Source organism: Paenibacillus hodogayensis (assembly GCF_039536325.1).
Lineage (GTDB): Bacteria > Bacillota > Bacilli > Paenibacillales > NBRC-103111 > Paenibacillus_AB > Paenibacillus_AB hodogayensis.
Genome location: NZ_BAAAYO010000006.1, coordinates 460,237 through 517,907, shown reverse-complemented (window position 1 = coordinate 517,907; position 57,671 = coordinate 460,237). Strand labels below are relative to the sequence as shown.

The 57,671-nt window shown below is 57.4% G+C and carries 48 protein-coding genes (2 of these 48 only partly in view); 46 read left to right on the top strand and 2 right to left on the bottom strand.

Features of this window, described 5'->3' with window-relative positions; all coding sequences use genetic code 11:
* Positions 1-905 carry the 5' portion of a helix-turn-helix domain-containing protein gene (locus tag ABD796_RS13395; RefSeq protein WP_344908605.1) on the bottom strand. The gene continues 1 nt to the left of window position 1, outside the view, so only the first 905 of its 906 coding nucleotides appear in the window; the start codon lies at positions 903-905; only part of the stop codon is in view: it crosses the left edge, with 2 bases visible at positions 1-2.
* Positions 906-1,247: 342 nt separating this feature from the next.
* Between ABD796_RS13395 and ABD796_RS13390 the strand changes: the two genes are divergently transcribed.
* The 30 genes from ABD796_RS13390 (at position 1,248) to ABD796_RS13245 (ending at position 42,496) form a co-directional block, all read left to right on the top strand.
* Positions 1,248-2,603, top strand: a complete 1,356-nt coding sequence (locus tag ABD796_RS13390; RefSeq protein ID WP_344908603.1) for an ABC transporter substrate-binding protein — start codon at positions 1,248-1,250, stop codon at positions 2,601-2,603.
* 133 nt (positions 2,604-2,736) lie between these two features.
* Positions 2,737-5,121 carry a family 78 glycoside hydrolase catalytic domain gene (locus tag ABD796_RS13385; protein WP_344908601.1) on the top strand — a complete coding sequence of 795 codons (2,385 nt, stop codon included), beginning with the start codon at positions 2,737-2,739 and terminating at the stop codon, positions 5,119-5,121.
* A gap of 289 nt (positions 5,122-5,410) precedes the next feature.
* Complete coding sequence (locus ABD796_RS13380) at positions 5,411-8,704, top strand: carbohydrate binding domain-containing protein (protein ID WP_344908599.1); 3,294 nt, start codon at positions 5,411-5,413, stop codon at positions 8,702-8,704.
* Between the two features lie 543 nt (positions 8,705-9,247).
* A complete protein-coding gene (locus ABD796_RS13375; protein ID WP_344908597.1) occupies positions 9,248-10,543 on the top strand; it encodes an ABC transporter substrate-binding protein in 1,296 nt (431 codons plus the stop codon).
* A gap of 33 nt (positions 10,544-10,576) precedes the next feature.
* On the top strand, positions 10,577-13,195 hold the full coding sequence (locus tag ABD796_RS13370; protein ID WP_344908595.1) for a beta-N-acetylhexosaminidase family protein: 2,619 nt from the start codon (positions 10,577-10,579) through the stop codon (positions 13,193-13,195).
* A gap of 415 nt (positions 13,196-13,610) precedes the next feature.
* Positions 13,611-15,146: an anthranilate synthase component I gene (trpE, locus tag ABD796_RS13365; RefSeq protein ID WP_344908951.1), complete on the top strand. Its 1,536-nt coding sequence runs from the start codon at positions 13,611-13,613 to the stop codon at positions 15,144-15,146.
* Between the two features lie 31 nt (positions 15,147-15,177).
* A complete protein-coding gene (trpD, locus tag ABD796_RS13360) occupies positions 15,178-16,221 on the top strand; it encodes an anthranilate phosphoribosyltransferase (RefSeq protein ID WP_344908594.1) in 1,044 nt (347 codons plus the stop codon).
* Entirely contained in the window at positions 16,208-17,008 is an 801-nt protein-coding gene (trpC, locus tag ABD796_RS13355; RefSeq protein ID WP_344908592.1) for an indole-3-glycerol phosphate synthase TrpC, read from the top strand. The genes trpD and trpC overlap by 14 nt, the downstream gene beginning before the upstream one ends.
* 1 nt (position 17,009) lies before the next feature.
* Positions 17,010-17,708: a phosphoribosylanthranilate isomerase gene (locus ABD796_RS13350; RefSeq protein WP_344908590.1), complete on the top strand. Its 699-nt coding sequence runs from the start codon at positions 17,010-17,012 to the stop codon at positions 17,706-17,708.
* The gene (gene trpB / locus ABD796_RS13345; RefSeq protein WP_344908589.1) at positions 17,686-18,897 is read left to right on the top strand and encodes a tryptophan synthase subunit beta; all 1,212 of its coding nucleotides are present in this window, start codon (positions 17,686-17,688) and stop codon (positions 18,895-18,897) included. The genes ABD796_RS13350 and trpB overlap by 23 nt, the downstream gene beginning before the upstream one ends.
* The gene (gene trpA, locus ABD796_RS13340; RefSeq protein WP_344908587.1) at positions 18,884-19,690 is read left to right on the top strand and encodes a tryptophan synthase subunit alpha; all 807 of its coding nucleotides are present in this window, start codon (positions 18,884-18,886) and stop codon (positions 19,688-19,690) included. Before trpB ends, trpA begins: the two co-directional genes overlap by 14 nt.
* Before the next feature lie 238 nt (positions 19,691-19,928).
* Entirely contained in the window at positions 19,929-22,259 is a 2,331-nt protein-coding gene (locus ABD796_RS13335) for a hypothetical protein (RefSeq protein ID WP_344908585.1), read from the top strand.
* 27 nt (positions 22,260-22,286) lie between these two features.
* Entirely contained in the window at positions 22,287-24,680 is a 2,394-nt protein-coding gene (locus ABD796_RS13330) for a hypothetical protein (RefSeq protein ID WP_344908583.1), read from the top strand.
* A gap of 12 nt (positions 24,681-24,692) precedes the next feature.
* Positions 24,693-27,062 (top strand): S-layer homology domain-containing protein, encoded by a 2,370-nt coding sequence (locus ABD796_RS13325; RefSeq protein WP_344908581.1) that lies wholly within the window; start codon positions 24,693-24,695, stop codon positions 27,060-27,062.
* Positions 27,063-27,250: 188 nt separating this feature from the next.
* A complete protein-coding gene (locus ABD796_RS13320) occupies positions 27,251-29,497 on the top strand; it encodes a hypothetical protein (protein WP_344908579.1) in 2,247 nt (748 codons plus the stop codon).
* A gap of 125 nt (positions 29,498-29,622) precedes the next feature.
* Positions 29,623-31,002: an extracellular solute-binding protein gene (locus tag ABD796_RS13315; RefSeq protein ID WP_344908578.1), complete on the top strand. Its 1,380-nt coding sequence runs from the start codon at positions 29,623-29,625 to the stop codon at positions 31,000-31,002.
* A gap of 202 nt (positions 31,003-31,204) precedes the next feature.
* Positions 31,205-32,305 carry a histidinol-phosphate transaminase gene (hisC, locus tag ABD796_RS13310; RefSeq protein ID WP_344908576.1) on the top strand — a complete coding sequence of 367 codons (1,101 nt, stop codon included), beginning with the start codon at positions 31,205-31,207 and terminating at the stop codon, positions 32,303-32,305.
* Positions 32,298-33,389, top strand: a complete 1,092-nt coding sequence (locus ABD796_RS13305) for a prephenate dehydrogenase (protein ID WP_344908574.1) — start codon at positions 32,298-32,300, stop codon at positions 33,387-33,389. Before hisC ends, ABD796_RS13305 begins: the two co-directional genes overlap by 8 nt.
* 416 nt (positions 33,390-33,805) lie before the next feature.
* The gene (locus ABD796_RS13300) at positions 33,806-34,387 is read left to right on the top strand and encodes an RNA polymerase sigma factor (protein ID WP_344908573.1); all 582 of its coding nucleotides are present in this window, start codon (positions 33,806-33,808) and stop codon (positions 34,385-34,387) included.
* A gap of 16 nt (positions 34,388-34,403) precedes the next feature.
* A complete protein-coding gene (locus tag ABD796_RS13295; protein WP_344908571.1) occupies positions 34,404-35,006 on the top strand; it encodes an anti-sigma factor family protein in 603 nt (200 codons plus the stop codon).
* A gap of 69 nt (positions 35,007-35,075) precedes the next feature.
* Positions 35,076-35,660, top strand: coding sequence for a histidine phosphatase family protein (locus ABD796_RS13290; protein WP_344908569.1), 585 nt, complete (start codon positions 35,076-35,078; stop codon positions 35,658-35,660).
* Positions 35,661-35,784: 124 nt separating this feature from the next.
* Entirely contained in the window at positions 35,785-36,915 is a 1,131-nt protein-coding gene (locus tag ABD796_RS13285) for a hypothetical protein (protein ID WP_344908568.1), read from the top strand.
* Positions 36,916-36,957: 42 nt separating this feature from the next.
* The gene (locus ABD796_RS13280; protein WP_344908566.1) at positions 36,958-37,467 is read left to right on the top strand and encodes a gamma carbonic anhydrase family protein; all 510 of its coding nucleotides are present in this window, start codon (positions 36,958-36,960) and stop codon (positions 37,465-37,467) included.
* 70 nt (positions 37,468-37,537) lie between these two features.
* Positions 37,538-37,714, top strand: coding sequence for an IDEAL domain-containing protein (locus tag ABD796_RS13275; RefSeq protein ID WP_379120388.1), 177 nt, complete (start codon positions 37,538-37,540; stop codon positions 37,712-37,714).
* Positions 37,715-38,004: 290 nt separating this feature from the next.
* Positions 38,005-38,451, top strand: coding sequence for a DUF2487 family protein (locus ABD796_RS13270; RefSeq protein ID WP_344908562.1), 447 nt, complete (start codon positions 38,005-38,007; stop codon positions 38,449-38,451).
* A 255-nt stretch (positions 38,452-38,706) separates the two neighbouring features.
* Positions 38,707-39,249: a Rieske (2Fe-2S) protein gene (locus ABD796_RS13265; RefSeq protein ID WP_344908561.1), complete on the top strand. Its 543-nt coding sequence runs from the start codon at positions 38,707-38,709 to the stop codon at positions 39,247-39,249.
* A 17-nt stretch (positions 39,250-39,266) separates the two neighbouring features.
* Positions 39,267-39,938 (top strand): menaquinol-cytochrome c reductase cytochrome b subunit, encoded by a 672-nt coding sequence (gene qcrB / locus ABD796_RS13260; RefSeq protein ID WP_344908559.1) that lies wholly within the window; start codon positions 39,267-39,269, stop codon positions 39,936-39,938.
* Between the two features lie 19 nt (positions 39,939-39,957).
* Complete coding sequence (locus tag ABD796_RS13255; RefSeq protein ID WP_344908557.1) at positions 39,958-40,845, top strand: c-type cytochrome; 888 nt, start codon at positions 39,958-39,960, stop codon at positions 40,843-40,845.
* A 94-nt stretch (positions 40,846-40,939) separates the two neighbouring features.
* Positions 40,940-41,611 carry a DUF1405 domain-containing protein gene (locus tag ABD796_RS13250; RefSeq protein ID WP_344908556.1) on the top strand — a complete coding sequence of 224 codons (672 nt, stop codon included), beginning with the start codon at positions 40,940-40,942 and terminating at the stop codon, positions 41,609-41,611.
* A gap of 18 nt (positions 41,612-41,629) precedes the next feature.
* Positions 41,630-42,496 (top strand): sporulation protein YpjB, encoded by an 867-nt coding sequence (locus ABD796_RS13245; protein ID WP_344908554.1) that lies wholly within the window; start codon positions 41,630-41,632, stop codon positions 42,494-42,496.
* A gap of 48 nt (positions 42,497-42,544) precedes the next feature.
* Here ABD796_RS13245 and ABD796_RS13240 read toward each other — a convergent pair whose 3' ends face one another.
* A complete protein-coding gene (locus ABD796_RS13240; RefSeq protein ID WP_344908552.1) occupies positions 42,545-43,411 on the bottom strand; it encodes a YitT family protein in 867 nt (288 codons plus the stop codon).
* 154 nt (positions 43,412-43,565) lie between these two features.
* Between ABD796_RS13240 and ABD796_RS13235 the strand changes: the two genes are divergently transcribed.
* The 16 genes from ABD796_RS13235 to ABD796_RS13160 form a co-directional block, all read left to right on the top strand.
* Positions 43,566-43,904: a nucleotide pyrophosphohydrolase gene (locus ABD796_RS13235; protein ID WP_344908551.1), complete on the top strand. Its 339-nt coding sequence runs from the start codon at positions 43,566-43,568 to the stop codon at positions 43,902-43,904.
* Positions 43,905-44,016: 112 nt separating this feature from the next.
* On the top strand, positions 44,017-44,529 hold the full coding sequence (locus tag ABD796_RS13230) for a tetratricopeptide repeat protein (RefSeq protein WP_344908549.1): 513 nt from the start codon (positions 44,017-44,019) through the stop codon (positions 44,527-44,529).
* Positions 44,530-44,592: 63 nt separating this feature from the next.
* On the top strand, positions 44,593-45,396 hold the full coding sequence (dapB, locus tag ABD796_RS13225) for a 4-hydroxy-tetrahydrodipicolinate reductase (RefSeq protein ID WP_344908547.1): 804 nt from the start codon (positions 44,593-44,595) through the stop codon (positions 45,394-45,396).
* Between the two features lie 41 nt (positions 45,397-45,437).
* Positions 45,438-45,854 (top strand): methylglyoxal synthase, encoded by a 417-nt coding sequence (locus ABD796_RS13220; protein WP_344908545.1) that lies wholly within the window; start codon positions 45,438-45,440, stop codon positions 45,852-45,854.
* 2 nt (positions 45,855-45,856) lie between these two features.
* Positions 45,857-46,555 (top strand): bacillithiol biosynthesis deacetylase BshB1, encoded by a 699-nt coding sequence (gene bshB1, locus ABD796_RS13215; RefSeq protein WP_344908543.1) that lies wholly within the window; start codon positions 45,857-45,859, stop codon positions 46,553-46,555.
* 113 nt (positions 46,556-46,668) lie between these two features.
* Positions 46,669-47,841, top strand: a complete 1,173-nt coding sequence (bshA, locus tag ABD796_RS13210; RefSeq protein WP_344908541.1) for an N-acetyl-alpha-D-glucosaminyl L-malate synthase BshA — start codon at positions 46,669-46,671, stop codon at positions 47,839-47,841.
* Between the two features lie 36 nt (positions 47,842-47,877).
* The gene (locus ABD796_RS13205) at positions 47,878-49,167 is read left to right on the top strand and encodes a CCA tRNA nucleotidyltransferase (protein WP_344908539.1); all 1,290 of its coding nucleotides are present in this window, start codon (positions 47,878-47,880) and stop codon (positions 49,165-49,167) included.
* Positions 49,167-50,126 carry a biotin--[acetyl-CoA-carboxylase] ligase gene (locus ABD796_RS13200; protein WP_344908537.1) on the top strand — a complete coding sequence of 320 codons (960 nt, stop codon included), beginning with the start codon at positions 49,167-49,169 and terminating at the stop codon, positions 50,124-50,126. The genes ABD796_RS13205 and ABD796_RS13200 overlap by 1 nt, the downstream gene beginning before the upstream one ends.
* 313 nt (positions 50,127-50,439) lie before the next feature.
* Positions 50,440-51,300, top strand: a complete 861-nt coding sequence (gene panB, locus ABD796_RS13195; RefSeq protein WP_344908535.1) for a 3-methyl-2-oxobutanoate hydroxymethyltransferase — start codon at positions 50,440-50,442, stop codon at positions 51,298-51,300.
* A gap of 28 nt (positions 51,301-51,328) precedes the next feature.
* Positions 51,329-52,231, top strand: coding sequence for a pantoate--beta-alanine ligase (gene panC / locus ABD796_RS13190; protein ID WP_344908950.1), 903 nt, complete (start codon positions 51,329-51,331; stop codon positions 52,229-52,231).
* On the top strand, positions 52,222-52,605 hold the full coding sequence (panD, locus tag ABD796_RS13185; RefSeq protein ID WP_344908533.1) for an aspartate 1-decarboxylase: 384 nt from the start codon (positions 52,222-52,224) through the stop codon (positions 52,603-52,605). The genes panC and panD overlap by 10 nt, the downstream gene beginning before the upstream one ends.
* Positions 52,606-52,642: 37 nt before the next feature.
* Positions 52,643-53,332, top strand: coding sequence for a tetratricopeptide repeat protein (locus ABD796_RS13180; RefSeq protein WP_344908532.1), 690 nt, complete (start codon positions 52,643-52,645; stop codon positions 53,330-53,332).
* Between the two features lie 118 nt (positions 53,333-53,450).
* Positions 53,451-56,309, top strand: coding sequence for an ATP-dependent DNA helicase DinG (dinG, locus tag ABD796_RS13175; RefSeq protein ID WP_344908531.1), 2,859 nt, complete (start codon positions 53,451-53,453; stop codon positions 56,307-56,309).
* Positions 56,306-56,932: a redox-sensing transcriptional repressor Rex gene (locus tag ABD796_RS13170; RefSeq protein WP_344908530.1), complete on the top strand. Its 627-nt coding sequence runs from the start codon at positions 56,306-56,308 to the stop codon at positions 56,930-56,932. Before dinG ends, ABD796_RS13170 begins: the two co-directional genes overlap by 4 nt.
* Positions 56,933-57,085: 153 nt before the next feature.
* Positions 57,086-57,412, top strand: coding sequence for a PadR family transcriptional regulator (locus ABD796_RS13165; protein ID WP_344908529.1), 327 nt, complete (start codon positions 57,086-57,088; stop codon positions 57,410-57,412).
* Positions 57,409-57,671: the start of an FtsW/RodA/SpoVE family cell cycle protein gene (locus tag ABD796_RS13160; RefSeq protein ID WP_344908527.1), read on the top strand. It continues 1,063 nt past the right edge of the window; the window shows 263 of its 1,326 coding nt (coding positions 1-263); it begins with the start codon at positions 57,409-57,411; its stop codon lies beyond the right edge, outside the window. Before ABD796_RS13165 ends, ABD796_RS13160 begins: the two co-directional genes overlap by 4 nt.

Below are 57,671 nucleotides of genomic sequence, written 5' to 3'. Positions count from 1 at the left end.
TACCCCCCGATCCGTTTCGTCCGAGCGACAATTGAGCGGGAATATTCGGAAGGCGTCATGTTCGAGATGCGCTTGAATTGCTTGGAGAAATGATGGATGCTGCTGTAGCCGAGAATTTCGGCGATGGCCGACAGGTTGCCGTTTTCCTCGCGGATCAGCTGCTTCGCTCTGTCGATCTTCATCCGGCTGAAATATTCCATTGCGCCCGCGCCGGTCCGCGCCTTGAAAATCATTTTCAGACCGGTACGGCTGATGGCAAAACGATCGCACAGCTCATCGAGCGTGAAGCGCTCGTTCAGATGGTTATGCAAAAAGGCGACGATGCGCGCAAACAAATCGTCCCCATGCTGAGCTGCGATCAACGTGTCCTTCTCGCTTTCCTTGCGTTCCTGTCTCCTTCGGCGGATCAGCCGGATTAGCAAAATTTCCAAAAAATTGCGGATCAGCTGCTCGGCCCCGAAGTCGGCTTCGGCGTTTTGCTGAGGGCAGCCGGAGCACAGCGGGGCGTTGATCGGCGGGTCAAAGGCGCGGATGCCCTCCTGCACGATCAGCGCCAGCAGCCGGTACTCGTCCTCCTGCAGCCGGATCAGACATTCCCCGGTCAGCTCCTCCATGCAGGAGGACGCGCATTCGAACGACATAATAATCAGATTGCATGTCGCCTTATTGACCGCGCGCCCTCCGTGAAACAAATTCGGCATCAGGAGCAGCATGTCACCCTGACGAAGCCGGTATACCCCCAGATCGGTGAAAAACTCCACTTCCCCCCGATCCACGTACACAAACTCCCAAAAATCGTGCGTTTCGCCCCGCGTATAAAAATGCTTGGACATTTCGCGGTAATAGAACGTCACCAGCTTGCGAATGGACAAGTCTTCCTTCAACTCGTATCTTGGCCGCAACATGGCGCTCTCTCCGCTCTCTGTGGAATGGGTTTCAGTGTTAGCGTGTTAGCTCTATTATAGGGCAAGTCCATCTTCCGATAAAAGAGGGAAAACGCCGGGCTGCGCCCGCTCGGGGGAATGCATCGGCGGCCATCCCCTGCACCGCAAAGGGCGAGGCGGGAACGGCCGCAGACGGAATGACCGAATGGACAAAACGTTTGACCTTTGCGGCAAAGCATTGACGGCCGGAGAGTTTTATCATAAAGCGTAAGGCGGACCGGAAAGCGAGGGGAAAGAGGCCACGTCCGCAAGCCGCAGAGCGGCCAAACGCGCAAACATGATTAACGAAGGGGACACGAGAACATGGAAAATGCAGGAAGAAAACAAATAAATCCGGACCGCCGCAGACTGCTGCCGAGGTGGATACCGGTTTTGACCGCAGCGGGGCTGGCGGTCGCGCTCGGGGGCTGCTCCTCGAATGGCCAAAGCCAAGCGCCTGCGTCTACGCCCGCCCCGGTCAAAACGGAGCCGGTCGAGCTGGTCATTCATACGAACAACGGAGGTACGCCGGAAAGCTTTGACGCCAACTACGGCAACAGGCTGCGCAAGAAGTTCCCCGACTACAAGATCACTTATATCCAAAGCAAGGCGGGGACGACGCTCCAGGATCTGCTGGCCACCGGACAGCGGGTCGATATTTTGTTCCAGACCGACTCTTATTATTTCGAACTCGCCGAAAGTGCGAATCTCCAGTTCGATATGACGGAGCTGGCCCAGAAGCACGGCGTTAATCTGGCGGCCATCGAGCCTAAGCTGATCGAAAGCTTGAAGGCTTCTGGCGGCGGAAAGTTGTATGCGCTTCCTGTGAGCAACATGATTCAGGTGATGTACTATAACAAAGGGCTATTCGACAAGTTCGGCGTTCCTTATCCGAAGGATGGCATGACCTGGGAAGACACGTTCGAAACGGCCAAAAAGCTCGACCGCGAGGACGGAGGCACGGCGTATATCGGCTTTACCGTTTCCCCGGCGCATATGCTCGGCAACAACCAGCTGTCCATCCCTTACGTGGACGCGAAGACGGAGAAGCCGACTTTCCTGAACGACGGTTGGAAGCGTCTCATCGAAACGTATTTGCTTACGCCGGGCAAGCTGGAGAGCTACCAAAAATTCGTCACCGCCAAAAAGAAGCTCCCTTACCGGCTCGAATTTACCGATACGCCGCAGCTCGGCATGTTCGTGTTCAACTCCAGCTTCCCGTTCTCGATCCCGAACATCAACGACATCAGCTGGGACCTCGTCTCGCTGCCGACGTTCGCGGATAAGCCCAAGGTCGGTTCGCAATCGATGCCTGTCGTATTCGGGATGACCTCGATCGCTAAGGACAAGGATGCGGCCATGAAGGTGATCCAATACCTGGCGTCCGAGGAAGCCCAGCTTGAGGAATCCAAAAAAGGAAACATGCCGATTCTCTCCACCGACAGCGTCAGAAAAGCGTTCGCGCAGGATACCGCGTTCAAGGACAAAAACTGGAAGGCGCTCTACTACAACGAGATCGCGCCCGGCGTGGTCAAAAATCCATACCTGCTGTCCGTGGAAAAAGTATTCACGCCTTACATCCAGCAGCTGATCGAAGGCAAGACCGACATCAACACAGCGCTACGCGACGCGCAAGAGAAAGCGGAGAAAGCAATAGCCGACGCCAAGCAGAAAAAATAACGTCGCGGACGCTCCGGGTTCGACAGCGGAAAGGGAAGCGGGGTCACGGCAAGTCCGCTGATCGATTCGCTTCCGCTTCCGCCAGACGACCCGACGAGCGAGCAGGGAGCGAGCAAAAGGAGTGGAGCATGGGATGGGGGCAAACCCATTAAACGAAGCGGTATGGATCTGGCATCCGGACGGACGGGACGAAGCCAATCAGTATGTGGAATTCCGCCACGCCTTCGAGCTGGAGCGGGCGGATGAAACGGCTCTGCTGTATATATCGGCGGACACCGATTATGCGGTATGGCTCAACGGCGAATTCGTGGACGCCGGGCAATATGACGATTATCCTAGCCGCAAAGCGTATGACTGCATCCCGATCGGCAGCCGGCTGCGACAAGGGGCCAACGTTCTGGCCGTGGTCGTACATTACCAGGGAATCGACAGCTTCCAATATATTGGGGGGCGGGCCGGACTGATCTACGCTTTGCATGGGGCGCAGGGCGTCATCGCAAGCGGGGAAGAGGCGCTGTGCCGCCGATCGCCGACTTACGTTTCCGGGGACATGCCGCTCAGCACGGTGCAATTGGGCTTTACGTTCGAATACGACGCCAGAGGCGCAGACGACTGGAACCGGATCGGTTACGATGTCGCACGGAAGGAATGGCGCCGACCGGTTGCGTCGTTTGCGCCGGGAGAGGACCTTCCGGAGCTATACCTTCGGCCGATCCGCAAGCCAGTCATCGGTGAACGCGCACCGTCAAGGCTGCGTACCCAGGGCACGTTCGCGAGAAGGGCCGAGCCGCCGGGCGCAATTGTAGCGGAGACGATGCAGAACGATTACTTGTCGTTCCGTCCGGCCCGGCAGCTGCTGGCCGAGGGCGCCGGGATGCCGCTGTACGGCGGGAACCGGATCGTGCTGCAGGCAGGGAACATTCCCGAAGACGGGGGCGTGTACCTGGTGCTGGACATGGGGCGTGAGGAGTGCGGCTTTCTCGAACTGGAGCTGGAGGCGGATGCTGGCGTACGGATCGATATTGCATACGGCGAGCATCTGGACGATTTGAGAGTGCGAGCCTCGACGCGCGGCAAGCACTTCGCCACCCGTTACACGTGCGGAGAAGGGGCGCAAACGTTCTTCCATCCTTTGAAAAGGTGGGCGGGGCGATACTTGCAGCTGCAAATCGGAGGCGTCCAAACCGTCTTTACCTTGGCGTATGCCGGTTTGAGGGTCGTCCAATATCCGGTCGAGCGCAAGGGGAGGCTGAATGTGCCTGATCGGCTGCACCGACGCATCGAGGAGGTCGCCGTCCGTACCTTGCATCTGTGCATGTATGAGCATTACGAGGACACGCCGTGGCGGGAACAGGCGCTGTACGCGATGGATGCGAGAAATCAGGCGCTGTGCGGCTATTATTGCTTCGGCGAATACGAATTCCCCGCGGCCGCGGCCCGGCTGTTTGCCGAATCCGTCCGTCCCGACGGGTTTCTGGAGCTGACGGCTCCGTCCCGCAGCGCGTTTACGATTCCTTCCTTCACCTTCCTGTGGCTGCTGCAAGTGGAGGATTACTGGATGCACAGCGGCGATGCGGCGGGAACGGCCGAGCCCCTTTCGGTAGCGTTGCGGATGATGGATGCCCATCTGGACAATTGCCGCGACGGGATGCTGGTTACGCCGACCGGAGATGCCTATTGGAACTTCTACGATTGGCAGCCCGGACTGAACGGCGCCGGGACGAAGGAAGAGAAGGAGCGCGCGCGGAACAGAGCCGACGCACCGCTGAACGGCATGTTTCTTCTGGCGCTGCAGGCCGGAGGACGGCTTGCCAGCGCTTTCGGCGATATGAAGCGGACGAACCGCTTCCGCGAAGCGGAGGAAACGCTCCGTACCTCGATGCATGCATCGTTCTGGGACGAAGAGGCGCAAGCTTACCTTACTTATCGCGGAGTCGGCTCCGACGCTCACTTCGCGGAATTGACCCAATCGCTGGCGCTATGCGCAGGCGTATGCCCGGAACCGCTCGCCCGTTCGCTGCGCCGCCGTCTGGCGGAGGACGACAACGGTTTCGCGCCGGTAACGCTCAGTTACTCGTTGTTCAAGTTTCAAGCCTTGTTGGGAGAGCCGGACCTTTACGGAGCAGCGGTATTCGACACGATTGCCGAACAATGGGGGAACATGCTTTTCAACGGGGCTACCAGCTTCTGGGAAACGCTGGACGGCGCCGACGCCTTCGGGCAAGCGGGAAGTCTATGCCACGGCTGGTCTGCTATTCCGGTGTACTTTTACTATGCCTACGGGCTAGGCGTCCGGCCGACGGAGCCGGGCTTCCGGTCATTCCGCGTCGAGCCGGCGCAGGCAGGATTCGAGCGGATGGAAGGCAAAGTGCCGACGCCGTACGGCGATATTGCCGTGAAATGGGAGACTTGCGGGGAAGGGCGAACCATACAGATCGACTATCCGGCCGGTACGCGTCCGGAGCGGAACGAAGCGATCGTCCGAGCTTGCGAGATCGGTTCCCCGGCAAAGCCATGACCGATTGCCCCCGGCTCCGCTCCGGGGCTTCGGCGCTCCATTTCCTTGTCGGATAAAGCTGCTGCAGCAAGGTGAAGCCGTAGACGTCGGCCACCTGGCGAGCTGCGCACCGGCCTGTCCGCCGTGCGGGCGGCCGATGCGTCAAGCGGCCTGAAGCGTGCCCATTCGAAAGCAATCGATTGCTAGAAAGGAGGGATGCTGCTTCGATACGAAGCCCGCTGAAGCCGGGGAGTAATACGTCGGATGAAAGCCATTGTCAAAACTTCCGTAATCGGAGAGGAGAATCAAAATGAAACGTATGCGTTGGAGTGTAAGGATCGCTCTGCTGTTGGCGCTCCTGCCGCTTGCCGTATTCGGTACGCCTGACAAAGCCGGGGCAGACGGCGACAATCTGGTGCAAAACGGAGGTTTCGAGCTGAAAACCGGCAGCTCGGCGCCTCCGTGGGTCGCCTCCGGCGGCTGGGGCACTTTCGCCGTCCCGAGCGGATCGGCAGCCCGCACGGGTAGCGAAGGGCTTAAGCTGCAAACCGATCAGAGCAGCGCTAATCCGTGGGTCAACCAGGGAATCGGGATCGAGCCGGGTGCGACCTACGAATTGTCCGTCTGGGTCAAATCGGTCGTGCTGCCAAGCTCGGGCGCAGGCTTCAAGCTGGAATTTTACAAGGATACACGGACCACTGCCAATCATCTGGAAGGGGATCTGAACCAAAGGATGCTGCGAACCGAGCTTAACGGAGATTGGCAGCGTCTGGCGATGGAGTTTACCGCCCCGGAGGAAGCGAATATCGTCAGCCTGTACCTGCGGCTCTACGGGACAGGCACCGTTTATTTCGACGACGCTTCACTCGTGCTGAAGCGCCATCGCCCCTTGATCGCGTTGAAGACGGACGCGCTGTTTTATTATGCGGAGCAGACGGAGGGCCGAGTGACGGCCAAGCTTCCTGTTCCGGCCGGCGTGCCGGCCAATTCGACGGTGACGACAACGGTTTATCGGGAAGCGAACGGCGTACCGATCGCGGTCTACGGTCCGACAAGCGCCGCGCAGCCGATTGCCTTTACATTCGACCCGTCGCAGATGATCAAGGAAGAGCCTTATCGCGTCGAGGCGCGTCTGCTCGGTCCGCTCGGAGAAACGCTGGAAACGGTGTACGAGACCATTTACCGCTACGATCGCCCGACGATGATGCGCACGGACGGAACGCTGCTGGTAAACGGTCAGCCGTTCTTCCCGGTAGGCGCCTATCATGTGAACCGGGTGGACTATCCGTTTGCCGCTGCTGCGGGAATCAATACGATACAGGCCGTCCCCGCCAATAAAGTAAGCACGATGCAGGCGACGCTCGATGCGGCCCACGCGAGCGGCCTGAAGGTGATGGTCGGGCTTTACTACAACATGAACGTCGGCGAGAATGCGGCTTTGACCGAAACGATGGTAACGGCATTGAAGGACCACCCGGCCGTGTTAGCCTGGATGGTTATGGACGAGCCGGTTCAGAACAACAAGTCGCAGAAAGAGCTGATGGAGGCTTATCGGCTTGTTCATTCCATCGACAAAGCTCATCCGATTTATATGGTGGAATCGCCTGCGGCCGCCTACGAGCCGGTGGCTAAGGTAGCGGATATTTTATCCGTAGATGTGTATCCGCTTCCATACAGCCCAATTTCGCTTGTCGGCGAGCGCACGGCCTTGGCCCGCCAGGCGACCGGCGGCGTCAAGCCGGTTTGGAACGTTCTTCAGGCGATGTACAATCCGCCGAACTGGCCGCACTTGCCGACGATTGCCGAGGTGCGCAATATGGCCTACCAGTCGCTGCTGAACGGAAGCCAAGGCCTGCTGTATTATTCTCTGAACGAGAACGGCTTTGTGCTTCGCGATTCCGCGCTTTGGCCGGGGCTGGTGGAGTTTCGTCCGGAGCTGGAGCTGCTGGGGCGTCTGGTGACGTCCGGAGAGCGCGCAGGGGCAGACACGGCGACGGACGCCGCGTGGACACTTTGGCGCGACGGCGACGAGCTGTACGCCGCTGTTGTCAATACGGGAGAGACGAGCCGTCAGGTGACGATTCCTTTGGAGGCAACCGGCTTCCGCGCGCAATTGCTGTATGGCGACCTTCGATCGACGCGGGACGAACAGGGCAGCGAACTGACAGTTACTCTGGCGCCGCTGCAATCGCTTCTGTACCGCATCGTTCCGTTCGCGTCCATGGTGGAGCAGGCGGACGACGTTGCCGGGGCGGCAGGTGCGCTATCGGCGGATACCTATTGGACGAATCGGATCAGCCAACTGGAGGCCGTACTGGCCGATATGACCGAGGAGTTAAGCGATCCGACCCCGAATATCGATGAAGCCAGCGGCTTGGCGCTGGACGGGTTAACCGTTCTGGACGATTTGGACAATTGGGCCGGACAGCTCGCCGATACCCCTGCGAGGAAGGCTATGCTCGGGGCGTTGGAGAAGATGCGGGAACGGCTGGGCCCCGTTGCGGCTTCGAGCGTGCAAATCCGGCTCGTGCCGGCCGACAGCCGGATGTTCGGGCAGCAGGAGCCAAACGGGCTAAATATTGACGTACGCCATACCCGACCGGGTGATTTGCGCAATATCACGATGACGTTGATCTTTCCCGAGCCGTTCGAGCTGCAGCCGGTAACGCGCAGCGTATATGGGCTGGGTAGCGGCTTGAGCGTGTCCGAGGCGTTCGATTTCCGAATCGCCGCGCCGGCACAGGCGGGACGTTACGAGCTTCAGGCCCGAATCGGCTTCGAGTACGCCGGGGCGCCGGGCAAACGGGTGACGGTCAACCACTATGTGACTTATCCCTATGTGAATCTGCTTGAGGCCGAGGCGCTGCCTGCCTTGCTGGAGGCGAACGGAGGCGGCGAGCTGCCGTTCTCGATCCGCTTGAAGAGCATAGCTTCGCGAACGCTTCAGGCCACGTTGAACAGCACCACCGCATCGCCCGGCTTGACGGTCCAGCTGCCCGTCTCGCTGTCCGTGCCGGCACAAGGGCAGGTGACGGTTAGCGGCAAGGTTTATTTGCCGGCGACCATTACCGACGGCGTGCACGGGGCGACGATTCAAATTTTGGCGGATGGCAATCCGGTACAATCGTTGCCGCTGTCCGTCGCAGTCAGCCGCAACCTGCTGCGCAATCCGGGCTTTGAACGGCCGAATTCCCCGGGGACCGCTCCCGACGGCTGGACGATGCGCCAGAGCGTGTGGGTGCAGGATGAAATGCACAGCGGAGATTACGCGCTATCTCTGCTGCCGGACCCCAACAATGCATGGAACGTAGCCGTGTCCGGTTTGATGCCGACGCAAGCCGGCAAGACATACACGCTGAGCGGTTGGGTGAAGAACGCTTCCACCGCGGGCAATGTGTCCATCGGGCTGCGTCAAGTCAAGGCTGACGGTGCGGCAACGATCAGCTACGTATGGAAGCCGGCTGCCGCGTCCTCGGATTGGACCTACTACGAATTGAATCTTACACCGGCATCGAACGCGAAATATATACAGGTGTATCTGTTGAGCGACACCGCGACGAACGGTCCGGCCTGGTTCGACGATTTGTATGTAGACGAAAGGTAACGATGACGGCGCGCGGGGGCGGCATACCGGAAATCGGCGTGACGTTCGTCCCCGGTGTACGGAAAGGATTTCGAGCGGCGGCCTTGCCCCGGCGCAGTGGGGTGCTCCTTTTCGCTTCGCATGAAGGTGCGAAGGAAGGGGAGTATCGATCCGTCGGGGAAGGCTACTGTCGCGTTGTCCGGCATAGGACCCGCTTTCTGTTCGCGAACGGGTCGTCCATTTAACCTCTACTTCGGCGGAGGTTTTTTTTGATTTTACCGCCTTTCGGGCATTCCTCTTGACCGATATGACCAAATAATTGACCTTAACCGCAAAGCCCGAGAGGGCATTAATAATATATTATATATAATATATTGTGCATCTATATTGGGAAGAGGTACTGTCCGCGGAACGGCACACTCCCACCTAAGCGTCTACCGCTTGCGCCAAGGAGGTCGGTAAGAAGAGCAGCTCATAGTAAACGATTAAAGAAATCGTTTACTATTTTATGAAGTGCATGAACATCACCCGGTCGAGTCCAAAAAACAAAAGAGGTGGGTTATTTTGAAAACGAAACGAATGAACGGAATTTCGGTCGTCCTGCTGTCGGCGGTCCTGCTTGCGGCTTGTGGGGCCAAAACGAGCATAACGAAGGAAGAAGCGGCGCCAAGCAAGGAGCCGGTCACGATCAAAATCGCCGCACGAGTCGCATCGTTGACGGACGAAGAGGTAAAAAATTATATAACGGACCCCGTAAAGAAAAAATATCCGTACATTACAGTGGAGCGAATCGACAATTCGCAAAAGGGACAAAGTCTGGAAGAGCTGGTCGCCGCCGGAACGGTCCCGGATATGGTGCTGGAAGCTCCGCTCAACTTATCCGCCTTAAAGCTGCTTGGCATCGATTTCAATATGGATGAGATGATCAAAAGCGCCAAAATGGATCTCGGTCGCATTCAACCCGAGTATTTGGAGTCGATCAAGGTAGGCACCTTTTCGGATTACTTGAGCGCGCTTCCAATCTATAACAATGGATTTGCTTTATTTTACAATAAGGATTTATTCGACAAATTCGGAGTTTCGTACCCCAAGGACAATATGAGCTGGGAAGATGTCAGGAAGCTGGGCGAGAAGCTGTCCAGGACCGATAACGGAGTCGCCTACGTCGGCTTGCATCCGGAGAACCTGTACCGGGCGGCGTACCAGGTAAGCTTGCCTTTTCTGGACACGGTGAACGATAAGGCCGTATTTCAAACGCAGGGCTGGAAGGACTTGTTCGAGCTGTGGTATCAGCTGTACCGGCAGCCGGACGGAGGAGTGATTCCCAAAACGATCGGGGCGATCAGCGGATTTCAAAAAGGGCAGGTGGCGATGGTTCCGGCCTACACGGATTTGCTGCAAACGCTGAACAAAACGAAGGAATTGAATTGGGATCTTGTCACATACCCGCAAAATCCGAGCGCGCCCGGAGTCGGCCAGCGCGTCGATTCGTTCAATCTCGCCATAACGGGGACGAGCAAAAACAAAGATGCCGCTCTCCGGGTCATCGAAGTGGTTTTGTCCGAAGAAGTGCAGACGGCCATGTCTAGAAACGGCCGTGTATCCGTTCTCAAGGATCGGGGCGTTCAGGATCAATACGGACAGGCTATCTCCGATTACCAGAACAAAAATGTGGTCGCTTTGACCAAGCTGAAGCTTGCGGTCGTCAAGCCGTTCAAGTATGCGTTCCCGCAAAACCCGGCATCCCTGATCAATGAAGCGTTCACTAACGTGCTGTACAATGGCAAGGATATCAATACGGCGCTGCGCGAAGCGGACGAGAAGATGAACAAAGCCATTCAGGACATCGTCAAAAAATAAACGCGCACGCTGCGACACGATGAGGTGAGAGCGATGAAATGGAAGCTGCCGGACATTCGCAACGAACCGATTGCCTTTCCGTATTTTCCGACGAGGCAGCAATTGTTCATATGGAGAAATTGGGGCACGGTTGAAGCATTGAGGCTTGCCGAGGTGTTGAATACGTCGTTGGAAAACGTAAACAAGCTGGCTGCCGATATGGGACTGCCGAATCAGGAGCCCGTACAGGACCGTTGGATGGAGCGGGGCTATATCACCATTATTCGCGACAACTGGCATGTCCTGCCTTATGACCAATTGCTCCAGCTGCTGGGCTGGTCGGAGGAGCGGCTTGGGTTTACGCTCAAGGAGGACGACTTCCTGCACGTCAAATTGGGCGATTTCAAGCCCGATGCGAAACCGGTTATATACCGCGGATTAACGGACGACGAAATGCGCCGTACCCGGCAAATCAAAGCGGAAGCGGAACGTATGCGCCTGGATTCCGAAGCGGGAACAGTATTCGAACGGCCGTTTTCTTTTCTGGACGACTGGAATGAGCCGGAGGCGATCCTTCCGGCGAGCAAGGAACAGCCTGATGCGGACGAACTGCGGCTGGACGATCATTGGACGGTTACAGTCGATCGTGCGGCGGGAACGCTCCTGGACGTATTTGCGAGGCGGTTTATCGACAGCTTGCTGGCTACCTTCGGCATTCGTCTGACGATGAGCCTCGAAGCTGACGGGGAAGGAAAAACAATTGCGCTTTCCATCCGTTCCGATGGAAGCCTGCCGGCGGAAAGCCACTCCGTACGGATCGGGCAGGAACGGATCGAAGTGATCGGCATCGACGCTCCCGGCGTATGGCGAGGGCTTCAATACATGCTGCAAGCGATGAAGACGCGAGGCGCGCCCATCCTGCGCCTGGAGAATGTCGCCCGGGAGACCCGCATGGATCTGCGTCTGGGCTACTCCTATTTCGCGGTCTATGGCGACCCGCTCTTGGACCCGCTGCTGGACCCTTATCCGGACCGGCTGCTGAGCAAATTAAGCGAGGCTGGCATTAACGGAGTATGGCTGCAAGGCATTTTATACCAGCTCGTTCCATGGGAGGAGGCTCCGGGCCGCAGCGAACATTGGGAAATCCGGTTGGACAATCTGAGGAAACTTGTGGAAAGGGCGGCCTCGTACGGCATTGGCATTTATCTGTATTTGAACGAGCCCCGAGCGATGCCGCTCGCTTTTTTTGACGATCATTCCGACTGGAAAGGGCATGAGCTGGACGGCTACGCCTGCTTATGCACGTCCCATCCCGACATTCAGCGTTACGTGAGAGACTCGTGCGACAGACTGATGCGGGAGGTACCGGACCTTGCCGGCGTATTTACGATCACGATGTCCGAAAATTTGACGAACTGCTACTCCCGAAGTTACCCGAATGCGCCCACCCGCTGCCCGCGTTGTGCGCAAAGGCCGATTCAAGACGTGGTGGCCGAGGTGAACCGGTGCATCGCCGAAGGAATCCGCAGCGTCAAGCCTGCGGCCAGAGTTATTTGCTGGACATGGGGGTATACCGACTACCGGGGATGGGACGAGGAGGCGGTCCGGCGAACGGTCGAAGCGATGCCGGAGGGCGTAAGCATTATGTCGACAAGCGAGTTCGAGCTTGAAACGGAAGTCGGCGGCGTCTCCGGCAAGCTGACCGACTACTCCATCTCCCAGATTGGCCCCAGCGCAAAATCGCGGCAGTTTTGGGAGCTGGCCTCTGCAAGAGGGCTGTCGGCGATCGCCAAGGTACAGTTCAATAACTCCTGGGAATGCGCGGCAGTCCCGTATATTCCGGTTGTCCCTCTTGTCGAGCGTCATTTGCGCCGGCTGCGGGAAGCGGATGTCACCGGTCTCATGGTAAGTTGGACGCTTGGCGGTTATCCGTCCTTATTATTGGACTATGCTTCCCGTTTTTATTGGGAGAAACCCGGCAATCCGCCGGAAGACAGCCGAACGTTTGCCGCTGAGGTATTCGGAGCTCGGGCTGGCCAGCGGGTCGCCGAGGCGTGGGAAGCGTTCAGCGCCGCCTTCCGCGAATTTCCGCTCAGCATGTCGATGCTGTATGCGGGACCGCAAAATGCCGGTCCCTCCAATCTGTTGTTTTTGCAACCGACAGGCTACCGGGCGACGATGGTGTGTTACCCGTACGACGATCTGAATAGATGGCGCTCCATTTATCCGGAATCTATTTTTTTCGACCAGCTCCATCAGCTGGTTGCCGGCTGGAGGAAAGGGCTGGAACTGCTGGACTCGGCCGAAGAGGCTGTGGAGCCGCGTCATTTCGCTGCGTTTCAGGAGATGCGCCGGATGGTCTTGGCTACTTATCACCACTTCGGCAGCGCGTGGCACCAAGCCGAGTTCATTCGGCTGCGGGACCTGTGGCACACTCTCCCGGAAGGTCCGGACAAAAGCGATTGCGCCGCCGCCATGCAAGCGCTGCTGAAAGAGGAACGGAGCATGGCCGTCGCTCATTGCCAACTGATGCGACAAGATTCCAAGATCGGCTTCGAGGCGAGCAATCATTACTTCTATACCGCTCAATCGTTGTTGGAAAAAGGGTTAAACTGCGCGTATTTGCACCAACAGTTGAATAAAGCAGAATCCGCCCCGGAGGGATTGCGATAAACGGTAACCGTTTGACGTCCCGCGCCCGTTTGTAGTATAGTGGTAACAAAGCAAGAGTGAGCAGAGTACAGGTAGAGTTTTGGAGCGAGTAGAGCTGAGTTTAGAGAAGAGAGCGGCAGCGGGTACATAGGATGTATTCGGCTGCAGGTTGTTGGCATTTAGCCGGGATTTTATGCGTGCGGAACGTTCAAGCGACGGTAGCGTTGCCGAATTTTGAGTACCTTTGTACGCCGAACGGCGTCGTGGTATGCAGTTTCGGTTTTGCCGACCGGGTATGAGCTGTACGCGGCAGGTCCAACCGATGCTTTTTTTTCGCGAAACTTACGAAACTTATCGCCATTCCAAGCCTCTACTTCGGTAGAGGCTTTTCTGCTTCCGATGATTTTCGGCCTATCGCCGCAAAGGAGAGATGATGATGTACACGCCCGAGCTGAAAGAAGTGATTCGCCTTGCCGGCACGCATAACCTGATCCCGGTCGTTCGCCACCTGATGGCCGACACGGAAACGCCGATTCGCGTATTCCAGCACTTTTACGAGGAGCAGCGGGCGTTTCTGCTGGAAAGCGTAGAGGGCGGGGTCAAATGGGCGCGATATTCGTTTATCGGGACGGAGCCTTTCCTGATGGTGAAGGGCAAGCACGGCGCGATGGAGATCGAGCTGAACGGCGTCCGCCAAATCGTGGACGACAAGCCGCTGGAGCTGCTGAAGGGGCTGCTGAGAAGCTACTCGAGCCCGGCTCTCCCCGATTTTCCCCCGTTCACCGGCGGGGCGATCGGCTTTTTCGGCTACGATCTGCTGCAATATTACGAGAAGCTGCCGGCCCACCGCCATGACGATTTGCAGATGAACGACATCGAGTTTATGTTTTGCGACCAGGTGATCGTGTTCGACCATTTCAAGCAGCAGATCAAGGTCATCGGCAACGTGCACATCGAGAAGCATGCGACCGACGCGCAGATCGCCGAGGCGTATCACCGCACCTGCGCCAAGATCGACGCCGCGATCGAACGGATTCAACAGCCGGTGACGCAGCGGACGAAGCAAAACGCGATTCCCGCGGACATCGATCTCGGCGTGGTGCACTCCAACTTGACGAAGGAGCAGTACATCGGCAACGTCGAGAAGGCGAAAGAATACATTCGCGCCGGAGACATCTTCCAGGTGGTGCTGTCCCAGCGGTTCCATATCGAGACCGAGATCGATCCGCTGCACGTCTATCGCGTGCTGAGAACGATGAACCCGTCGCCCTACATGTACTATTTGAAAATGGACGACGAAGTCATCGTCGGCACCTCCCCAGAGGCGCTCGTCAAGGTGGACGGGGAACGGGTCGAGACACGACCGATCGCCGGGACGCGCCCGAGAGGGAAGACGCCGGAGGAGGACGCTGCGCTAGAGCGGGAGCTGCTCGCGGACGAGAAGGAACGGGCGGAGCATCTGATGCTGGTCGACCTCGGACGCAACGATATCGGACGCGTGGCCCAATTCGGCAGCGTGAAGTGCGATATGTTCATGGAGATCGAGCGGTATTCGCACGTCATGCATATTGTGTCCAACGTGTCCGGCAAGCTGCGGGAGGATAAAGACTTTTTCGACGCATTCATTTCTTGCCTGCCAGCAGGCACCGTATCCGGAGCGCCGAAGCTGCGGGCGATGGAAATTATCGCGGAGATGGAGAACGAAGCAAGGGGCGCCTACGCCGGAGCGATCGGCTACCTCGGCTTCTCGGGAAACCTGAATACCTGCATTACGATCCGCACGCTTATTTTCAAGCACGGCAAGGCGTATGTGCAGGCGGGGGCGGGCATCGTCTGGGATTCCGTTCCGGAGATGGAGTACAACGAAACCGTCAATAAGGCGATGGGGATGCTGAAAGCGGTACGGATGGCGGAAGCGATATTCACGGAGACGGAGAAAGCGGCTACGGTCACCAACCAGGACTATTATTAAACCGGAGAACGAACGGCGGGAGGAAACGATTATGGTCTACGGCATTTCCATACAGCAGGCGATCGCCAAAGTGGTCGGCGGCGCCCATCTGACTCGCGACGAAGCGAAGGCGGCGATGGAGATCATCATGGAGGGCGGAGCGACCCAGGCGCAGATCGGCAGTCTGCTTACCGCGCTGCGCATGAAGGGAGAAACGGCGGACGAAATCGGTGGATTCGCGGAGACGATGCGCAGCAAGGCGAATGCGGTGCATTCGGAGCGGTTCAACCTGCTCGATACGTGCGGAACCGGCGGCGACGGAGCGGATACGTTCAATATTTCCACGGCATCGGCGATCGTCGCCGCAGCCGGCGGCATCCGCGTAGCCAAGCACGGCAACCGGGCCATGTCGAGCAAGAGCGGCAGCGCCGACGTGCTGGAAGCGCTGGGCGTCACGATCGGGCTGTCCGCCGAGCAGGCGTCAGCTTGCCTCGAGCGCATCGGCATCTGCTTCATGTTTGCCCAGGCGCATCATCCTTCCATGAAGCATGCGGCCGTGCCGCGCAAGGAAATCGGCATCCGCACCGTGTTCAACCTGCTCGGTCCCTTGACCAATCCGGCCGGAGCCGACCGGCAACTGCTCGGCATATTCGACCGCAATCGGACCGAGCTGGTCGCCGAAGTGCTCGGCTCGCTCGGGATCAAGCGGGCGCTTGTCGTGGCGAGCTACGACGGGCTTGACGAAATCAGCATTTCGGCGGCGACCAAAGTGACCGAGCTGAAGGACGGGGACGTCCGTACGTTCGACATCGCCCCTGACGAACTCGGCTTGCGCGCTTATCCGATGAGCGATGTGGTCGGAGGCGACGCCGCGGCCAATGCGGCGATTATCCGCAGCGTGTTCGCTGGCGCCCCGGGCGCATGCCGGGACATCATTCTCGCCAACGCCGGAGCTTGCTTCTATGTGACCGGCCGTTGCTCAACGCTGCAGGAAGGTGTAAAATTAGCGGGTGCGGCCATCGACTCCGGGAAAGCCGCGGAGAAGCTGGAGCAGCTAGTCCAAGTAACGGGAGAATCGGCTCATGTTTCTAGATAAAATCGTAGCGACCAAACATACGGAAGTTGAACGGCTGAAGCAAACTTTATCGATACCGGCGGCGGAAAGCCGGATCGCGTCCATGCCCGCCTGCCTCGGCTTCGAGCGCGCGCTCGCCGAGCGCAAGCGGAATATGGGGTTGATCGCCGAAGTGAAGAAGGCGTCGCCGTCCAAAGGGCTGATCCGTCCGGATTTCGATCCGGTCGGGATCGCCCGGGCTTATGAAGCCGCTCAGGCGGATTGCTTGTCCGTCTTGACGGATACGGACTATTTTCAAGGCTCCAACGATTATTTGAGCGCCGTTCGCGAAGCGGTTCGTTTGCCTATTTTGCGCAAAGATTTTACGATTGATCCGGCGCAAATTTACGAAGCCCGGCTGATCGGAGCGGATGCTATCTTGCTGATCGCGGCCATCTTGACCACGGAGCAGCTGCGCGATTACTTGGCGCTGGCTCGCGATCTGGGACTCGATACGCTTGTGGAGGTGCACGACCGCGAGGAGTTGGAACGGGTGCTGACGCTGGACGCCACGCTGATCGGCATCAACAACCGCAACCTGCGCACGTTCGTCACCGATCTGAAAACGACCGAGGAGCTGATCCGCCACATTCCGGAAGGGAAGACGGTCGTCAGCGAAAGCGGTATTTCCGTACCGGATGAAATCGGTTATTTGCGCTCGATCGGAGCCGACGCCGTACTCGTGGGCGAACATTTCATGCGCCAGCCGGTCGTTGCGGACGCGGTCGGGGCTCTGATGGGACAAGCGGGTACGCGGGAGGCCGAGTAAGATGACGACGGTCAAAATATGCGGGTTTAAAGATGTCGAGACCGTGAAGGCGGTGCTTCACCTGCCGATTGATTATATCGGCTTCATCCTTGCTCCGAGCAAGCGGCAGGTAACGCCGGCGCTTGCCGGGGACATGGTGCGGGCGGTGAACGAGCGACGTCGTACGGGCGCCCCGGCGCCGCTTACGGCCGGCGTGTTCGTCAATCCGACGGAGCAGCAGCTCGCGGAAGCGCTGCGCGAGGCGCCGCTTGACATCATACAGCTGCATGGAGCGGAGTCGCCGGAGTTTTGCCGGTGGGTGAGGGAGATGTTCGGCGTCCGCGTATACCGCGTATGCTCGTTTGCCGAAACGGAGGGCGCCGCTTCCGGACAGGACGGCGCTCAGGCGGTAGCGGCCGCGCTGGATCCGTATGCCGGCTGCGTCGACGGATTGTTGTTGGATACGGTCGGGGGAGGCACGGGGAAGACGTTCGACTGGAGCCGCATCCCCGACTACGCCGCTTGGGCGCGCCGCAACGGCATCCCGATGCTGGTCGCCGGCGGCTTGGATCCAGATAACGTAGCCGAGCTGATCGGGGCTTACGCTCCCGACGGTGTTGATGTGTCGAGCGGCGTGGAGATGGACGGCGTCAAAGATGTTCATAAAATTACTGCTTTCGTGGAAAGGGTGAAACGTCATGAGTCGCATGCAAATGCCTGACGAGCAAGGCCGCTTCGGCGCTTTCGGAGGCCGTTACGTGCCGGAGACGTTGATGAACGCTTTAATCGAGCTGGACGAGGCGTATCGCAAATATTCGCAAGATCCCGATTTTATTGCGGAAGTGCGGACGCTTCTAAACGAATATGCGGGACGGCCGTCCCGGCTTTATTACGCCGAACGGCTAACCGAGCATCTGGGCGGGGCCAAAATTTATTTGAAGCGCGAAGACTTAAACCATACCGGCGCACACAAAATCAACAATACGATCGGCCAGGCGGTGCTGGCGAAGCGGATGGGCAAGAAAAAGATCATAGCCGAAACCGGAGCCGGTCAGCACGGCGTCGCTTCGGCCACGGTCGCGGCTTTGCTCGGACTGGAATGCAAAGTGTTTATGGGCGAAGAGGACACGAAGCGACAGCAATTGAACGTGTTCCGCATGAACCTGCTGGGAGCCGAAGTCGTCCCGGTTATGTCGGGGACGCGCACGCTCAAGGACGCCTGCAACGAAACGCTGCGCTATTGGGTCAGCAACGTTCACGATACGTTTTATATTCTCGGATCGGTCACCGGACCGCATCCATATCCGGTGATGGTACGCGACTTCCAGCGGATTATCGGAGACGAAGCACGCGCGCAGATTCTCGAGAAGGAAGGACGTCTTCCTGATACGGTCATCGCTTGTGTCGGCGGAGGCAGCAACGCGATGGGCATCTTCTATCCATTCGTGGGCGACGAAGCGGTTCGCCTGATCGGGGTGGAAGCAGCCGGACGCGGAGTGGATACGGAGGAGCATGCGGCTACGATGACCAAGGGCAGCCCTGGCGTGTTCCAAGGGTCGCTCAGCTACGTGCTGCAGGACGAGTTCGGGCAAGTGCTGCCCGCTCACTCCATCTCCGCCGGGCTCGATTACCCGGGCATTGGACCGGAGCACGCTTACCTGAAAGATTCCGGGCGCGCGGAATATGTGCCGGTAACCGACAAAGAAGCGCTGGACGCGCTCCGGCTGCTGAGCCGCACCGAAGGCATTATCGCCGCTCTGGAAAGCTCGCATGCGATTGCGCATACGCTCAAAGTGGCTCCGACGATGGGCAAAGACCAGATTATCGTCGTCAACTTGTCCGGCCGCGGCGACAAGGACGTCGAGTCGATCATGGGGTACTTGGGAGGTAGCGGACATGAATCGCATTGATGCCAAATTCGCAGAGCTGAAAAGCCAGGGCCGTACGGCGCTTATTCCGTACATTACGATGGGCGATCCGAATCCGGACGTCTCGCTTTCGCTGCTGCGCGAGCTGGAGCTGGCCGGAGCCGACATCGTCGAGCTGGGCGTGCCGTATTCCGATCCGCTTGCGGACGGTCCGGTTATCCAACGCGCTTCCGAGCGTGCGCTTAAGCATCGGATTACGATTCTTGATTGCATGGGCATCGCCAAGCAGGCGCGCGAGCATAACGTCAATTTGCCGTTTATTTTGTTCACCTATTATAACCCGGTGCTTCAGCTTGGTTTGGAGCGGTTTTTCGAGCTGCTGGTCGAGCACGATATTAGCGGGGTAATTATACCGGATTTGCCGTTCGAGGAGAACGGTCCGGTCAAGGCCTTATCCGATCGGTATAACATTCATCTGATCCCGCTTGTCGCGCCGACGTCGGACGACCGGATCGCCAAAATTACCGCAAGCGCTTCGGGATTCATTTATTGCGTCTCTTCGCTTGGCGTTACCGGAGTGCGCTCGGACTTTTTTGCCGGCATCGACGACTTTCTCGCATCGGTGCGCCGCTCCACGGATTTGCCGATCGCCATCGGCTTCGGCATTTCGACCAGCGAACAGTTCGGTCATTTTTCCAAAACGTGCGACGGGGTTGTCATCGGGAGCGCGATCGTACGCAAAATCGAAGAGGCGACACCGCTGCTGCTGTCCGAATCTTCCCGCTCCGACGGGCTCGTGCAGGTTCGCGAATTCGTGCGTCAGCTGCGAGGCTGAACGCAGCGGCGCCAGGTTTGTTTTTAAAGGCTTTACCCTTTCGATTCATATCGAAAGGGTTTTTTTGTTTTTTCATCGTTTTGGCCGTTGACGGCATTTCTTATCGGGATATATAATGAGTAAAACAAACCAGGATCAAACCTGAGTTTGTTAAAATTTGTTTTTCAGAATTATTTCCAGTCATTTTCAAATCAGTGTTGAATCAGAGACGTACGGGTACAAGAAGGAGCTGTTATCGATGGAACATGAGGAGAAAAAGGGAAAGTCAGGCGCCGGAGGCACGGGCAATGAATCGATCAGCAGAAGAAACATGCTCCGCACGTTGGGAATCGGCGGCGCCATTCTCGCGGGAAACGCGGTTTCCTCCAAGCTGGCGTGGGCAGCCGATACTCAGCCGGTATCGACGGAGAGCGCAAACAAAGTGATCCATGCGGCCGATGTGAACGAACTGCGCGCGATGCGGCCGGATACGTTGAAAGATGGGCAGCACGTCATTGTAAGCGGTTACCAGAAGAGCGGCGACGGAGGGGGCAAGCTCGTACGCTGGGCGGCGGCCAGCGCCAAAGCCGATAATGGAGGCACGGTGCATAGTTTAAGCGGTTCCACGGCGGGCCGTTTCGAAACGATACATAACGGAGTGGCGGACTTCCGCTGGTTCGGGGTGTTCGGCCCGAATCAGGACGCGGATGCGGCGCTGGAAGCGATGGTGAACGATCCGGCAATTCAGCGAATCGAGGCGTATACGGATCTCAATTTCAAGAAACGCCACAAATTCAGCCGGAGCAATATCGAGATCGATTTTCAGCACCATACGGTGACGACGGAAGGGATCGAGCTGAACACGCTGGACAATCCGTTCGGAGCGGTGCTGTTTTTCCAAGGGACGCAGGCGGGCGTGACGCAGACGGCGCTGCTGAGTGCGGCGATTCCGGAATACTCGGACATTTACCAGGTAGCGGATTCCGCGCCGTTCGAGGTGGGCAGCTGGTGGCATGCGCAGATCGAGAACAATTCGGGCGGCAAGGCGCAGCGCGAGCTGGACTATTTGGTGAAGGTGACCGAGGTGTTCGACGCGACGCATATCCGGCTCAACTACAAGACGGGGTGGGAACTGGCGGCAGGACGCTCGATCACATACCGGAAAATCAATCCGGTAACGCAAAGCTGCGTACGCAACATGAAGTTCGTGGGCAACCCGGTGCCGAAGAACGGTTCGGCGACGACGAAGCCGACGCCGGATTGGGATATGATCGGCTCGAACCCGGTCGCGTTCGAATATGCGGTAGAATGCGACGTAACGGGGATCGATGCGACGAAGGTGTTTTGGCCGGTCGTCATGCGGCGGTACAACTCGCATTACGTGACGGAGCGGTGCCAGCTGATGAACCCGATGGAACGGGACTGGGGCGGAACGGGTTACTTGACGCAGCAGATCAACGTCCTGTACGGGCACGTGAAGGACTGCAACACGAGCAACGCCCGCCACTTGAACGACTTTACCTGCGCAGGCTACTGCATGGTGGAAAACTGCCACGGGGACGGGGACGAATACGGGCCGTTCGTCACGCACGGCCAGTACGAGCACGACCTGGTGTACATCGGCAACTCGGGGATGCTGTCGTTCGCGAACAGCGGGACGAACTGGGGAGACAGCGCCAAACGGATAGCAGTGAAGAAGCATATCGCCTCGCGGATCATCGCGATGAAGCGGATCACGGACTTGACGCTGGAGGACTGCCACGCGGTGGTGTCGTACACGAAGCCGGGGACGAAGCTGGCGAACTCGGGATCGTTCTGGCTGAACATGGACGGCCTGCAGATGAGAGGCTGTACGGCGCAGGAAATGATTACGCTCAGCAAAGGCTCGTCGCGGGCGAAGCGCAGAAACATCATCGACAGCTGCTCGTTCGGGATGATGGACGGCTACGAGCTGGCGCGCCCGATCCGGTCGGGGACGACGGCGGTAGGGTATACGCCGATCAACGGCGAGCTGACGATCCTGAACAGCGAGTTTACGAACGTGATCAACGTCAACCTGGGCAGCATCAACAAGCTGACGCTGATCAACACGTGGTTCAAGGGAGCGTCGCCGGAAACGGGGAAGGTGCGCGTCGGGACGCGGGAGATCGTCATGCAGGGAGGCGGCCTGATCAACTGCGGATTCCTGTTCACCGGAGCGTGGGACCGTCTGGGAGACGTGAACAATGCGCCGAATACGCCGAACCAGTCGTTTACGGTCGATGGGGGAGCGGTGTTCAGCGGAACGAACGGAGAGAAGGCGTTTCTGAAAAGCGTCGAGCCGACGAACGTCATGACATGGAGCTTCGGGGACGTGACGAGCACGGCGGCGGACGCGGCTACGGCCCATTTTCATATCGAGAACGGCTCGCACAAGCTCAAAGCGCTCCGTACGCGGTTTACGGGAGGCAAGTACACGGTGGCGAACGCCGGATTCGGCGGCAGCAATTATTTATTCATCGGCTCGGTTATCGAGGAAGGCGTCAATCGCGTGTCGCTGCCGGCGGAGACGAATACGATCAAGCACAGCGCGGGCAACGTCACGATCTGATGTCCCGGAGAAAGGAGTCGTGGACTCATGTCCGATCATAACAACAAGGAAACCCGGAATAGCGCCGGCGAAACCGCTCCCGAAGCCCAACCGATGAGCAGACGCAGCTTGCTGAAAACGTCGCTTACTATCGGCGGGGCCGTGCTCGCGGCCAACAGCGTATTGGGAAGCGGCGTCGTCCATGCGGACGGCAAATCGGCCGAAGACGGATCCGCGCTTCAGGCAGCCAACGTTCAAGAGCTGCTGGCGCTTTCCCCGGACAAGCTCAAGGACGGGCAGCGCATCTATGTCGGCGGCTACCGCCAAAATGGCGACGGCGGGGGCAAAGTTGTACGCTGGGTGCCAAACAGCACGAAAGCGGACAACGGAGGGACGGTGCACGATCCGTCGACCGGCCAGGGAGCGAGATGGGCGCAAAGCGCGAATAGTCCGGAAATGCGCTACGTAGACGGAACGGCGGGCCGTTTCGAAACGGTACATAACGGAGTGGCGGACTTCCGCTGGTTCGGGGTGTTCGGCCCGAATCAGGACGCGGATGCGGCGCTGGAAGCGATGGTGAACGATCCGGCAATTCAGCGAATCGAGGCGTATACGGATCTCAATTTCAAGAAACGCCACAAATTCAGCCGGAGCAATATCGAGATCGATTTTCAGCACTATACGGTGACGACGGAAGGGACCGAGCTGAACACGCTGGACAATCCGTTCGGAGCGGTGATGTTTTTCCAAGGGACGCAGACGGGCGTGACGCAGACGGCGCTGCTGAGCGCGGCGATTCCGGAATACTCGGACATTTACCAGGTAGCGGATTCCGCGCCGTTCGAGGTGGGCAGCTGGTGGCATGCGCAGATCGAGAACAACCCGGGCGGCAAGGCGCAGCGCGAGCTGGACTATTTGGTGAAGGTGACGGAGGTGTTCGACGCGACGCATATCCGGCTCAACTACAAGACGGGTTGGGAGCTGGCGGCAGGACGCTCGATCACGTACCGGAAAATCAATCCGGTAACGCAAAGCTGCGTACGCAACATGAAGTTCGTGGGCAACCCGGTGCCGAAGAACGGTTCGGCGACGACGAAGCCGACGCCGGATTGGGATATGATCGGCTCGAACCCGGTCGCGTTCGAATATGCGGTAGAATGCGACGTAACGGGGATCGATGCGACGAAGGTGTTCTGGCCGGTCGTCATGCGGCGGTACAACTCGCATTACGTGACGGAGCGATGCCAACTGATGAACCCGATGGAACGGGACTGGGGCGGAACGGGTTACTTGACGCAGCAGATCAACGTCCTGTACGGGCACGTGAAGGACTGCAACACGAGCAACGCCCGCCACTTGAACGACTTTACCTGCGCAGGCTACTGCATGGTGGAAAACTGCCACGGGGATGGGGACGAATACGGGCCGTTCGTCACGCACGGCCAGTACGAGCACGACCTGGTGTACATCGGCAACTCGGGGATGCTGTCGTTCGCGAACAGCGGGACGAACTGGGGAGACAGCGCCAAGCGGGTCACGGTGAAGAAGCATATCGCCTCGCGGATCATCGCGATGAAGCGGATCACGGACTTGACGCTGGAGGACTGCCACGCGGTGGTGTCGTACACGAAGCCAGGGGAGAAGCTGGCGAACTCGGGGTCGTTCTGGCTGAACATGGACGGCCTGCAAATGAGAGGCTGTACAGCGCAGGAAATGATTACGCTCAGCAAAGGGTCGTCGCGGGCGAAGCGCAGAAACATCATCGACAGCAGTTCTTTCGGGATGCTGGACGGCTACGAGCTGGCGCGCCCGATCCGGTCGGGGACGACGGCGGTAGGGTATACGCCGATCAACGGCGAGCTGACGATCTTAAACAGCGAGTTTACGAACGTGATCAACGTCAATCTGGGCAGCATCAACAAGCTGACGCTGATCAACACGTGGTTCAAGGGAGCGTCGCCGGATACGGGGAAAGTACGCGTCGGGACGCGGGAGATCGTCATGCAGGGAGGCGGCCTGATCAACTGCGGATTCCTGTTCACCGGAGCGTGGGACCGTCTGGGAGACGTGAACAATGCGCCGAATACGCCGAACCAGTCGTTTACGGTCGACGGGGGAGCGGTGTTCAGCGGAACGAACGGAGAGAAGGCGTTTTTGAAAAGCGTGGAGCCGACGAACGTCATCACATGGAGTTTCGGGGACGTGACGAGTATGACGGCGGACGCGGCTACGGCCCATTTTCACATCGCGAACGGTTCGCACAGGCTCAAAGCGTACGGCTCTCGTTTCACGGGCGGCCAGTATGTCATTACGAACGCGGGATTTGGCGGCGGCAATCCATTGTTGATCAGCTCGGTCATCGAGGAAGGCGTCAACCGCGCGTCGCTGCCGGCGGAGACGAACGCAATCAAGCACAGCGCGGATAACTTGACGATCGCATAGAGGAGGGATACCATGCACGTGTTTCGCAAAATGAAACGCTATGCGATCGCCCTGCTCATCGTCTGTATGACGACGTCCGGCTGGTCGGCCGCATTTGCGTTGGAGAAGCCTGCGGACATTCAAGGACATTGGGCCGAGCGGTCCATGCAGGCATGGCTTCAGCAAGGATACATTCAAGGGTATGAGGACGGAAGTTTGCGTCCGAACGAAGCGATTAAGCGCGGCGAGCTGTTGGCCCTTATTAATCGCCTGTACGACTGGAAGGACGCCGCGGCGATTTCCTATGCGGATTTGCCGGACAGTCATTGGGCTTACGCGGACGTTGCCAAGGCGGTGAAGGCCGGCTATGTGCAAGGATACGAGGACAACAGCATACGCGTCGAGGCGAACGTAACCCGGCAGGAGCTGGCCGTCATCGTGGCGCGGCTGTTAAAGCTGGGCTCGGAGGAATCCGACCGGGGGGCCACCCAATTCCGCGACTCCGCGACAATCGCCGACTGGAGCCGCAAGGCCGTCGGCACGCTTGCGGAGCATGGCATTGCCGACGGTTACGAGGACGGGACTTTCAAGCCCGCTGGGCTTGTGACCCGCGCCGAGGCCATCGTCATGCTGGAAAGATCCAATAACGCCAACGTCTATAACAAGGCGGGCACATACGGTCCGCAAAGCGGATCGGCCGCGATCAAGGGCAACGTTTTCGTGACCGCGCCGGGAGTTACGCTGCGGAATATGAAGATCGACGGCAATCTGACGCTTGGAGAAGGCATCGGCGAAGGCGACGTTACGCTGGACAACGTTTCGGTAACGGGCAAAACCTTCATTCGCGGCGGCGGAGTTCATAGCGTCTATTTGAGAGGCGTCGTTCTAGGGCAAGTGATTGTGGACAAAAAGGACGGACCGGTACGCATCGCGGCGAGCGGCACGACCGTTATTGCAGAAGTGCTCGTTCGTTCCGCAGTCATTCTGGAAGCGGAGGACGCGACAGGCGACGGGATCGCCAAAGTTACGTTGGCGGAGGAGCTTGCGAAAGAGACTCAAATCACGCTGACGGGAACGTTCGCGGCAGTCCATGTGCTGGCGAGCGGAATTATGCTGGAAATCCCCAAAGGCTCGGTCGAAAGCTTGACGGTGGACCGGAAAGGAAGCGGAACGAAGCTCGTCTTCGGTAAAGAAGCGACGATCGCGAGGCTGATACTTCATGCGGCCGTATCGGTATTCGGTCAAGGAACGGTTCAGGTAGCGATCATCAACTCTGCCGGCATTCAGTTCGCGATCACGCCGGGCAAGCTGGAGCTCGGAACCGATGTGGATGGAAACGTTACGGTTAAAATCGGCGATAAGGAAATATCGGTTTCAGGAGGCGGCGGAAGTTTCGGCGGAGGCTCCGGACCTGCGGGCGGAAGCGGGGGCGGAGACGGAAGCAATCCCGGAGGGGAACCCGAATCGGGCGGCAATCCGGCGGTTCCAGTAGCTTCGATCCCGCTGGAAGGGAGCGTAGTCGAAAGCGTTTATACAGCCGGTCAAAGGATTGCTACCGTAGGCGACGTCGTTTACGGGGTTTCCGATCAGCCGGGTACGCTGTATCTGGTCCCTGGAGCGACCAGCCGCTATTTGTCCATGCTGGATATCGTCGTAACCGAGCATAAGGGGCTCAGCAAAAGCGTCCGGGCCAACGAGAAGGCGGTATTCTCCACGGCGGCTTTGCCGCCGGGCGATTATGTGCTGATCGGCGTAACCGCCGATTACGAGATGAGCGAGTATAGAAGCGACCAGGAGCTGCATCTGAATGCGCCGCTATCCGCTTCGCTGGCGCAGGAGTCGCTCTACGTGTACAGCAACAACGGCATCGTGGATATCGGGTTTAACAAACCTATTTCGAACAGCTTCGCGACGATGGCCGAGCTTCGCTCGTCCGTATCGTATGCGACGTATGCCGGTACGGTGACGATGGTCACATATGCGACAAACGACCGGGTAGAACTGCGGGAGCACATGCTGCGCATTGCATTCGCCGCGCCTCCGAGCGGCAAAGTGACCGTTCGGGTGCCGGCTGGCGTCTTGAAGGATTATGCGGGAGCCCCGCTCTCCCGGGCAGAGACGGTTCAGATCGACTTCGGACCGACGCTCGCTGTTGAGCAAAACGCGGTCAAGTCCGGGCAAGCTCTCTCGGTCGTAACGGACAGGGCGGCTGAGGTCTACTTGATCAAACGCGGTCTGAGCGCGACGAAAGCCGATTTGGAGAGAGGGATTCAAAACGGGAGCGTCCGGAAGGTGCAAACCGAAGCGAATGTACCTGCCTCCTTGGCTACCACGGGTCTTCCGCCGGGTTCCTATACGGTAATCGCTTGGGGCGGCAAATCGTCTTACATCCAAATTCAATAATGAAGCGCAGAAGTCCCGGCTCATGTCCGGGGCTTCTTTTCCGTGGACAAACGCTTCTCTAGCGGAACGTTGACAACCCTGCAAACCCGACATATAATCAAAAACAAACCAGATAGGATTTTTTAGGATTCTTAAATGAATAATTCAAATCAAAAATAAATCAATGCTTAGGAAGGAAGAACGTCATCATGTCATGGACGCGAGCCGGGAATGAAGCCTCTTCAAACAAAACGGACTGGCAGGAGGAGGAGGAGCGGCTTGAACCCGGAAGCTGCCAGCCCCTAGCCATCGTGCAAGTTCCGACAATAGCCGAACTTCTCCGGCTGCCGTCCGGGAGCCGGAAGGACGGAGCCGTTGTAAGGGTTGGCGGGTATCGCAAAGACGGCGACGGCGGGGGCAAATGGGTGCGGTATGATGCCGGCAGCGGGCGTCCGGACAACGGTGGAACGGTACATAATCCGCATGCCGGAGAAGAGCCCGGACGGTGGGAGACAATTCATGAGGGGGTAGCGGATTTTCGCTGGTTCGGCCTGTTCGGCGCGGACGCCGACGCTGACGATGCGCTTGAGGCTCTCATGGGCGATCCGGCGATATATCGTATAGAAGCGCACTCGGATCTGAACTTTTCCCGCCGTCACATATTTGCCCGCAGCCGGATCGAGCTTGATTTTCTCGGGCATACGGTAACGACGGAAGGAATCGAATTAAACGAACCGGACAACCCGTTCGGGGCGGTTATTTGCTTTCGCGGAACGGCAACAGGCGAGACGCAAACGGTCATCTTGCGCGACGGACTGGCCGAACTGACGGATGTGCTGGAAACGGCCGACTCCGCGGCCTTCGCCGTCGGCGACTGGTGGATCGTGCAAGCGGCCCCGCATCCGGAAGGAGCGGCCCAGCGTGAGTTGGATTACTTGCTGCAGGTGACGGAAACGATCGACGAGCGTCATGTCCGGTTCAATTACAAGCTCGGCTGGCCGCTCGAGGCGGGCCGGCGGATCGTGTATCGCAAAATAAATCCGGTCGTGCAGAGCCGCGTGCGCAATATGCGCTTTGTCGGCGTTCCGGTGGCACCATTGACGCCCTCCTTGACCAAGCCGTTCCCTACGTGGGATCAATTGGGCTCCAGCCCTGTCGCATACGAGTTTGCCGTGGAATGCGACGTCTCCGATATTCGCGCTGTCGGCGCGTTTTGGCCGGTTATTATGCGGCGATACTGCACATCCTTCGTCACCGAACGGTGCGAGCTGATCAATCCGGTTCAGCGGGATTGGGGCGGCACCGGTTATTTGACCCAACAAATCCACGTGCTGTACGGGCACGTCCGCGACTGCAACACGAGCAATGCCCGTCACTTGAACGACTTCACCTGCGCCGCCTATTGCATGGTTGAGAATTGTCACGGCGACGGGGACGATTACGGCCCGTTCGTAACCCATGGCCAATTCGAGCACGACTTGACGTATACCGGCAACTCGGGGCTGCTGTCGTTTGCCAACAGCGGCACGACCTGGGGCGACAGCGCCAAACGCATCACGGTCAGGAAGCATGTCGCGTCGAGAATCGTGGCGCACAAAAAAATAAGCGACTTGACGCTGGAGGACTGCTACGCCTATCGGAAGGAAGGTCTCGGCGATTCGGGTACGATTTGGGCGAACGCCGACGGCCTCCAGATGAGAGGCTGCACGGCGGAAAGCTCCGTCACGCTGTCGCAAAGCAGCGCCCGCTCCGGGAGAACGAACTTGATCGACGGATGCAGCTTTGACGCAACCCATGGGGGAGAGCTTGCTCGCGCAAGCCGACCCGACGGCGGAGCGATTGGGTTTCTTCCCGTTAGCGGAGACGTGACGATCGCGAACAGCAGCTTTACGAACGTCGGAAAGTTGATTGTGGGCAGCATCGGCCGGCTGACGCTACTCCATACGCGGTTTACCGGAGTTTCCGGCGGAGAAGGGGTTCTACAGGTCGCTTGTCATCAGCTGGTCGTTCGGGGCGGAGGCTTTGCCGACTGCGGCTTTGCGCTGATCGGGGCGTGGACCGGGGGAGAGCCCGGTTCCGCGCAGGTAACGGAAGCCGGTCAATCCGGTCAATCGGTTACGATTGACGGCGGCGCGGAGTTTTCGGGCACAAACGGCGCAATGGCGTTCATGAGCAGCATCGGCGAAACAAACAGCGTGACGTGGAGTCTCGGGTCAATGACTAGCTCGGCCGCCGCTCCGGGCATGGCCCACTTCGCTATTGAAGGCGGTAAGCACCGTTACCAAGCCGTTGGCAGCCGATTTAAGGGAGGCGCGTTTGACACGCGACCGGACGCTTTTGCCGCGTCTTCGTATATGCTGCATACGGCTTGCGTCGAGGAAGGCGTTGATCGCAGCCGTCTGCCGGCGGAGAGCGGTACGGTTCGTCACCGCGAAGGCAATCTGCTCCTTCCGTGAAGGCCGAGCTATCGCAGATTTCCGGCCAGTCGGTGCCGCAGCGGAAGGCTTTCCTGCGGTTGACAGGTTATCCCAATCGCTTGTTATAATGAGGATGTTCGTATCGCTAACAGAAGAGGTATCATATGGAGCCTAAAGCATTCCGCAAAAGCCCGCGCGAGCGGTTGAACGATATGGTAGCCCGTCTGCGCGAGGACATTGTGACGGGAAAGCTGCTTCCCGGTCAATTCCTTCCTTCGGAGAAGGCGCTGGCCGAACAGTTTGACCTAAGCAACCAGTCGGTGCGCAAAGGACTCGACATTTTGGTCGGCGAGGGCTTTCTGGAAAAAATACCGCGCGTCGGCAACAAAGTGATTCTTTCGCGAAACGACGATACGACGACGGTCAAATTCGGCTTTCACTCCTCGGTGATCAGCGAAGCAAGCTTGTTGAAGCTGATCGCCTTATTTCAGGAGGAAAACCCGCATATCCGCGTGCAGGCCGTTCCGCTCACCAGCTCGAGCTTTCATTATATAGGAAACTATTTTTCCGGCGGCATTCTCGATGCCGTCATGATGAACTATACCGACTTTCGGGAATGTATGGAGAACGGCGGAGAGAACCTGCTCGAATCGCTGCCGCGCAACCCGGACATGTACCCGTTTTTGTCCGACGCTTTTTCTTCCAACGAGCAGCTTCTGGTTCTTCCCTTTATTTTCTCCCCGCTGCTGCTGGCGTACAACCGCGCCCATTTTACGGAGAAAGGCGTTACCGAGCCGGACAGCAGCTGGACGTGGCACGATCTGATCCGAGCTGCCGAGCGGCTTGCGGTACCGAACGAGCGGGTCGGGTTCCATTTCGACTTTTACTCGCCGAACCGGTGGCCGCTGCTGGCGCTGCAAACGGATGCCCGGTTCGAGCGCGGGCCGGATGGGGCGCTCCGTCTGTGCGGTACGCCGATGATGGAAGCGCTTCGCAATTGCCGCGACATCAAGCGCGAGCTTTCCCATTTGTCCGACGGGGTCGCAACGGGCGAATCGGAGCGCATGCTGGCGAAGGGCAAGGCGTCGATGATCGTGACCAGCTTTTTTTACTTGAACTATTTGCAAAACAAGCCGATCCCGTTCGATATCGCTCCCGTTCCCCATTTCGGAACGCCGCGTTCGCTGCTCCTTTCGATCGGTCTTGCCGTGAACCGGCGCTCTACGAACAAGGAGCCGGCGCTAAGGCTGCTCGAATTTTTGACGTCCCAGACGGCTCAGACGTTTATCCGCCAGCATACGTACAGCTTGCCGTCGCTGCGGCCGGCGGCCGAATGGGTCGGGGAAGAGAAAATGTACAGGCCTTCTCGTTTCTCGCTGTTCCGGGAGACGATTCCGGGGTTCCGGTTTTTCACCGATCTCGGCATCGATTCGGCCGAATTGACACGGCTGAACCGCGAGCTGAAGCTGTATTGGGCCGGATTGGAGTCGGAAAGCGCCGTATGCGCGCAGATCGAGGCGTGGAGCCGAGACAGCGCGGAGTAGAGCTTTAAAGTCTCGGATGCAGCACACCTAGGGCAGGATGGGGGAGCAAAGAGTCGCCCGGCTTCGATTTGCCGCCGATTGCTTCTAATCGGCTTCTCCGGCGAAACTGTGTTCTTTTGCTGGCAAGCGGCACACAAATAAGCTACAATATTAATATTGTGCAAAAAAGCAAGGCAACCATTCTTTCATAGAGGTGAACTCCGTGCAGCCGAAACAAACGATCATCCACCTGCCGGTATACCAGCCGGGCAAACCGATCGAAGCCGTTAAGCGCGAATTGGGCTTGAGCGAGGTTATCAAACTGGCATCCAACGAAAATCCGTTCGGATGTTCCCCCAAGGCGAAAGAAGCGATCGTCGCCGAACTGGAGACGGCGAGCTTATATCCCGACGGAGGAGCCGTCGAGCTTACGTCGGCGCTTGCCGGCCACTTCGGCGTGCAGCCGAACCAGATCATATTCGGTGCCGGCTCCGACGACGTCATATTGATGATTGCCCGGGCTTATCTCGTGCAAGGCGACGAGACGGTCATGGCGACGCACACGTTCCCGCAGTACAAGCATAACTGCGAGATCGAGGGCGCCGTGTCGATAGAGGTGCCGCTCAAGGACGGCAAGCACGATTTGCCGGCGATGCTGGCCCGGATCAACGACCGCACGAAAATCGTCTGGATATGCAACCCGAACAATCCGACCGGAACGGTCGTATCGCGTCAGGAATTGAACGACTTCCTCAAGCAGGTACCGGCTCACGTGCTGGTCGTGCTCGACGAAGCTTATATCGAATACAGCGAGTCCCCGGAGCTGCCGAACGGGATCGATGTGATCGCCGAGTACGACAATGTAATTACGCTGCGGACGTTCTCGAAAATATACGGTCTGGCTTCGCTGCGCATCGGTTACGGAATCGGGCATCCGGATGTGATCCATGCGATCAATCAGGTGCGCGAGCCGTTCAATACGAACCGCTTTGCTCAAGCCGCGGCCAAGGCGGCAGTAGAGGACCAGCAATTCATCGCGTTCTGCCGCGAGCAAAATGCTCAGGGCATCGCTTATTTGACAGGAGAGTTCAACCGCCTCGGCTTGGACTACTATCCGGCATACGGCAATTTCATCATGGTGGACGTCAAGCGTCCGGCAAAAGACGTCTTTGATGGTCTGCTTCGCAAAGGGCTGATCGTGCGCGGCGGTCATGCCCTCGATTTCCCGACGAAGATTCGCGTAACGGTCGGCAGCGAGACCCAGAATGCGAAGTTTATCTCCGCGCTGGAGCAAGTGCTTGGAGAAGTTGCCGCGAATGGATAAAGTCGCCGTCATCGGCGTCGGTTTGATGGGCGGATCGCTGGCGCTCTGCTTCAAAGACAAGCCGGGCATCCGTGTGGCGGGCTACGACATCAATCCGCTCGAGCTGGAGAAAAGCATGAAACGTGGCGTGATCGACGTCGCGTGCGCATCCTTGGAAGAAGCGGTGGACGGGGCGGACTTTATTTTTCTGTGCGTCCCGGTAGGACTGCTGGAGCAGTATTTGGACCGGCTGCTGCAAATCTCGCTTAAGCCGGGCTGCATCATCTCCGATGTAGGCAGCACGAAAGCGTCCATTGCGCATTACGCGGCAAGCCGAGTCCTGCCCGGCGTGTATTTTATCGGCGGCCATCCAATGGCCGGCTCGGAGAGGTCCGGGGTCGAGGCGGCAACATCGCTGCTGTACGAGAACGCCTTTTATGTGCTGACGCCGGACGAAACGACGCCGGAGGATATTTACGACCGGCTCGCGGCGCTGCTGAAGCATACGAAGGCGCATATCGTGCGGGTCGAACCGCAGCGGCACGACCGGATCGTAGGGGCGGTCAGCCATCTGCCTCACGTCATAGCCGTTGCTCTGGTCAACCAGATTGCCCGCTACAATGAGGAGGACGGTTTGTACGAGAGCTTGGCCGCAGGCGGCTTCCGAGACATAACCCGAATCGCTTCCGGACACCCATACATGTGGCGCGATATCCTGCTCAATAACCGGGACGAGCTGCTTCGTCTGCTGCGCGACTGGAATGCCGGGATAAGCAAATTCACCGATCTGCTGGAGACGAGCGACGGCGAAGGCGTGTATCGCGAGTTCGAAAGCGCGGGAGCGTTCCGCAGCAAGCTGCCCGAACGCCGCAAGGGGATGATAATCGCTCTGTACGACGTGTACGTGGACGTGCCCGACCATCCCGGCATTATCGGGCAGATCGCGACGCTGCTCGGCGATCAGCGGATCAATCTGAGCAACATTCAGATTATCGAGAGCAGAGCGGATGTTCCGGGCGTGCTCAGGCTGTCGTTCCGCAATGAAACCGATATGGATGCGGCCATCGGACTGTTGAAAAAAAGCAACTACAAGGTCCAGTTGTAGAAGCCGACTCTTCATAAAAAAATTTCAAAAAAAACGACGAAGCGGTGAAACCGTTTCGCCGTTTTTTTCGTCTATTAGGAAGTACATTAAAAAATGAATATGAGGGAAACCGTTTTCAAAAATGTGTTGACAAAATGAAAACGGATACATATAATAAAAGTACAGTATGGTTTCTCTCCACTCCTATCCGAAAATATGGCACTGTGTGCAACCACCGGTTTCGGTGGTCTTTTTTTTTGTGCAAGAAGGAATTTTCCTAGTATTTGCAGAATTGTTATAGCTTAAGGCGAAACGCTATAGGCTACCTTTTGCCTGTTTTTTCGCGTTCCGCGCAACTTTTTGCTCCCGTCATAGTAAAACTAAGTAGACTATTGGCTGGGAGCGTCACTCGGGTTAGGCAAGGAGGGGCGCTTGTAATGACCGATTCCCAGTTAATTCGGGAAATCAAGGATGGCAACGTGCAATATTACGAAGAATTGATGCGGCGTTACGAGCGCAAAATCTTGTCGTACATTTATCACATGCTGAAAAGCGCCCGCATGGATACGATGGCCGAGGATTTATGCTCGGAGACGTTTTACAAAGCGTATCGCAGCCTGCATTCTTTCCGCGAGGTCGAAGCTTCCTTCTCGACTTGGCTTTACACGATTGCCCGCAACACGGTGCTCAGCGAGCTCCGTAAAAATAAAAACGTTCACGTATCGCTGGAGGAGAACAGCGCCTTCGCATTGGCCCTGTCGGTCGCTTCGTCGGAGCATACGCCGGAGCAGGCCATGCTGCGCAATGAGAAGGTGTCCATGGTACGGGACGCTATCAACAATTTGCCGGAGAAGCAGCGTTCCGCTCTCATCCTGCGCGAGTACGACCAGATGGACTACCAGGAGATCGCCACCATTCTCGGTCAGACCGTCAGCTCGGTCAAATCGCTGCTGTTCAGAGCCAGAGCAAGCATCAAGATGCAGCTCGAGCCTTACATGGAGCCTGTCTTCAAAGAGTAGAAGGGATGAATCAGCCATGAAATGCCACGATGTTCAAGAATGGTTGGGGGCCTATTGGGATTTGCCGGAAGACGACGATCGGCGCCGAGCCGTCGATGAGCATATCGGGCAATGTCCGACGTGCCGGGAAGAATTCGAGATCTGGGAGGAAAGCACCGATCTGATTCGCAATTCTGTCGTCGGTCTCGACCGGCAGGTCGAATACGTGCCGGTGTCCGCCCAGGTCATGAACCGGATTTATGCGGACGAATCCTGGCGCATCCCGGTTCCCAACAAGCTATATGCTTTTTCTTATAAGCTGCGCCGCAATCTGACCGCTGTCGTGGCGCTTTGCATGACTTTGTTCGTGTTCGGCTTTGTGCTCTCGGCCATGGGGGTCGGAGGGGGCGAGAAGACGCCCAAATACGGTCTGAAACCGGTAGCCAGCGCTACGAACGAGGTGCACAACGTCGCCGTCAAAGCCAAAAACTTGCCGACGGCCACGGCCAGTCTGAAAGATCCTTACATGGTAACGATGGGGCCGATCCGCAGCGTTCCCGACTATATGGTCGTCGTTTCGCTGCTTGGCCTGACGGGAACGATACTGATTATGAATTGGCTCTCGCGGACAAAAGCATAGCCGTCGGACCGGACCTCTAAGCGGAGGTCCTTTTTTCAACGAGAATGCAATGGGAAGGAAGGAAAGCTTGTGACGATATTGGGGTTTATTCGGCACGGAACGACGGAATGGAACGTAGCGGGTCGTCTGCAGGGCCAGAACGATATCCCTTTGAATGAAGCGGGTAGAAGACAGGCGTACGCTCTAGGCGAGCGGCTGCTGTCGGAACGATGGGATTGCGTCGTCAGCAGCGATTTGGCGCGCGCCAAAGAAACGGCGGACATTATTGCCGGCATCGCGGGTCTCGGTCCGGTTCGGCTGGAACGAAGCTTGCGGGAGCGGACGCATGGCCGGCTGGATGGCACCACGCAGGCGGAGCGAGTCGCTGCCTGGGGGGACGACTGGCATTTGCTCGATCATGGCGTTGAAAGCAATGCCGATCTGTATGCGCGAGGAGCGGGATATTTGGACGAGCTTGCCGCCGGGCAGGCGGGCAAACGCATCCTCGTCGTGACCCACGGCGCTTTTATCGCCGTACTGCTCAACGGCATGCTGGCGCGAATGCCGGAAGGCAGCATTCAGAACACCTCGTTGACCGTCGTCGAGAAAAAGCCCGAAGGCTGGGAATGCGTATTATTTAACTGTACCGACCATTTGGTGCAAAGTCAGCGATAATTGATATAAGCCAAGCCCGCAAATTCGTCAAAAGGACGGATGTGCGGGTTTTTTCGCGTTTTGGGGCGTTTAATTTCCCAAAAAATAGCGATACTGGTTAGTAAAGCAGAGGGGGGACGCTACGATGAACTTGGCCGACATGCTTTGCTACGCCGATATCCAACAATTGAGCAGCATTGCGAACGCATATGATTGCAAATGCAACGGGCATTCCAAAAACGATTTGATCCAGTCGATCTTGTCTCAGGTGAACCGCCGCGACGTATTCGAACGGGAGTTGGGGGCGATGCCGACGGAGCATATCCGTTTTTTGAATTCGCTCGTGTTCGAGCAGCGGGATTTGTTCAGTCTCGAGGAGCTTGTCGCGAGAGCCCAGCTCTCTCATTTCGGACAGACCGGGGAGCCCGGCAATCCGCGCGAGATGATCGCCAGCTTCAAGCGGCGCGGCTGGCTGTTCAACGGCTATTCGCAGACGACGAAATATTTGTTTCAGTTCCCGCAAGATTTGAAGAAACGGTTTACCGATACGATGGCGCGTTCATTCGGCCGCGATCTCGTCTACGCGGACGATCCCGACGTATATCGGGACGAACATACGCTGATCGTCGACGATGTGTACCAGCTTCTTCATTATATATATCACAACGAAGTCGTACTGACGTCCGACGGCGCTCTTTATAAGCGTCATTTGCAGCAACTGCTCGACAGGCTTTCGGTCAAGGAGCAGCCGGCGCCCAAGGGAGGCTGGCGGTTCGGCTACGGCCGCAAGTACCGGGATTTGCCGGACCGGCTATCGTTTCTATACGACTACTGCTACTTCCACGATCTGCTGGAGGAGCGTCCGGGCGTGCTGCAACTGACCGACAAAGGGAAACAGACGGTATTGGAGGGACGGCGCGAAAATCTGGCGCAGCTGTATCGGTTTTGGCTCAAGCTGTACAAGGGACCGATTCCGAACTTGCAGTCGCTCGTGTTTTGGATCGGCAAGCTGGCAACCGATTGGGTCACGGTGCAGTCGCTGGCGGAGGTCATGTGTCCGCTTATCCGTCCATTTTACTACGACACGTCGGAATCGATCTTTGAGCGGCGCATCTTGCAGATGATGACGCATCTCGGGCTGCTGCGCTTCGGCGAAGACGGGGAGCTGGGAAGCACGATCCGGATGACAAAGCTTGGCGAGAGCGTCATGGAAGGGACGTATGTGGCCGACGAGGAGGCGATACCGCTGCAGATTGACAATCTGCCATTCCCTTGATACAATTTTCTCCATTTCCTAACAGAAACGGAGCGAACGCCAATGCTGCATCACTACAAGGAAGCTTATCCGCATATTCATCCGACGGTCTATCTGGCGGCCGGCATTCAACTGATCGGGGACGTTGCGATCGGAGAGGAGGGCTCTGTCTGGTATAACACCGTGCTGAGAGGGGATTTGGCCCCGATCCGGATCGGTCGCCGGACGAACATCCAGGACGGCTGCATCGGCCATGTGAACCAGGACCAGCCGCTCATCGTCGGCGACGAAGTGTCGGTCGGACACGGCGCCATCATCCATGGCTGCACGATAGGCAAAGGCACATTAATCGGCATGGGGGCTATCGTACTAAACGGGGCGGAAATCGGTGAATATGCTTTAATAGGGGCCGGTTCGATCGTCACCGAGAACAAGAAGATACCGGGCTATACGCTCTCGCTCGGTTCGCCGGCCAAAGTGGTGCGGGAGCTGACGGAGCAAGATTTGCAGCGAATGCAACGAACGATGGAAAGCTATGTGCGAAAAGGCAAGGAGTACAGGGGCGAGTTGTAAAGGATTCGGCCTGCTCCTTCTTCGCCTTCGACCGACGCTTTCCTACTGGGAGGGGTGCCCTTTGGAAAAAATGGACGTTTCCGGTTACGCGGCAATGCTGGGACTATTCGCGGAAATGGTGCTGGACGATGCGATACGCAAGCAGAAGGAGCAGGCGCTTTACCGGGAAATCGACAATGCCCTCGCGAGAGGGGACGAAGAGTCGTTTATTGCGCTGACGCAGCAGTGGAAGGAACTGCATTCCTGATCGACGGCGGCGACGCCTGAAACGCTTGGACGAACAAAAGACGGTGACGGACGTGCGTCTACCGTCTTTTTTTTGCGGCCCGGCAAGCCGTTAAACGGACAGGGAATCCGATTTCAAGTGCGGTTCGAGGAGAAGACGCTGCCGCAGCGTCGCTTTGCCGCCGTTTTTTTAATGCGATTGCCCAGCGCTTCGCGGCGATTTTGATCGCCTTCGCCGGGTCTTTGTGCTAAATTAAGAAGAGCGCCTTGAAGGCGTCTGAAGCGAACCGAACGACAAGGAGTGGACAAGCTTTGAAATTCAGCGATATCGAACGTGCCGATTGGGAAGGGCTGAAGCCTTATCTGGACACGTGTCTGCTGCCGGTAACCGGCTTGACGGGCTTTGAGCAGCCGTGGGAGGCGACGCAGGAGCTGGAATATTTGCGGGACATCATGGATTGCATCGAAGGGCCTTACAAAGGACGGATCGTTACTTATCCCGCTTTTCATTACGTGGAAGGCCCGGGTGCCGCTTTCATGGTCAATTCCGTGTGCCAGAAGCTGAAAGGGGCGGGATTTCGCTACGTGATTCTTATAACCGGCCAGCCGGCCGTGGAGGGCGCGCCTTATCCCGACGCGGATCTGATGCTTTGTCCGGAGGCGGCGGACGGGGAAGTGATGCAGGCCGATGCGTTCCGGACCAAGGCGGCCGAGGAAATCGGCGCCATGTGGAGGAAAGGTGCGGAGAAAGGGGCGTAATCCGCCTGTCGGAGGAGCGGCAAATTTCGGGCGTATGATTGACGGAAAAAATGTGAAGGATAAGTGCGAGACGAACTTGTGACAATTTCGTTAAATGTTGGCTCGTACGCTTCGAAACGGCTTGCAAATCCAAACTCTCCGTTCTTGACGCCCTACATGTCCTAAGCTATTATAAATAATGTCCTAGTATGCGTGCAAACAAAATTGTCGTTTTACGACGTGCGATAAATGGCATAAAAGGGGGTAGAAGACGAAATGCATGACGCTCAACACAAGCATTCTTCCGAAAAACCGATTCCGCGGCGCGAAATGTCCCGCCGTCAATTTTTATCGTATGCCCTCGGCGGAACAACTGCTTTCATGGCGGCGGGCGTCACAATTCCGATGATCCGTTTTGCTGTCGACCCGATCCTGCAACCGGCGGGCGCAGGTGAGTTCGTAAAGGTTGTGGAAGAAAGCAAGATTACGGCCGAACCGAAATCGTTCAAATTCCAGGTGCATCAGGTGGATGGCTGGTACGAGAGCGATAAGGAACTGGAAGCGTGGATCCTGAAGGATGAGAAAGGCGAGATTTACGCCTTGTCGCCGGTCTGCAAACATTTGGGCTGTACGGTCAACTGGAATGCGGATACACGGTTTCCAAACCAATTTTTTTGTCCGTGTCACGAAGCGCATTACACCAAGGAAGGCAAAAACTTGGCAGTAGCGCCCGCTCCGCTTGACGAGTACAAGATCAAAGTTGAAGGCGGATTTGTGTACCTCGGCAAAGTTCAGCCGAACCAGCACGTCACGAAATAAGGAGGCGTTACGATCAAATGTTCAAAAGCATGTACAACTGGATTGACGAGCGTCTTGATATAACCCCTTTATGGAGAGACGTTGCGGATCACGAGGTACCTGAGCACGTAAACCCGGCGCACCATTTTTCCGCGTTCGTCTATTGCTTCGGCGGGCTGACCTTCTTCTTGGTCATTATTCAAATTTTGTCGGGTATGTTTCTGACCATGTATTACGTGCCCGATATTATCAATGCCTACACGAGCGTCGACTATTTGCAGAACAAAGTCGCTTTCGGCGTTATCGTTCGGGGCATGCATCACTGGGGCGCGAGTCTCGTTATCGTCATGATGTTCCTACATACCCTGCGCGTCTTTTTCACAGGCTCGTATAAAGCGCCTCGCGAAATGAACTGGGTAGTCGGCATGCTGATCTTCTTCGTAATGCTCGGTCTTGGATTTACCGGTTACTTGCTCCCTTGGGACAATAAAGCGTATTTCGCGACCAAGGTCGGCATCGGGATCGCGACCAGCATTCCGGTTATCGGACATTACATTGGTTTATTCCTGCAAGGCGGCGAGATCGTTGGCGCCCAGACGTTGACCCGCTTCTTCGCGCTGCATGTATTCTTCTTGCCGGGGGTTCTCCTTGCACTGCTCGCAGGTCACTTCTTCATGATCCGCAAACAGGGCATTTCCGGACCACTATAATAGAAGGGAGGACGAATGCGTGGCACACGGTCATAATTCAAAAGAAAAAGTGGTTTACGTCGGCGATTCCCGCGTACGCAAGAGCGGGCCGATGATCCCTCCCGATTATTCGGCTTTTCCCGGAAAATCGGAAGTGTTTATCCCGAACTTTCTGCTTAAGGAATGGATGGTAGGTTGTGTAGCTCTTGTAGGCGTACTCGTGCTTGTCATGCAAGAGGCCGCTCCGCTCGGCTATCCGGCGGACCCGACGAACACGGCGATCATCCCGATGCCGGACTGGTACTTCCTGTTCCTGTATCAATTCCTCAAATATCCGTACGTTTCCGGCAATACGCTGAAAATTTTTATCGGTTCGATCATTATCCCGGGCATTGCGTTCGGCGGCCTTTTGCTTGCTCCGTTCCTCGATACGGGCAAGGAAAGAAGATTTTACAGACGTCCGATCGCTTCCGCCATGATGTTCGTTACGCTGATTGCCTGCATTCACTTGACGGTCGTCTCATGGACGCACTATCAAAAAGAGCTGACGGACAAAAACCTGATTCCCGAGCATATCAAGCGCGAGGAAGAAATGAAGGAAGCCAAGAATGCCGGCGGTACGTCCGGCAGCGGCGGGGCGAAGAAGCCTACAGTCGCGGCTATCGTCGCCGAGGATGATCCGGGCTATACGGTTTATCAGAAAGCGACATGCGTAACGTGTCATGCCAAGGATTTGAAAGGCAGTCCTGCGGCTCCGTCGCTTCGCGGTACTGGCGACAAGCATACCAAAGATGAGATTATGAACATTATCAAGAAAGGGCAAGCGCCGGGCATGACCGCCCAGTACGAACCCAATATTCAAAAAGGTCTGACGGCAGCGGAGCTCGATCAACTCGCAGGCTGGCTCGCCAATCAGAAGAAACAATAAAAGCATTCAGCATGGCCAAGACAAGACCTGACCGTTTCGACGGTCAGGTCTTTCGCTTCAAAGCGCCGTGCTGCGCTGCGTGCGGAGAAAGTCCGTGTCGCAAGCGCTGTCGCCGGGAGGGCTGTCCGTGTCGCTATTCGTTTGGTTTGACCGCGTTTTTCTGCATAACCGCGCGTTTCTCCTTGCCCTGTTCGTCGTCAATGTGCTGGGGACCGTCTACGGCTACGTGTGGTATTGGGATCAGATCGTCAGTACGGTTGAGACTATGTCCCCCTGGCTGGTGCTGTTCGTTCCCGATAGTCCGACCGCGAGTCTCTGGTTCACCGTATCTCTGGGCGTCTTGCTGTTCGCCCCGAAGGGGATCGGTTCGAACGGAGTCGGCTTCATAGCTGCGCTGGGAGCCATATCGTCAGTCAAATACGGTGTATGGGCGGTCGCCATGAACGCAGCTGTCGCTTATCAAGGAGAGCCGCTCGTCTGGCAGGAATGGATGCTGATCGTTTCCCATCTGGGCATGGCGGTGGAAGCGCTACTGTTTATTGGCCGCTTCCGCGTGCGGGGAGTTCATATGCTGTTCGCCCTGCTGCTGCTGTTCCTCAATGATTGGCTGGATTACCACGCCGGGATTTACCCGTGGCTTAGAGATATTTTACTCGATGATTTGGGTGCAATCGAGCTGTTCACTTGGACGATGACGCTAGTCAGCACGGCGATCGTCGCCCTTACGATCCGTTGGTCTAAAACCGGACATTCCCCCATAAGATGAGTCGAGGGGGGATGTCCGATGTTCGTTTTCGGCAATGGACGATTGGGGTGGTCCAGCCTTGCCGTACTGCTTGTTCTGCTCGTGCTGGCCGGATGCGTCAAAAAGGAGCAGTCCGTCGAGCAGGGCAATCCGGTTTCGCCGGAGCAGCTCCGGCAGGCGGCTCAACTGAACGCTGCAGCGGACGAGCTGTACCGCTATATGATGGACGGCGATATTGAAAAGGCGCGGGACAAGTTGGAGCAACTGGGCAGTAAAATGACGGAAATCCGATTCGAAGGGATGACTTCGGTCGAAGGGGTAAGCGCGTTGTCGGAAACGATCGTGCAGGCCAAGCGGGTGCTGCAGTCGGTTCATGTGACGCCTGAGGAAGGACAAGCCGCCGTTGCCAAAATCCGGCTGGCTACCGATGCGCTGACGCATGCCAACCAGCCGATGTGGCTGCAATATTATAAAGGGATGAAGGAAGCGGCCGACCAACTCGGACAAGCCGTACAGCTCAGGGACAGAGGCACTGCCGCCAAACAGCTGGAGGAGCTGCAGTTCCGCTACAATACGATACGGCCGTCGCTATTGATTAGCAGGCAGCCGTTTCAGGTCGAGAAGATGGATTCCTTGATGGCTTTTATGCGCGGACGGTTGAGCGGGGCCGAATCCGATTTGCAGCAGTTGGGCGGCGCGCTAGAGCATCTGCGGCTGACGCTGGACGAGCTGTTCCAGCGAACGGACCGATCGGCTTACGTGCCCATGGTAGAGCCGGAGGTGCCGATGGCATCGGTCGTTTTGCTGGGATCGGTCATCGTCGCTATCTTATCGTTTGCGGCATGGCGCATATTCGATTTCGAACGGAATTCGTTCGGAGGAGGCAACAGGCGCGGGGGGCGGTGAAGCCACCCGTGTCTTTTTTTGCTGCATCGCAGGGCAGACCGCGAACCGTCAGCGGCCCCGAAAGCCTTCGCCCAGCACGTCGTGCACATCGGAGATAACAATAAAAGCTTGGGGATCGATGCTTTTGACGATTCCCTTCAGCTTGCGCGTTTCCTGGCGCGCGACTACGCTGTACACGACATTTTTACCCGATTGCGAATAAGCCCCTTTTGCAGCAAACAGCGTAACGCCCCGATCCATCTCCTGCGTTATCGCCTCGGCGATCCGGTCTCCTTCATCGGATATGATGGTGAACGCTTTGGCGGAATAAGCGCCTTCCGTTATAAAGTCGATCGTCCGCGAAGCGATGAAGACGGCTACGAGCGTATACAGCACTTTTTCTTTCGGAATATAGAGCAGCGACGATCCGATCACGAGCACGTCGACGGCAAGAATGACTTGCCCTATGCTCCAGCCCCTCGTTCTGGAAAGCAAGCTGGCGATTATGTCCGTACCACCGGTCGTGCCGCCGAAGCGAAAAACGATTCCGAGGCCGATACCGAGCGTGAGACCGGCATACAAGGTAGCTAGAAAAAAATCGTGTTCCGCGCGGAACGGGACGATCCAGCCGTGGCCGATCGCTACCTCCATGAGCCGTAAAAACAGCGACAGCGTCAAAGCGCCGATTACCGTATAGAGCATCGCCGACTTGCCGATCGTTTTCCAGCCGAGCAGGAACAGCGGAACGTTCAGGGCAAGCGTCGTAATCGATATCGGCCAGTCCAAGGCATAATTGAGAAGCAGCGAGATGCCCGTGACGCCGCCCTCCATCAGCTCGTTCGGGATGACAAAATAATGGAGCGCGAATGCGTATACCGCGGTACCCAAGGCGATAGGGACCCACGATTTCAGCCCTTCCAGCCATTTGCTGCGCATGATGGTCCCCCCCGTCTGTCCGATAGACTGTCATTTGTTTCTAGTATGCCCCTCGGATAGCAAAAAAGATTTGTTTTCCGCCGCCCTTTTGCGTTAACATGTAGGATAGAACAGCGTTTCAAAGAAAGAGCCGGATAGGAGGAGTGTTCTGAGCATGCCGGAAAAATCTCTTCAAGAGATGCAGAGGGAAGTGGATGCTTACATTTCCCAATATAAAGAAGGTTATTTCAGTCCGCTCGCTATGCTCGCCCGGATGTCGGAGGAAGTCGGGGAGCTGGCTCGCGAAGTCAACCATCAGTTCGGGCCGAAACCGAAAAAGGCCGGGGAAGCGGATAATTCGATCGAGCTGGAGCTTGGCGATATTTTGTTCATTACGATCTGCTTTGCCAATTCGCTCGGCATCGACCTGACCGAGGCCCATAATGCGGTCATGCGCAAATTCCAGACCAGGGACGCCGACCGGTGGACGAAAAAGGACACCGAACAAGGCTGATCTTCATATGCTGTACCATCGGATACGCAGGGCGAATGCCGCTGCCGTACTCGGATGCAAGGAGCTTGCACCGGCTTGGCCGGTATGAGATTCGGGGCAGAGGAGGGCGACGATGGACGGCGAGGACGAAATCAAGCAAGCTTACGCTTCGATTCTGGATGCCGATTTCGAACGGGCGATCGACTGGTTCGAGCAAGCCGTTCGGGTCGATCCGGACAATGCGGACTATCACTACAAACTATCGGTCACGTACGCGCGCAGCAACCGGCTGGATAAGGCGATCAAGCACGCCAGGCTGGCTTGCAAGCTGCAAGCGGATCACGACGTATACCGGCTGCATGCCGATGCGGTAGAAGCTCGGTTGCTGGTCCGCGATGCGGGAACGCAATGGGATGACTCCAGGCAGCTGTATCGCGCCGTCGAACAACTGAAGCAGGCCGTCTGCCTCGACCCGCTTCTGACGGAAGCGTATTTGCTGCTCGCGATCGCCTATGGGGAGCAGGGGCAGTACGAGCTCGCGCTGCAGGCGGCCAAGGATGCGGTCAAGCTGGAGCCGCAGAACGCGCAGGCGAATCGGCTTGCGGGGAGATATAGAGCGAAGCTGAAGCGTTATTTGCGTTCTTAGGCGGGAGCACGGCTATTATCTTTTTCATACGCTTTAGACTACTACCGAAAAAGGGGATCACATATGGACGCTAAAATTCATGTAGCTGTAGCCGGAGCAAGCGGAAGAATGGGCAAGGAAGTCGTCAAAATGGTACTGGCAGACCCGGAGCTGCGGCTGGTGGCCGCCATTAACCGTTCGCACGAAGGAGTGGATGCGGGAACGCTAGTGGGCTTGCCCGCGTGCGGCGTTCCGATCAAAACGGATCTGGACACCGCCCTTCAAGGGGCGGACGCGCACGTGCTGGTCGATTTTACGACGCCGCAGGCCGTCCTATCGAACAGCCGAATCGCCATCGGCAGACGGGTCCGTCCGGTTATCGGGACAACGGGTCTCTCGCCGGACCAGATCGAGGAACTGGACAAGCTTTGCAAAGATAACGGCATTGGCGGCATTATAGCGCCCAACTTTTCCATCGGCGCGATCTTGATGATGAAATTTGCCGCTCAAGCGGCCAAACATATGCCTCACGTGGAAATTATCGAATACCACGGCGATCAGAAGCTGGACGCTCCGTCGGGCACTTCGATCAAGACGGCCGAGCTGATCGCCAGCAACCGGCAGGAGCTGCGCCAAGGCAATCCGCAGGAGGAAGAAACGATCGAAGGGGCCAGAGGCGGTTATTACAACGGTTTCCGGATACATAGCGTGCGCTTGCCGGGCGTCTTCGCCCAGCAGGAAGTCGTCTTCGGCGGCTTCGGGCAGACGCTGAAAATCCGTCACGATTCGTACGACCGTGCAGGCTACATGCCGGGGGTCAATCTGTCGATAAAGAAAGCGATGGAGTTGACCGGCATCGTATACGGTTTTGAGCATTTTATCGATTGACCGGGGCAAGCAACCGGGAGCGAACAGTGGAGGGATACCCGATGAATATCGCTTTAATCGCACATGACCGCAAAAAAGAGGAAATGGTCAATTTCGTGATCGCCTACGAGGAAGTGTTCAGCCATCATGAGCTGTACGCGACCGGCACCACCGGCACGAGGGTGATGGAGGCGACCAAGCTGCAAGTGCACCGCTTCATGTCCGGACCGCTCGGAGGAGACCAGCAGATCGGCGCCATGGTCGCCCGCAATGAAATGGATCTTGTCGTATTCCTGCGAGACCCGCTTATGGCCCAGCCGCACGAGCCGGATATTATCGCCTTGCTCCGCCTGTGCGATGTCCAGGGAATACCTGTCGCTACGAATATCGCTTCGGCCGAGCTGCTCGTCCGATCCTTGGACCGCGGGGAATTTGGCTGGCGGGAGCTGAAAGACAAATATAAACCGGGTGTGATGTGAATATGTCCGAATCGGTCGATATTTTAATATTCGGGGCCCATCCGGATGATGCCGAGATCGGAATGGCCGGCACGATCGCCAAGCATACGCGCTCCGGCTATCGCGTTGCCGTATGCGACCTGACGCGCGCGGAAATGTCCTCCAACGGGGATGTGGAGACGAGGCGGCAGGAAGCGGACGAAGCCGGACGCATTCTCGGCCTTGCGGCAAGATCGAATCTGGGCTTGCCCGACCGTGGATTGTATCTGACGAAGGAGAACGCCGACGCAATAACCCGGGAAATCCGCCAGCGCCGGCCGAGTATCGTCTTCGCCCCTTACTGGCAGGACAGGCACCCCGATCATGTAGCATGCAGCCGACTGGTCGAAGAGGCGGTGTTTAACGCCAAGCTGCGCCGGTACATGCCCGAATCGGAGCCGGTGACCGTGGAGCAGCTTTATTTTTACTTTATTAACGACGTCGATCGCGCCGATCTGCTCGTAGACGTAACCGAGGCGTATCCGGCCAAGACGGCCGCCTTGCGCGCCTATGCCAGCCAGTTTACGCCGGCGGCGGGAGGAAACGGCTTCGTCGCCACTCCGCTCAATCAGGACTATCTGGACCGCGTTGAGGCACGAGACCGTCTGCTTGGGCAGAAGCGGATGGTTCCTTATGCGGAAGGCTTCGTATCCAAGCAGCCGCTGATCGTCGACCTATTCTGACAACAGGGCGAATATACTGTAAAGCGTGACGCTAATTCCGCGGAACATAACGGGGGCTTTATGACAGGAGCCGCCCAGAGGCAAGCATGCCGCACAAGCGGGGAGGAAACGGAATGAGCAGCGACCGTCTGAAAATAGGAATTACATGCTACCCGTCGCTCGGGGGCTCCGGAGTCGTAGCGACGGAGCTCGGGAAATTGCTTGCGGAAAAAGGCCACGAGGTTCACTTTATTACGCACAGCGTCCCGTTTAGGCTGGGTAAATTCCACAAAAACATTTATTACCACGAGGTCGAAGTCAACGACTATTATGTGTTCAAATATCCGCCATACGACTTATCGCTGGCCAGCAAGATGGCTCAGGTGGCGAAGATGGAAAAGCTCGACCTGCTTCATGTCCATTATGCGGTGCCTCATGCCGTATGCGCCTTTCTGGCGAAGGAGATGGCGGGTTGCGACCTGAAAGTCATTACGACGCTTCACGGCACCGATATTACGGTGCTCGGCCAGGACGAGTCGCTGAGCGATCTCATTCGGCTGGCCATCGAACGCAGCGACGCGGTTACGGCGGTTTCCATGGATTTGATCCGGGAAACGCGGGACTTGCTGCATATCGACAAGCCGATCGATCTTGCCTACAATTTCGTCGACAAGCGGGTATATTACCCTCGGGATGTTTCATCGATGCGCCGGGACTACGTTCGCCCGGACGAGAAGCTGCTGCTGCATATTTCCAACTTCCGGCCGGTGAAGCGTATTAGCGACGTTGTGGACGTATTCGCGAAGGTCAACGAGCGTGTTCCGTCCAAGCTGCTGTTCGTCGGCGAAGGGCCGGAGTTGTCCAAAACGATCTGCAAGGTAAAGGAAATGGGCTTGACGGAGCGGGTGATCTTCGCCGGGAAGCAGGATGACGTAGCCCAAGTGATTTCGCTTGCGGACGTGATGCTGCTGCCTTCCGAGAAGGAAAGCTTCGGACTCGTTGCTCTGGAGGCGATGGCCTGCGGCGTACCTACCGTCGGCTCCAACGCCGGCGGCATTCCGGAACTGATCACGCACGGGGAGACCGGATTCCTGGCGCCGATCGGCGACACGGAGCAGATGGCCGAGCATGCGGTTCGGCTGCTGGAAGATGCGGAGCTGTACGAAACCGTCTCGAACGCTTGTCTGGAGAGGGCCAGGAATACGTTTTGCAACGATTTGATTACCGCGCAATACGAACAGATTTATTACCGCGTACTCGGACGCCAAGTGCCGGATATTAATCTGAACGAGATGTGCCGGGCTTGACGGGGACGTCTGAGATTGGATAAGGAAGGAGCGTGAATGATGTCGGAGTCGATGGAGCAGGAAGGCAAGGAAGTGCTGAGGCGCCTCGTCCAAGCCGGGTACGAGGCGTATTTCGTAGGCGGCTGCGTGCGGGATAAGCTGATCGGCAAGCCGCTCAAGGACATCGATATCGCCACGTCCGCCTTGCCCGAGACCGTGCTGGAGCTGTTCGAGAGGACGGTGCCGACGGGCCTTGCGCACGGTACGGTCACCGTTCTGATGGAACGCCATCCGTTCGAAGTGACGACGTTTCGGAAAGAATCGGAGTACGAGCAGTACCGCAGGCCGAAGGAAGTCGAATTTATATCCGATCTGAACGAGGATTTGCGGCGGCGGGATTTCACGATTAACGCGATGGCGCTGGCGGAGGACGGCCGTATCATCGATCCGTTCGGAGGGCAGCGGGATTTGGTCGGATGCCTTATACGCGCCGTCGGCGATCCGCTTGAGCGGTTCGGCGAGGATGCGCTGCGCATGCTGCGCGGCATCCGGTTCGCCTGCGAATACGGCTTCGGGATAGAGGACGACACGTGGGAGGCGCTGGTCGATCATGCCCCGCTTCTTGTCCACGTGGCGATGGAGCGGGTGTACGCCGAATTGACGAAAATGATCGCCGGCTCTGCGCCGGACCGGGCGATTGATCTCCTGGCGCAAAGCCGCTTGCCCGATTATTTCAAGGAGTCCGTCGGCTGGCCTTCGCTGACGCGCGGTGATACCGACCGAGCGGTATGGAGGCTGGCCGAACTTGACGATCCCGAGCTGCGCTGGACGGGGTTGCTCGCGCGGTTGGGGCTTGACGCCTCGCAAGCGAAGCAATCGTTGAAGCGGCTTACTTTTCCGGGCAAAAAATCGGAGCACATCGTCAAGCTGCTGCAGGCGGACGAATGGATGGAGCGGTCGCGCTGGCGGGAAACGGACGGCGGCGAAGCCGGTTACGATCTGATCGCCCGGGCAGCCGTCTCCTTCGGCAAGTCGATCGTCCGGGACTGGCTGACGCTGGCCGCTTGGCGGTACAAGGCGGAAACCGGTGCGCTTGCCGGCGAGCCTCATGCCGCCGCCTTCCTGAGCAACGCAAGCCTGTGGCTGGAGCGGGTGCCGGTGGAGCGTGTCCAGGATTTGGCCATTGACGGCTCCGAGCTCGTCCGCGAACTGGACAAGCCCCCCGGACCGTGGCTCGGACAGCTGCTCGGCGAGCTGCTGCTGCTGACGGCGGGGCGCCGGCTGCCGAATGAACGAGAAGCGCTTGCGGAGCAGGCGAAATTCATAGCAAAGCGGGATACATACTGATGGAACAACGACTGCTGGCCTTTTTTACGGAAAGGCCCAATGAATACTTGTCGGGAGAACAGCTAAGCGAGCAGCTTCATTGCTCGCGCACGGCGGTATGGAAGCACATTACAAGTTTGCGCGAGCAAGGCTATATTTTTGATGCCGTTCCGCGCAAAGGGTATCGGCTGGTGGGGATTCCCGACCGCTACAAGATGGCCGAGCTGCTCGCGGCGCTGCCGGCGACCGGAGCGGGCCGGACGATCAAGCTCTACGACTCGGTCGACTCGACGCAGACGATTGCGCACAAGCTTGCTCAAGAAGGGGCGGCGGAAGGAACGATTGTGCTGGCCGAGCAGCAGACGGCCGGCCGCGGCCGCATGGGGCGAAGCTGGCATTCCCCGAAGGGCAAAGGCATATGGATGAGTCTGCTGCTGCGGCCGCGCATGCCGCTGCAGTTTACCCCACAGCTTACGCTGCTGGTGGCGGTGGCGTTATGCCGCGCGATCCGCAAGCTCGAGCCGCTGCCAGTCGGCATCAAGTGGCCGAACGATTTGCTGATCGAGGGCAAGAAGATCACCGGCATTTTGCTCGAATCGAGCGCCGAGGATGAGCGGCTTCATTATGTCATCGTCGGAATCGGCATAAGCGTGAACCTCGAGACCGGGGATTATCCGGAAACGCTCCGCTCTGTCGCCACGTCCCTGCGCATCGCTTCCGGCAGAGAATGGAGTCGGACCGGGCTGATCGCCGCTTTCCTCGAGCAGTTCGAGACGTTGTACAAGCTGTATCATGACGAGGGCTTCGAGCCGATTCGCGCATCCTGGGAGGCGCTGTCGGTATCGCTCGGCAAGACGATTCGCGCCCGCACGCCCAAAGGCGAAGTGGAGGGAGTCGCGGAGTCGATTGACGAGATGGGTGCTCTCCGCCTTCGCACGCCTGACGGCAAGGTGACGAAGCTGTATTCTGCGGAAATTTGACGAAAAAAGATGACGATCCGGTGAACGGCTGGTATAATGGGAAGGAAGAGGCGGTATCCTAGCTGGAACTGCACTCTCGAAACCGTTTTGCCCGATGAAACGATGTCTTGCCAGGAGGTACGGTGGTACTTCCATCCTGCGTGCAAGACATGCAAGTCCAGTACATTCTGCTCTGAGCCGAAAAGGACCGAGACGGAAAACTGATCTGACGATTCGTTTCCTGTTGCATTCAGCTCCTTTTGGCTTGCGCCAAAAGGTTTTTTTGCGTCCACAGACCGGTTCGGGGCCACTTTGAAGGAAGCGGGTGTTGAAGATGGAACCGAAAAAACTGAGCACGACCCGAATGAAAAAGATGAAAGCGGATGGCGTGCCAATCTCGATGGTGACCGCTTACGACTATCCTTCGGCGAAGCTTGCCGAGGAGGCCGGCGTGGACGTCATCCTGGTCGGCGATTCACTCGGCAACGTCGTACAGGGCCAGCAATCGACGCTGCCGGTCACGCTGGACGACATCATTTATCATACGAAGATGGTGACGCGCGCGGCTACCGGCACGTTCGTCGTGGCCGACATGCCGTTCATGACGTACCATGGATCCATCGACCAATCGCTAGCCGGCATCGGCAGGCTGATGCGGGAAGGATTGTGCCAGGCAGTGAAGATGGAGGGCGGCGCGGAAATCGCCCATACGGTCGAAGCGAGCGTGAGGGCTGGCGTTCCGGTCGTCGGACACCTCGGGCTGACGCCGCAATCGGTGTATCAGATCGGCGGCTACAAGGTGCAAGGCAAAAACAACGAGCAAGCCCGCAAGCTGCTGGATGACGCTAAAGCGCTGGAACAGGCCGGAGCGTTCGCCATCGTGCTGGAGCTGACAACCGACGAGCTGTCCGCAGAGATCACCAGGCAGCTGTCCATTCCGACGATCGGAATCGGGGCTGGGCCGAATTGCGACGGGCAGGTACTCGTTTTCCACGACCTGCTTCAATACTCGTCCCCGGCGTATCCAAAAAAAATGGTTAAAACATACGCCAACATTGGAGACTCTATACGTAATGGCATCGCCGAGTATGTAAAAGAAGTCAAAAACCGCAGCTTCCCGGCGCAGGAGCATACGTTCCATGCCGACTTGGAAATTGCCGGACAATTGTACGGCAGCAAGCCGTCTGACGAATAATGGAGCGAACGGGGATGGAGAAAGCCGTATGAAGACCGTAGAAACGATTCAGGATATACGCCTGGCCTTGAAAGAAGCCCGCCGCGAGACGCTTCACGGCAAGCCGGAATGTACCGTCGGTTTCGTGCCGACGATGGGCTATTTGCACCAAGGACACCAAAGTTTGATCGAACGGGCGCGCAAAGAATGCGATATTGTCGTTCTGAGCATCTTCGTTAACCCGCTGCAGTTCGGGCCCAACGAAGATTTCGAGCGCTATCCGCGCGATAGGGAACGCGACCTCCGGCTTGCTTCGGAGGCCGGGGCCGATTTGGTATTTATGCCTGGTGTGACGGATATGTACCCGACTCCGATTCGAACCAAAGTGATTGTGTCGAATATTACCGAGGTGTTGTGCGGTTCGTCTCGTCCTGGGCATTTTGACGGCGTAGCCACTGTGGTGACGAAGCTGTTTCAGATCGTTCAGCCGGATAAAGCTTACTTCGGCATGAAAGATGCCCAGCAAATCGCGGTCATCGAGCAGTTCGTGGCGGATCTGAACGTTCCGGTAACGATCGTGCGCTGCGAGACGCTGCGGGAAGCGGACGGCTTGGCGATGAGCTCGCGCAACGTGTATTTGAACGAAGAGGAGCGCAAGCAGGCGGTTATTTTATCCGCTACGCTCGGACGGATCGACGGGTGGCTGACCGAGGAAGGCATGACGGTCGACCGGCTGAACGGACGAATCCGCGACCATATCGAGTCCGCGCCGCTGGCCCGGATCGACTATGCCGAAATCCGCACGTATCCGGGACTCGACTCCGTCGTCTCGATGGAGCAGTGGAACGGTTCGCAGCCGATTCTTGTCGCCCTGGCCGTCCGGTTCGGCAAAACCCGCTTGATCGACAATCGCATTTTTTTTCCTGAAGGAGGGGAACCGGCATGTTCTTGACCATGATGAAATCGAAAATTCACCGCGCCACCGTCACGGAGGCGAACCTGAACTATATAGGCAGCATAACGATCGACGAAGATCTGATGGATTTGGTTGAACTTTTACCTAATGAAAAAGTGCAGGTTGTAGATAATAACAACGGAGCGCGTCTCGAAACGTACGTCATTCCCGGCCCCCGGGGCTCCGGCGTTATTTGTCTGAACGGCGCCGCCGCACGCCTCGTTCACCCGGGCGATACCGTCATTATTATTTCTTACGCAATGATGACGCGCGAAGAGGCCCAAACGTACAAGCCGCGAATCGCCATCATGGGAGCCGACAACAAGGTCATCGACACGCTGAACGTCGAGACCCATTCCACAGTGATGTAACAGCACCGCGATTTCTCAGCCAAGGTGGGATCAGGTCATGTTGAAGCAGTTGTTCGCCACGATGAACGACGCGTTGGAGGATATCGTCCGTCTTTATCCGACGGCCGATGTCCAAGGGAAGCAGGATCTGCACAAGAAGCTGGACGTGTTGAAGTCGATGAGCGATTCGTTTATCGAGCATTGGCTGCATTTTGAAGAAAAGCTTTCCCGATTTCTGGAGTCCATGCCGCAGGCCGATAACGGCGAACAAGCGATTCCCGGCGAAACCGCCGTTCCAAACGCGGCAAGCGAAGCGGCACCGGCCCAGGAGCCGAGCTTGGAGCTGGACGAGGCGTCGGAGACGTTCAAGAAAGGGCAGGGCTATTTCCAACTGCTGATGTACGACAACGCCATTCGGGAATTCGCCAAGGCGGTTGAGCAGCAGCCCGATTTTCTGCTTGCGCGGCTGTACTTGGCCATGGGGCATATGCGGCTCGGCAATGATGTTGAAGCGTATCGGCATTTCCGATTGATTACGTCGATGACCGAGCAGCATCAAATGAAAGCTATCTCCTACAATGCCATGGGCTGCATTCAGGCCAAAAACGCCAATATGGAGCAGGCCCAGCAGCTGTTCAAGCTGGCTTACACGGCCGATCCAAGCAGCGTGGAACCGATGATCAACATGGGCATTTGCATGTCCCAGAACGGCTCCGTGAAGCTGTCGGGACCCGGATTTATTCATTAATGGCAAGACGAACCGGCCGGCAGGCAAACAAACATTCGGAAATCTTTCCTTCCCTTTTCGCCGCCTAATTTGGTATGCTAGAGAGGGAATCGTGAAGAAGGGATTGAAGAGAAGCCGGATGAGATATGCGGTAATCGATTTTGAAACGACTGGAGACCAACCTTCCGATGATATCATACAGGTTGGTCTTGTTGTTATAGAGGACGGAGCCATAAGCCGGCGGTATGCGTCCCTGGTCAAGCCCAATAAGGCTATACCCGAATTTATCGTACAACTGACAGGTATTACGGACGCCATGGTGGCGGACGCTCCGGCGCTGGAGGACGTGCTGTCCGACATGCTGCCGCTGCTGGCCGACAGCGCCCTGGTGGCGCATAATGCCGGTTTTGACCATATGTTTTTGCGCTACGCTTGCGAAAGAAGCGGTTATTTGCCGTTCGACGGCCGGGTACTGGATACGATTCCGGTGCTGCGGGTGCTGTTCCCCGGCTTGACCAGCCTGCAGCTGTCGATGGTCAGCGCGGCGTTCGGCCTGGAGCACGACCGTCCGCACCAAGCGGACAGCGACGCGGAAGCGACGGCCTTGATCTGGATCCGCTGCCTGGAGCGTTTCGACGAACTGCCGCTGATGACGGTGCAAAAAATCGCCCAATTGTTCGAAAGCGATCCCGGCGATCTCGGCTGGTTTTTTCAGGAAATGCGTCTGTATAAAGAGCAGCAGTCCGTGATCGATCCGGATACCGAACGCTACTTCCGGCAATACGTATTGAACGTCGGCGACTGGGATCAGGAGAAGCCCGCGCGGTCGGAGAAGGAAGACGAGACGATCGGCAAGTCCGAAACGTTCGATTCGTTCTACGGAAAAATCCGCGAAAATTTGCGCGAGCGATTCGAGCATTTCGAGGAACGAGAAGCGCAGCAGCAGATGATTATGGAAGTGGAGAGCGCCTTCGACGCCGGACGTCACCTGATGGTCGAAGCCGGAACGGGAACGGGCAAATCGCTCGGTTATTTGATTCCTTCGCTTTACTACGGAATCAAGGAAGACAAGAAGGTGATCGTCAGCACGCATACGATCAATCTGCAGGAGCAGCTTCGCGGACGCGATATCCCGCTGCTTCAGGACATTTTTCCGGTGCCGTTCCGCGCGGCGGTGCTGAAGGGGCGCAGCCATTATTTGTGCCTCCGCAAGTTTGAACAGAAGCTGTATAACCGGGACTTCGCCAGCGAGAAGGACGACCGGATCAGTGCGGCCCAGATGGTCGTATGGCTGAGCGAGACGAAGCACGGGGACGACGAGGAGCTGTATTTCGCGAATAGAGGGGCCGAGTTTTGGCAAACGGTCGCAAGCGATACGGACTCGTGTCTGAACCGGATGTGCCCTTGGTTCAAAAAATGCTTCTATCACCGGGCGCGCAACGAAGCGAATATAGCCGACGTCGTCATTACGAACCATTCGCTGCTGTTCACCGATATTCAGGCGGAAAACCGGCTGCTGCCCGCATACAAGCAGCTGGTCATCGACGAAGCTCACCATTTCGAGGAGGTCGCGAGCAAGCATCTGGGCATGGACCTGCATTACGGCTCCATGGTCAATACGCTGCTGTGGCTGTATAAGGATGCTCGGAGCGGGCAGCTGCCGTCCTTGCAGTTCAGGCTGGAGCGGGGCTCGGAGCAGAAAGCCGCGGAATGGAATGCGGCGATCGAATCGGTCTATCCCCGTCTGGCCCGCATCAAGGAAGAATGGGACAAGCTGACGGAGCTTCTGTTCCTGCTCATCGGCGAGCGGATGGACGTGTCGTCGGGGGAAACGGGGCAGGCCGTGCTGCGGCTAAAACCGGATTCGCTGCCGAAGTCGTGGAGCTCTCTGCAAGTGATCGAAGAAAATATTTATTTGGAAATAACGGAAACGGCGAAAAAGCTGGACCGGCTGGTGTCCGAGCTGAAGGAGGAAACCGACGAGTTTTCGACGAGCAGCGTCCTCACCGACTTGTCCGGCTCGGTCAAGCAGCTTGTCCGCCATCGCGACGTATTGCGGTTTTGCATGCGCATGCCGGAGGCGGAGCACGTCTATTGGCTGGAGGCTTCGCCTTACTACAAGAGCAAGTCGGTACAGCTGTTCGCCGTTCCGCTCGATGTCAGTCAATTGCTGAAGCAGCATTTCTTCGATACGAAGGACAGCGTCGTGCTGACGTCGGCTACGCTGACGGTGAACAAATCGTTCCAGTACAGCGCCTCGCAGCTCGGCCTGCAGCCGTTGTCCGACGAGGAGAAGGTAAAGACGGTACAGCTGCCTTCGCCGTTCCAATACCGTCAGCAGGCGCTGGTATTGATTCCGCGCGACTTCCCGAGCGTGAAAGGAGCGACAGCCGACGCGGCTTTCCTCGAGGCGCTGGCCGGCTCTCTGGCCGACGTGGCTGTGGAGACGAAAGGCCGGATGCTCGTTCTATTCACTTCGCACCGTATGCTGAAGCAGATTCACCCGGAGCTGAAGGAGCGGCTGAAACCGCATGCGATTCACGTGCTCGGACAAGGCGTGGACAGCGGCAACCGCAGCAAGCTGATCCGTATGTTCCGTTCTCATTCAGCCAGCGTTCTGCTTGGCACCAGCAGCTTCTGGGAAGGCGTGGACATTCCCGGAGAGGCGCTGACGTGTCTGGCGATCATCCGGCTCCCTTTCCAACCGCCGAATCATCCGCTCGTCGAAGCGAAGAACGAGCAGGTCAAGAAGAACAACCAGAATCCGTTCACCGCTTTGTCCGTACCGCAGGCGGTTATCCGCTTCAAGCAGGGCTTCGGACGGCTTGTACGGACCGCCCAGGACCGCGGAGTCGTTATTATTTACGATACCCGCGTGTTGGAGACGTCGTACGGCCGCAACTTTCTGTATTCGCTCCCGGGACCGAAGATCGAGCATATGAATACGCAGCACCTGGTTTCGAGAATATCCGATTGGATGGGAGGGGAGAACGGATGAAAACGCCCAAAATATCCGAAGCCGTCGTTCGCCGCCTTCCGGTATATTTACGTTACTTGAACGAGCTTTCCCGGCGCAACGTGCATATGGTGTCGTCGCAGGATTTGGGGCAGAAGCTCGATCTGAATCCGGCGCAGATCCGTAAGGATCTGGCTTATTTCGGCGAATTCGGCAAAAAGGGAATCGGCTACGACGTCGCATATCTGATCGAGAAAATTCGCCAAATCCTCAAGCTCGACCAGATCATTCCGGTCGCGCTGGTCGGCGCCGGCAATCTCGGACGGGCGCTCTGCAATTACAACGCTTATTTGAAGGACAATATGAAGATCGTCGCCGTGTTCGACAGTTTTCCGGACAAAATCGGGGTGCAGATCAATAACTTGACCGTGCTGCCGATGACCGAGCTGACCGAGACGATCCGCGAGCATAAGGTGCGCATCGGCATCATTACGGTTCCCGCCTTCGAGGCCCAACTGGTGGCAAACCAATTCGTCGAAGCCGGCGTGGAAGCGATTCTGAACTTTGCGCCGGTCATCATCAAGGTGCCGCCCGATATCCGCGTGCATCATGCCGATTTTACGACCGAGCTGATGAGTCTGGCCTATTACTTGGACCATCCGTAATCGGTCGAGACATCCGACGACTCCTGAACGCGCCCGCCGCGTCAGGGGTCATTTTTTCGTTAAGGATTGGACAAGGCGGTTCGCCTCGGATATACTAATACCTAGATTACATATGCATAGATTATCTAGGTGATCAAAAAGGAGAGTAGGCGTATGAGCAAAGAGCTGCTCAAAGGCAGTACCGGCACGATGATCCTGTCGCTGCTGGAGAGAACCGATCTGTACGGCTATGAGCTGATCAAGGAGCTGGAGCGCAAATCCGCCGGCGTCTTCGCTCTTAAAGAAGGCACGCTGTACCCGATCCTCCACGCGATGGAGTCGGAGGGGCTGGTGGAGGCATACTGGAACGAAGTTGGCGGGAGAAGGCGGAAATATTACAGGATTACGCCAAAAGGGAAAAAGCAGTCCGAGCAGAAGAAGGCCGAATGGACGACGTTCCGCAGCGCGGTCGATCTGGTGCTGGGGGAGGGTAGGGGATGATTCGCGATCATGAGCTTGTCCGCCGCTACTTAAACGCCGTATGTGCCCAAATTCGCGCCAGGGAGGTTCATCGGGAAATCCGCAGCGAGCTGGAACACCATCTGGAAGAATTGATTCAGGAAAGGGAACGGGTCGGGGAGAGCCGCGACGATGCGGTACGGTTTGCGATCGGCCAGATGGGCGATCCGGTGTCGGTAGGGAAAGGGCTGCACCAGATCCATCGGCCGAAAACGAATTGGGTGCTGCTGATCGGGGTATT

Excerpts from the sequence above, each read along its gene's own strand:
- ABD796_RS13235 (WP_344908551.1), top strand. The coding sequence starts at position 43,566 with ATGCCGGAAAAATCTCTTCAAGAGATGCAGAGGGAAGTGGATGCTTAC.
- ABD796_RS13170 (WP_344908530.1), top strand. The coding sequence starts at position 56,306 with ATGAAAACGCCCAAAATATCCGAAGCCGTCGTTCGCCGCCTTCCGGTA.
- panC (WP_344908950.1), top strand. The coding sequence starts at position 51,329 with ATGAAGACCGTAGAAACGATTCAGGATATACGCCTGGCCTTGAAAGAA.
- trpE (WP_344908951.1), top strand. The coding sequence starts at position 13,611 with ATGTACACGCCCGAGCTGAAAGAAGTGATTCGCCTTGCCGGCACGCAT.
- ABD796_RS13275 (WP_379120388.1), top strand. The coding sequence starts at position 37,538 with ATGGACGTTTCCGGTTACGCGGCAATGCTGGGACTATTCGCGGAAATG.
- ABD796_RS13265 (WP_344908561.1), top strand. The coding sequence starts at position 38,707 with ATGCATGACGCTCAACACAAGCATTCTTCCGAAAAACCGATTCCGCGG.
- dinG (WP_344908531.1), top strand. The coding sequence starts at position 53,451 with ATGAGATATGCGGTAATCGATTTTGAAACGACTGGAGACCAACCTTCC.
- ABD796_RS13380 (WP_344908599.1), top strand. The coding sequence starts at position 5,411 with ATGAAACGTATGCGTTGGAGTGTAAGGATCGCTCTGCTGTTGGCGCTC.
- ABD796_RS13220 (WP_344908545.1), top strand. The coding sequence starts at position 45,438 with ATGAATATCGCTTTAATCGCACATGACCGCAAAAAAGAGGAAATGGTC.
- bshB1 (WP_344908543.1), top strand. The coding sequence starts at position 45,857 with ATGTCCGAATCGGTCGATATTTTAATATTCGGGGCCCATCCGGATGAT.
- ABD796_RS13280 (WP_344908566.1), top strand. The coding sequence starts at position 36,958 with ATGCTGCATCACTACAAGGAAGCTTATCCGCATATTCATCCGACGGTC.
- ABD796_RS13335 (WP_344908585.1), top strand. The coding sequence starts at position 19,929 with ATGGAACATGAGGAGAAAAAGGGAAAGTCAGGCGCCGGAGGCACGGGC.
- trpC (WP_344908592.1), top strand. The coding sequence starts at position 16,208 with ATGTTTCTAGATAAAATCGTAGCGACCAAACATACGGAAGTTGAACGG.
- ABD796_RS13300 (WP_344908573.1), top strand. The coding sequence starts at position 33,806 with ATGACCGATTCCCAGTTAATTCGGGAAATCAAGGATGGCAACGTGCAA.
- ABD796_RS13305 (WP_344908574.1), top strand. The coding sequence starts at position 32,298 with ATGGATAAAGTCGCCGTCATCGGCGTCGGTTTGATGGGCGGATCGCTG.
- trpA (WP_344908587.1), top strand. The coding sequence starts at position 18,884 with ATGAATCGCATTGATGCCAAATTCGCAGAGCTGAAAAGCCAGGGCCGT.
- ABD796_RS13315 (WP_344908578.1), top strand. The coding sequence starts at position 29,623 with ATGGAGCCTAAAGCATTCCGCAAAAGCCCGCGCGAGCGGTTGAACGAT.
- dapB (WP_344908547.1), top strand. The coding sequence starts at position 44,593 with ATGGACGCTAAAATTCATGTAGCTGTAGCCGGAGCAAGCGGAAGAATG.
- trpD (WP_344908594.1), top strand. The coding sequence starts at position 15,178 with ATGGTCTACGGCATTTCCATACAGCAGGCGATCGCCAAAGTGGTCGGC.
- ABD796_RS13320 (WP_344908579.1), top strand. The coding sequence starts at position 27,251 with ATGTCATGGACGCGAGCCGGGAATGAAGCCTCTTCAAACAAAACGGAC.
- ABD796_RS13330 (WP_344908583.1), top strand. The coding sequence starts at position 22,287 with ATGTCCGATCATAACAACAAGGAAACCCGGAATAGCGCCGGCGAAACC.
- ABD796_RS13200 (WP_344908537.1), top strand. The coding sequence starts at position 49,167 with ATGGAACAACGACTGCTGGCCTTTTTTACGGAAAGGCCCAATGAATAC.
- ABD796_RS13390 (WP_344908603.1), top strand. The coding sequence starts at position 1,248 with ATGGAAAATGCAGGAAGAAAACAAATAAATCCGGACCGCCGCAGACTG.
- trpB (WP_344908589.1), top strand. The coding sequence starts at position 17,686 with ATGAGTCGCATGCAAATGCCTGACGAGCAAGGCCGCTTCGGCGCTTTC.
- panB (WP_344908535.1), top strand. The coding sequence starts at position 50,440 with ATGGAACCGAAAAAACTGAGCACGACCCGAATGAAAAAGATGAAAGCG.
- ABD796_RS13245 (WP_344908554.1), top strand. The coding sequence starts at position 41,630 with ATGTTCGTTTTCGGCAATGGACGATTGGGGTGGTCCAGCCTTGCCGTA.
- ABD796_RS13350 (WP_344908590.1), top strand. The coding sequence starts at position 17,010 with ATGACGACGGTCAAAATATGCGGGTTTAAAGATGTCGAGACCGTGAAG.
- ABD796_RS13165 (WP_344908529.1), top strand. The coding sequence starts at position 57,086 with ATGAGCAAAGAGCTGCTCAAAGGCAGTACCGGCACGATGATCCTGTCG.
- ABD796_RS13295 (WP_344908571.1), top strand. The coding sequence starts at position 34,404 with ATGAAATGCCACGATGTTCAAGAATGGTTGGGGGCCTATTGGGATTTG.
- ABD796_RS13180 (WP_344908532.1), top strand. The coding sequence starts at position 52,643 with ATGTTGAAGCAGTTGTTCGCCACGATGAACGACGCGTTGGAGGATATC.
- ABD796_RS13325 (WP_344908581.1), top strand. The coding sequence starts at position 24,693 with ATGCACGTGTTTCGCAAAATGAAACGCTATGCGATCGCCCTGCTCATC.
- bshA (WP_344908541.1), top strand. The coding sequence starts at position 46,669 with ATGAGCAGCGACCGTCTGAAAATAGGAATTACATGCTACCCGTCGCTC.
- qcrB (WP_344908559.1), top strand. The coding sequence starts at position 39,267 with ATGTTCAAAAGCATGTACAACTGGATTGACGAGCGTCTTGATATAACC.
- ABD796_RS13370 (WP_344908595.1), top strand. The coding sequence starts at position 10,577 with ATGAAATGGAAGCTGCCGGACATTCGCAACGAACCGATTGCCTTTCCG.
- ABD796_RS13385 (WP_344908601.1), top strand. The coding sequence starts at position 2,737 with ATGGGGGCAAACCCATTAAACGAAGCGGTATGGATCTGGCATCCGGAC.
- ABD796_RS13240 (WP_344908552.1), bottom strand. The coding sequence starts at position 43,411 with ATGCGCAGCAAATGGCTGGAAGGGCTGAAATCGTGGGTCCCTATCGCC.
- ABD796_RS13230 (WP_344908549.1), top strand. The coding sequence starts at position 44,017 with ATGGACGGCGAGGACGAAATCAAGCAAGCTTACGCTTCGATTCTGGAT.
- panD (WP_344908533.1), top strand. The coding sequence starts at position 52,222 with ATGTTCTTGACCATGATGAAATCGAAAATTCACCGCGCCACCGTCACG.
- ABD796_RS13205 (WP_344908539.1), top strand. The coding sequence starts at position 47,878 with ATGATGTCGGAGTCGATGGAGCAGGAAGGCAAGGAAGTGCTGAGGCGC.
- ABD796_RS13285 (WP_344908568.1), top strand. The coding sequence starts at position 35,785 with ATGAACTTGGCCGACATGCTTTGCTACGCCGATATCCAACAATTGAGC.